Annotated in this window: 58 protein-coding genes and 1 other RNA gene (1 of these 59 cut by a window edge); 21 read left to right on the forward strand and 38 right to left on the reverse strand. The window is 62.3% G+C overall.

Annotated features, from left to right (window positions below):
• Positions 1 to 222 precede the first annotated feature (222 nt).
• The gene (locus NAO55_RS13325; protein WP_102840617.1) at positions 223 to 2,352 is read left to right on the forward strand and encodes a methyl-accepting chemotaxis protein; all 2,130 of its coding nucleotides are present in this window, start codon (positions 223 to 225) and stop codon (positions 2,350 to 2,352) included.
• A gap of 39 nt (positions 2,353 to 2,391) precedes the next feature.
• Here the strand turns inward: NAO55_RS13325 and NAO55_RS13330 are convergent, their stop codons facing one another.
• Genes NAO55_RS13330 through NAO55_RS13340 form a run of 3 tightly spaced genes read right to left on the reverse strand, consistent with a single transcriptional unit; the run spans position 2,392 to position 3,463 of the window.
• Positions 2,392 to 3,009 (reverse strand): SOS response-associated peptidase, encoded by a 618-nt coding sequence (locus NAO55_RS13330; protein WP_102840616.1) that lies wholly within the window; start codon positions 3,007 to 3,009, stop codon positions 2,392 to 2,394.
• Between the two features lie 11 nt (positions 3,010 to 3,020).
• The gene (locus tag NAO55_RS13335) at positions 3,021 to 3,281 is read right to left on the reverse strand and encodes a putative signal transducing protein (protein ID WP_063544553.1); all 261 of its coding nucleotides are present in this window, start codon (positions 3,279 to 3,281) and stop codon (positions 3,021 to 3,023) included.
• Positions 3,281 to 3,463 (reverse strand): CPXCG motif-containing cysteine-rich protein, encoded by a 183-nt coding sequence (locus NAO55_RS13340; protein WP_063544551.1) that lies wholly within the window; start codon positions 3,461 to 3,463, stop codon positions 3,281 to 3,283. Before NAO55_RS13340 ends, NAO55_RS13335 begins: the two co-directional genes overlap by 1 nt.
• Positions 3,464 to 3,702: 239 nt before the next feature.
• Between NAO55_RS13340 and NAO55_RS13345 the strand changes: the two genes are divergently transcribed.
• On the forward strand, positions 3,703 to 4,869 hold the full coding sequence (locus tag NAO55_RS13345; RefSeq protein WP_063544549.1) for a 1-acyl-sn-glycerol-3-phosphate acyltransferase: 1,167 nt from the start codon (positions 3,703 to 3,705) through the stop codon (positions 4,867 to 4,869).
• A gap of 54 nt (positions 4,870 to 4,923) precedes the next feature.
• On the opposite strand, the gene NAO55_RS13350 is transcribed toward NAO55_RS13345, so the two are convergent.
• The gene (locus NAO55_RS13350) at positions 4,924 to 5,199 is read right to left on the reverse strand and encodes a hypothetical protein (protein WP_102840615.1); all 276 of its coding nucleotides are present in this window, start codon (positions 5,197 to 5,199) and stop codon (positions 4,924 to 4,926) included.
• A gap of 355 nt (positions 5,200 to 5,554) precedes the next feature.
• On the opposite strand from NAO55_RS13350, the gene NAO55_RS13355 reads away from it, so the two are divergent.
• The gene (locus NAO55_RS13355) at positions 5,555 to 6,904 is read left to right on the forward strand and encodes a DUF1329 domain-containing protein (protein ID WP_102840614.1); all 1,350 of its coding nucleotides are present in this window, start codon (positions 5,555 to 5,557) and stop codon (positions 6,902 to 6,904) included.
• 126 nt (positions 6,905 to 7,030) lie between these two features.
• On the opposite strand, the gene NAO55_RS13360 is transcribed toward NAO55_RS13355, so the two are convergent.
• Complete coding sequence (locus tag NAO55_RS13360; RefSeq protein WP_063544543.1) at positions 7,031 to 7,615, reverse strand: YajG family lipoprotein; 585 nt, start codon at positions 7,613 to 7,615, stop codon at positions 7,031 to 7,033.
• A gap of 174 nt (positions 7,616 to 7,789) precedes the next feature.
• Between NAO55_RS13360 and NAO55_RS13365 the strand changes: the two genes are divergently transcribed.
• Complete coding sequence (locus NAO55_RS13365) at positions 7,790 to 7,981, forward strand: hypothetical protein (RefSeq protein ID WP_044316279.1); 192 nt, start codon at positions 7,790 to 7,792, stop codon at positions 7,979 to 7,981.
• Between the two features lie 75 nt (positions 7,982 to 8,056).
• Here NAO55_RS13365 and mqo read toward each other — a convergent pair whose 3' ends face one another.
• A complete protein-coding gene (mqo, locus tag NAO55_RS13370; protein WP_102840613.1) occupies positions 8,057 to 9,568 on the reverse strand; it encodes a malate dehydrogenase (quinone) in 1,512 nt (503 codons plus the stop codon).
• 326 nt (positions 9,569 to 9,894) lie between these two features.
• Positions 9,895 to 10,182: a PA4642 family protein gene (locus NAO55_RS13375; RefSeq protein ID WP_044316277.1), complete on the reverse strand. Its 288-nt coding sequence runs from the start codon at positions 10,180 to 10,182 to the stop codon at positions 9,895 to 9,897.
• A gap of 193 nt (positions 10,183 to 10,375) precedes the next feature.
• Here NAO55_RS13375 and dauA point away from each other — a divergent pair, with 193 nt between their 5' ends.
• Positions 10,376 to 12,106 carry a C4-dicarboxylic acid transporter DauA gene (dauA, locus tag NAO55_RS13380; protein WP_102840612.1) on the forward strand — a complete coding sequence of 577 codons (1,731 nt, stop codon included), beginning with the start codon at positions 10,376 to 10,378 and terminating at the stop codon, positions 12,104 to 12,106.
• A gap of 41 nt (positions 12,107 to 12,147) precedes the next feature.
• Here the strand turns inward: dauA and NAO55_RS13385 are convergent, their stop codons facing one another.
• Entirely contained in the window at positions 12,148 to 13,059 is a 912-nt protein-coding gene (locus NAO55_RS13385) for an SDR family oxidoreductase (RefSeq protein ID WP_102840611.1), read from the reverse strand.
• Between the two features lie 728 nt (positions 13,060 to 13,787).
• Between NAO55_RS13385 and NAO55_RS13390 the strand changes: the two genes are divergently transcribed.
• The 10 genes from NAO55_RS13390 (at position 13,788) to NAO55_RS13435 (ending at position 20,556) form a co-directional block, all read left to right on the forward strand.
• Positions 13,788 to 14,375 (forward strand): cytokinin riboside 5'-monophosphate phosphoribohydrolase, encoded by a 588-nt coding sequence (locus NAO55_RS13390; RefSeq protein WP_102840610.1) that lies wholly within the window; start codon positions 13,788 to 13,790, stop codon positions 14,373 to 14,375.
• Between the two features lie 381 nt (positions 14,376 to 14,756).
• The gene (locus NAO55_RS13395) at positions 14,757 to 15,227 is read left to right on the forward strand and encodes a DUF2726 domain-containing protein (protein ID WP_102840609.1); all 471 of its coding nucleotides are present in this window, start codon (positions 14,757 to 14,759) and stop codon (positions 15,225 to 15,227) included.
• Between the two features lie 121 nt (positions 15,228 to 15,348).
• A complete protein-coding gene (locus tag NAO55_RS13400) occupies positions 15,349 to 15,834 on the forward strand; it encodes an SgcJ/EcaC family oxidoreductase (RefSeq protein ID WP_102840608.1) in 486 nt (161 codons plus the stop codon).
• 142 nt (positions 15,835 to 15,976) lie between these two features.
• Positions 15,977 to 16,999: a DUF5924 family protein gene (locus NAO55_RS13405; protein WP_102840607.1), complete on the forward strand. Its 1,023-nt coding sequence runs from the start codon at positions 15,977 to 15,979 to the stop codon at positions 16,997 to 16,999.
• 58 nt (positions 17,000 to 17,057) lie between these two features.
• Positions 17,058 to 17,576 (forward strand): MgtC/SapB family protein, encoded by a 519-nt coding sequence (locus NAO55_RS13410; RefSeq protein ID WP_063544525.1) that lies wholly within the window; start codon positions 17,058 to 17,060, stop codon positions 17,574 to 17,576.
• Positions 17,577 to 17,605: 29 nt separating this feature from the next.
• On the forward strand, positions 17,606 to 18,949 hold the full coding sequence (locus tag NAO55_RS13415) for a PQQ-dependent sugar dehydrogenase (RefSeq protein WP_102840606.1): 1,344 nt from the start codon (positions 17,606 to 17,608) through the stop codon (positions 18,947 to 18,949).
• Between the two features lie 57 nt (positions 18,950 to 19,006).
• Entirely contained in the window at positions 19,007 to 19,348 is a 342-nt protein-coding gene (gene osmE / locus NAO55_RS13420) for an osmotically-inducible lipoprotein OsmE (RefSeq protein ID WP_102840605.1), read from the forward strand.
• A gap of 51 nt (positions 19,349 to 19,399) precedes the next feature.
• Positions 19,400 to 19,798, forward strand: a complete 399-nt coding sequence (locus NAO55_RS13425) for a Rho termination factor N-terminal domain-containing protein (RefSeq protein WP_102840604.1) — start codon at positions 19,400 to 19,402, stop codon at positions 19,796 to 19,798.
• The gene (locus tag NAO55_RS13430; RefSeq protein WP_013981969.1) at positions 19,798 to 19,947 is read left to right on the forward strand and encodes a hypothetical protein; all 150 of its coding nucleotides are present in this window, start codon (positions 19,798 to 19,800) and stop codon (positions 19,945 to 19,947) included. Before NAO55_RS13425 ends, NAO55_RS13430 begins: the two co-directional genes overlap by 1 nt.
• A gap of 75 nt (positions 19,948 to 20,022) precedes the next feature.
• Positions 20,023 to 20,556, forward strand: a complete 534-nt coding sequence (locus NAO55_RS13435; protein ID WP_011912275.1) for a ferritin-like domain-containing protein — start codon at positions 20,023 to 20,025, stop codon at positions 20,554 to 20,556.
• 91 nt (positions 20,557 to 20,647) lie between these two features.
• Here NAO55_RS13435 and lpxC read toward each other — a convergent pair whose 3' ends face one another.
• From lpxC to rsmI, 18 genes are all read right to left on the reverse strand, one after another.
• The gene (gene lpxC / locus NAO55_RS13440) at positions 20,648 to 21,559 is read right to left on the reverse strand and encodes a UDP-3-O-acyl-N-acetylglucosamine deacetylase (protein ID WP_013981967.1); all 912 of its coding nucleotides are present in this window, start codon (positions 21,557 to 21,559) and stop codon (positions 20,648 to 20,650) included.
• Positions 21,560 to 21,674: 115 nt separating this feature from the next.
• Positions 21,675 to 22,856 (reverse strand): cell division protein FtsZ, encoded by a 1,182-nt coding sequence (gene ftsZ / locus NAO55_RS13445; protein WP_063544521.1) that lies wholly within the window; start codon positions 22,854 to 22,856, stop codon positions 21,675 to 21,677.
• Between the two features lie 48 nt (positions 22,857 to 22,904).
• On the reverse strand, positions 22,905 to 24,152 hold the full coding sequence (ftsA, locus tag NAO55_RS13450; protein ID WP_102840603.1) for a cell division protein FtsA: 1,248 nt from the start codon (positions 24,150 to 24,152) through the stop codon (positions 22,905 to 22,907).
• A gap of 12 nt (positions 24,153 to 24,164) precedes the next feature.
• Positions 24,165 to 25,022 (reverse strand): cell division protein FtsQ/DivIB, encoded by an 858-nt coding sequence (locus NAO55_RS13455; RefSeq protein ID WP_102840602.1) that lies wholly within the window; start codon positions 25,020 to 25,022, stop codon positions 24,165 to 24,167.
• Between the two features lie 3 nt (positions 25,023 to 25,025).
• Positions 25,026 to 25,970: a D-alanine--D-alanine ligase gene (locus NAO55_RS13460; RefSeq protein WP_102840601.1), complete on the reverse strand. Its 945-nt coding sequence runs from the start codon at positions 25,968 to 25,970 to the stop codon at positions 25,026 to 25,028.
• The gene (murC, locus tag NAO55_RS13465) at positions 25,967 to 27,424 is read right to left on the reverse strand and encodes a UDP-N-acetylmuramate--L-alanine ligase (protein WP_102840600.1); all 1,458 of its coding nucleotides are present in this window, start codon (positions 27,422 to 27,424) and stop codon (positions 25,967 to 25,969) included. Before murC ends, NAO55_RS13460 begins: the two co-directional genes overlap by 4 nt.
• A complete protein-coding gene (gene murG / locus NAO55_RS13470; protein ID WP_102840599.1) occupies positions 27,417 to 28,487 on the reverse strand; it encodes an undecaprenyldiphospho-muramoylpentapeptide beta-N-acetylglucosaminyltransferase in 1,071 nt (356 codons plus the stop codon). The genes murC and murG overlap by 8 nt, the downstream gene beginning before the upstream one ends.
• A complete protein-coding gene (gene ftsW, locus NAO55_RS13475) occupies positions 28,477 to 29,700 on the reverse strand; it encodes a putative lipid II flippase FtsW (RefSeq protein WP_063544509.1) in 1,224 nt (407 codons plus the stop codon). The genes murG and ftsW overlap by 11 nt, the downstream gene beginning before the upstream one ends.
• Positions 29,700 to 31,043, reverse strand: coding sequence for a UDP-N-acetylmuramoyl-L-alanine--D-glutamate ligase (gene murD / locus NAO55_RS13480; RefSeq protein ID WP_102840598.1), 1,344 nt, complete (start codon positions 31,041 to 31,043; stop codon positions 29,700 to 29,702). The genes ftsW and murD overlap by 1 nt, the downstream gene beginning before the upstream one ends.
• Before the next feature lie 6 nt (positions 31,044 to 31,049).
• Positions 31,050 to 32,132, reverse strand: a complete 1,083-nt coding sequence (mraY, locus tag NAO55_RS13485) for a phospho-N-acetylmuramoyl-pentapeptide-transferase (RefSeq protein WP_063544505.1) — start codon at positions 32,130 to 32,132, stop codon at positions 31,050 to 31,052.
• Between the two features lies 1 nt (position 32,133).
• The gene (locus NAO55_RS13490) at positions 32,134 to 33,510 is read right to left on the reverse strand and encodes a UDP-N-acetylmuramoyl-tripeptide--D-alanyl-D-alanine ligase (protein ID WP_102840597.1); all 1,377 of its coding nucleotides are present in this window, start codon (positions 33,508 to 33,510) and stop codon (positions 32,134 to 32,136) included.
• On the reverse strand, positions 33,503 to 34,966 hold the full coding sequence (locus tag NAO55_RS13495; protein WP_102840596.1) for a UDP-N-acetylmuramoyl-L-alanyl-D-glutamate--2,6-diaminopimelate ligase: 1,464 nt from the start codon (positions 34,964 to 34,966) through the stop codon (positions 33,503 to 33,505). Before NAO55_RS13495 ends, NAO55_RS13490 begins: the two co-directional genes overlap by 8 nt.
• Positions 34,966 to 36,693 carry a peptidoglycan D,D-transpeptidase FtsI family protein gene (locus NAO55_RS13500; protein WP_063544499.1) on the reverse strand — a complete coding sequence of 576 codons (1,728 nt, stop codon included), beginning with the start codon at positions 36,691 to 36,693 and terminating at the stop codon, positions 34,966 to 34,968. The genes NAO55_RS13495 and NAO55_RS13500 overlap by 1 nt, the downstream gene beginning before the upstream one ends.
• Positions 36,693 to 36,974, reverse strand: a complete 282-nt coding sequence (gene ftsL, locus NAO55_RS13505; protein ID WP_202634168.1) for a cell division protein FtsL — start codon at positions 36,972 to 36,974, stop codon at positions 36,693 to 36,695. Before ftsL ends, NAO55_RS13500 begins: the two co-directional genes overlap by 1 nt.
• Positions 36,975 to 36,979: 5 nt before the next feature.
• A complete protein-coding gene (rsmH, locus tag NAO55_RS13510) occupies positions 36,980 to 37,927 on the reverse strand; it encodes a 16S rRNA (cytosine(1402)-N(4))-methyltransferase RsmH (RefSeq protein ID WP_102840595.1) in 948 nt (315 codons plus the stop codon).
• Positions 37,924 to 38,379: a division/cell wall cluster transcriptional repressor MraZ gene (gene mraZ / locus NAO55_RS13515; protein ID WP_063544493.1), complete on the reverse strand. Its 456-nt coding sequence runs from the start codon at positions 38,377 to 38,379 to the stop codon at positions 37,924 to 37,926. Before mraZ ends, rsmH begins: the two co-directional genes overlap by 4 nt.
• A 300-nt stretch (positions 38,380 to 38,679) precedes the next feature.
• An RNA gene (gene rnpB, locus NAO55_RS13520) (RNase P RNA component class A) lies at positions 38,680 to 39,039 on the reverse strand.
• 73 nt (positions 39,040 to 39,112) lie between these two features.
• A complete protein-coding gene (rsmI, locus tag NAO55_RS13525; protein WP_063544491.1) occupies positions 39,113 to 39,976 on the reverse strand; it encodes a 16S rRNA (cytidine(1402)-2'-O)-methyltransferase in 864 nt (287 codons plus the stop codon).
• A gap of 123 nt (positions 39,977 to 40,099) precedes the next feature.
• Between rsmI and NAO55_RS13530 the strand changes: the two genes are divergently transcribed.
• The 4 genes from NAO55_RS13530 (at position 40,100) to NAO55_RS13545 (ending at position 43,546) form a co-directional block, all read left to right on the forward strand.
• Positions 40,100 to 41,917 carry a penicillin-binding protein activator gene (locus tag NAO55_RS13530; protein ID WP_102840594.1) on the forward strand — a complete coding sequence of 606 codons (1,818 nt, stop codon included), beginning with the start codon at positions 40,100 to 40,102 and terminating at the stop codon, positions 41,915 to 41,917.
• Complete coding sequence (locus NAO55_RS13535; RefSeq protein ID WP_063544487.1) at positions 41,914 to 42,276, forward strand: YraN family protein; 363 nt, start codon at positions 41,914 to 41,916, stop codon at positions 42,274 to 42,276. Before NAO55_RS13530 ends, NAO55_RS13535 begins: the two co-directional genes overlap by 4 nt.
• 101 nt (positions 42,277 to 42,377) lie before the next feature.
• The gene (locus NAO55_RS13540) at positions 42,378 to 42,971 is read left to right on the forward strand and encodes a phosphoheptose isomerase (protein ID WP_063544485.1); all 594 of its coding nucleotides are present in this window, start codon (positions 42,378 to 42,380) and stop codon (positions 42,969 to 42,971) included.
• Complete coding sequence (locus tag NAO55_RS13545) at positions 42,968 to 43,546, forward strand: BON domain-containing protein (protein WP_063544483.1); 579 nt, start codon at positions 42,968 to 42,970, stop codon at positions 43,544 to 43,546. The genes NAO55_RS13540 and NAO55_RS13545 overlap by 4 nt, the downstream gene beginning before the upstream one ends.
• A gap of 47 nt (positions 43,547 to 43,593) precedes the next feature.
• On the opposite strand, the gene NAO55_RS13550 is transcribed toward NAO55_RS13545, so the two are convergent.
• The 7 genes from NAO55_RS13550 to rplM all read right to left on the reverse strand — a co-directional run bounded on the left by NAO55_RS13550 (position 43,594) and on the right by rplM (position 48,393).
• On the reverse strand, positions 43,594 to 43,998 hold the full coding sequence (locus NAO55_RS13550) for a ClpXP protease specificity-enhancing factor (RefSeq protein WP_102840593.1): 405 nt from the start codon (positions 43,996 to 43,998) through the stop codon (positions 43,594 to 43,596).
• Between the two features lie 14 nt (positions 43,999 to 44,012).
• On the reverse strand, positions 44,013 to 44,630 hold the full coding sequence (locus NAO55_RS13555) for a glutathione S-transferase N-terminal domain-containing protein (RefSeq protein WP_102840592.1): 618 nt from the start codon (positions 44,628 to 44,630) through the stop codon (positions 44,013 to 44,015).
• An 89-nt stretch (positions 44,631 to 44,719) separates the two neighbouring features.
• Complete coding sequence (locus NAO55_RS13560; protein WP_102840591.1) at positions 44,720 to 45,499, reverse strand: cytochrome c1; 780 nt, start codon at positions 45,497 to 45,499, stop codon at positions 44,720 to 44,722.
• Positions 45,499 to 46,710, reverse strand: coding sequence for a cytochrome b (locus NAO55_RS13565; protein ID WP_063544475.1), 1,212 nt, complete (start codon positions 46,708 to 46,710; stop codon positions 45,499 to 45,501). The genes NAO55_RS13560 and NAO55_RS13565 overlap by 1 nt, the downstream gene beginning before the upstream one ends.
• A complete protein-coding gene (gene petA / locus NAO55_RS13570; RefSeq protein WP_063544473.1) occupies positions 46,710 to 47,303 on the reverse strand; it encodes a ubiquinol-cytochrome c reductase iron-sulfur subunit in 594 nt (197 codons plus the stop codon). The genes NAO55_RS13565 and petA overlap by 1 nt, the downstream gene beginning before the upstream one ends.
• A gap of 254 nt (positions 47,304 to 47,557) precedes the next feature.
• On the reverse strand, positions 47,558 to 47,950 hold the full coding sequence (rpsI, locus tag NAO55_RS13575; protein ID WP_013981948.1) for a 30S ribosomal protein S9: 393 nt from the start codon (positions 47,948 to 47,950) through the stop codon (positions 47,558 to 47,560).
• Positions 47,951 to 47,964: 14 nt separating this feature from the next.
• Positions 47,965 to 48,393 carry a 50S ribosomal protein L13 gene (gene rplM / locus NAO55_RS13580; RefSeq protein WP_063544471.1) on the reverse strand — a complete coding sequence of 143 codons (429 nt, stop codon included), beginning with the start codon at positions 48,391 to 48,393 and terminating at the stop codon, positions 47,965 to 47,967.
• A 439-nt stretch (positions 48,394 to 48,832) separates the two neighbouring features.
• Here rplM and NAO55_RS13585 point away from each other — a divergent pair, with 439 nt between their 5' ends.
• Together NAO55_RS13585 and NAO55_RS13590 are read left to right on the forward strand one after the other, a co-directional pair.
• Entirely contained in the window at positions 48,833 to 49,870 is a 1,038-nt protein-coding gene (locus NAO55_RS13585; RefSeq protein WP_102840590.1) for an NADP(H)-dependent aldo-keto reductase, read from the forward strand.
• Between the two features lie 38 nt (positions 49,871 to 49,908).
• On the forward strand, positions 49,909 to 50,589 hold the full coding sequence (locus NAO55_RS13590) for an energy-coupling factor ABC transporter permease (protein WP_102840589.1): 681 nt from the start codon (positions 49,909 to 49,911) through the stop codon (positions 50,587 to 50,589).
• A 24-nt stretch (positions 50,590 to 50,613) separates the two neighbouring features.
• Here NAO55_RS13590 and yacG read toward each other — a convergent pair whose 3' ends face one another.
• The 5 genes from yacG to pilB all read right to left on the reverse strand — a co-directional run.
• Complete coding sequence (yacG, locus tag NAO55_RS13595; protein WP_102840588.1) at positions 50,614 to 50,811, reverse strand: DNA gyrase inhibitor YacG; 198 nt, start codon at positions 50,809 to 50,811, stop codon at positions 50,614 to 50,616.
• On the reverse strand, positions 50,808 to 51,416 hold the full coding sequence (coaE, locus tag NAO55_RS13600; protein ID WP_102840587.1) for a dephospho-CoA kinase: 609 nt from the start codon (positions 51,414 to 51,416) through the stop codon (positions 50,808 to 50,810). Before coaE ends, yacG begins: the two co-directional genes overlap by 4 nt.
• A gap of 132 nt (positions 51,417 to 51,548) precedes the next feature.
• Positions 51,549 to 52,415: a prepilin peptidase gene (locus NAO55_RS13605; protein WP_102840586.1), complete on the reverse strand. Its 867-nt coding sequence runs from the start codon at positions 52,413 to 52,415 to the stop codon at positions 51,549 to 51,551.
• 3 nt (positions 52,416 to 52,418) lie between these two features.
• Complete coding sequence (locus NAO55_RS13610; RefSeq protein ID WP_063544459.1) at positions 52,419 to 53,639, reverse strand: type II secretion system F family protein; 1,221 nt, start codon at positions 53,637 to 53,639, stop codon at positions 52,419 to 52,421.
• Between the two features lie 2 nt (positions 53,640 to 53,641).
• Positions 53,642 to 55,300, reverse strand: the 3' portion of a protein-coding gene (gene pilB, locus NAO55_RS13615) for a type IV-A pilus assembly ATPase PilB (protein WP_102840585.1). The gene runs 45 nt beyond the window's last position; only the last 1,659 of its 1,704 coding nucleotides appear in the window; its start codon lies off the right edge, out of view; its stop codon occupies positions 53,642 to 53,644.

The following is a 55,300-nucleotide window of genomic DNA, read 5'->3' on the forward strand; positions in this document are numbered from 1 at the left end:
CCGTTTTTTGCGCGATGCGGCGTTACTTGTCGCTTATTTGGAATGACCAAACTTCGCTCCTCGTGCCTTGCCTCGCGCAAAAAACGGCTCCGGCGCGGCCGCGTACGAAACGGGAACAGACCCTATCGCGGGCCCACCTGTCAGGCAACCGAACGTGCCGCTGCAGTTGTCGCAAATCCGGCCGATAGCCTGCCTATCCGCTGCGCAATTGGAGTTCCGCACATGTTCCGATCCATCCAGACCGCCTTTGCCGCGCTGGCCGGCACCTGCACCCTGGCCGTGATCGCCGCACTTCTGCTATATGCCATGGTTTCCGGCATGCGCAGCCAGGCGCTGGTCGAGGAGCGGACCCGCTCGCTGATCGACGGCATGGTCGAGCAGCGCGTCACCGCCCTCGCCCAGACCCAGGTCAGCCGGATCCAGGCGCAACTGCAGGCGCCTCTGCAGATCGCCACGAGCCTCGCGCGGGTGCACACGCTTACCGCGCTGACCGGCGACGACGGTATGCCGATGGCCAACCTCCGGCGCGAGGAACTGATCAACCTCGCCCGCCAGACGCTGATCGAGAATCCCGAGCTGACCAGCACCTATATCGCCTGGGAGCCCAACGGCGTGGATGCCAACGACCTGATGTATCGCGGCGACGAGCCGGGCATGGTCGACGGTCGCTTCGCCAGCTGGGTATACCGCGACGGCAGCGGCAAGCTGTTGGTCGACCGCCTCACCGATATCGAAGACACCCGACTGCTGGATACAGGCGTACGTGCCGGCGAGTACTACCTGTGCCCGCGCGAGCAACTCAAACCGTGCGTCGGCGATCCCGCCCCCTATGAGATGAATGGCAAAACGTCGCTACTGTCTTCGTTCAACGCGCCGATCATCGTCGACGGCAAATTCCATGGCATCGTCGGCGCGGACATCAGTGTCGACTTCATCCAGCAACTGCTGAGCAATGCCAATGCGCAGCTCTATGGCGGTGTCGGGCAGATCGCGCTGATCTCGAACAACGGCCGCCTGGCCGCCTACAGCAGCGACAAGAACCTGATCGGCAAGCCGGCAGCACAGATCCTCGACGCCGAGGAGCAGGCGCTCGTCCAGCGCCTGCCGGCCGGCCAAACCCATTATCAGATCGACCAGGCGAATGGCCACGTCGCATTGTTCCTGCCTTTCTCCTTTGACGGCACCGACGCCCGCTGGGTACTGATGCTGCAGCTACCGATTGCCGAAGTCATGAAGGACCTGGAACAGCTCATGGCGGCGCTCGGCGAGGAAAGCCGCAGCAGCCTGGCCACCATGCTGATCATCGGCATGCTGATCGGCCTTGCCGGCCTGCTGGCAATCTGGCTGGTCAGCCGGCGCATCACCCGTCCGCTGCGCGAGATGGTGGTGATGCTGGACAACATCGGCCAGGGCGAAGGCGACCTGACCCAGCGCCTGAACATCAACAGTCGCAACGAGCTAGGCCAGATTGCCGCCGGCTTCAACGCCTTCCTGGCACGCCTGCAGGGCATGATCGGCGAGGTGGTCGGCTCGGTGCAGAAGGTCAGCGACGCTTCCGAGCACACCGCCGACATCGCTATCCGTACCGACAAGGGGGTGCAGACGCAACTGGCGGAAATCGAGCTGGTGGCCACCGCTGTGCACGAAATGACCGCAACGGCTCAGGACGTGGCGCGCAACGCGACCCAGGCGGCCGAAGCGGCGGGCAATGCTGACCGCGCCGCGAATCAGGGCCGGCATATCGTCCAGGACACCGGCTCGACCATCGCCGAACTGGCCGACGAGATCGGCCGTGCAGTGGAGGTGGTGCAGACGCTGGCTCGCGACAGCGAAAATATCGACGCCATTCTGGTCACCATTCGCAGCATCGCCGAGCAGACCAATCTGCTGGCCTTGAACGCCGCGATCGAGGCGGCGCGTGCTGGCGAGCAGGGCCGCGGCTTCGCCGTCGTGGCCGACGAAGTCCGCAACCTCGCGCAGAAGACGCAGCAGGCGACCGGCGAGATTCAGCAGATGATCCAGCAGCTGCAGAACGGCACCCGGGACGTGGTGCAGGTGATGGAGCAGAGTCAGAACCGCACCCAGCGCAGCGTCGAGCAGGCCGATGCGGCTGCCGAAGCGCTGCAGGCAATCACCCAGGCGGTCTCGCTGATCAACGACATGAACAACCAGATCGCCAGCGCCGCCGAGGAACAGAGCGCCGTGGCCGAGGACATCAACCGCAACGTCACCAACATCGGTCAGGTCGCACAGGAGGTCGCCGGTGGCGCCGAGGAAGCCAGCCAGGCCAGCGCCGGCCTGACGCGTCTGGCCGAGCAGCAGCGCCGCCTGATCAATCAGTTCAGGGTCTGACCGGAGCTGTCGGCAGGACCGGGCAGCCAGGCGGATGTCTCAAGCGGGGGTGAGGCATTCCGGAGAATCGAGGCGCGGGTCGTTGACCAGCGTCGCCAGCGGCCGCTCGCGCAGCGTCGGGGCTGGTTGCAGCAACAATTGCTGAAGCGTTTCGGGAGGGGTGGCGGGATCGAGCCACGCCGCCTGCCCCGCCTCGTCGAGGATCAGCGGCCGGCGCAGCGTGGCTGCCGGCTGGGTCACGACAGCAGCACTGAGATAGGTGTGCCCCTGCACCGGATAGGCTTCCCAGAGCGCGGCGAAATAGGCGAGCGAGCCTTCGCAGGTCATCCAGTAGGGGCGCTTGCGCGCCGAGCCGCGCCATTCGTAGAAGCCGTTGGCTGGCAGCAACCCGCGGCGCAGGCGAAACGCCTCGCGGAACATCGGCTGCTCGCTGATGGTTTCCGCCCGCGCCTGGGCCGGCGTGCGCGTCAGATCGGTAAGCCAGGCCGGCGTCAGCCCCCAGCGCACGCGGCTGAGCTGCAACTGCGTATCGACCTGGCGCAACAGCAGCACCGAAGCGCCAGGCGCGAGGCTCCAGTGCGGTTGCTGATCGGAGGGGAAGCCAGGCAAGGCAGCGAAGTCCTGGCTCCAGCGGAAAAGGGCATAGCGACCGCACATAAAAAGACTCGTCAGCAGATCAGTTCGCCGGGGTAACTCTCCGGTTCATCGCCCGGCAACGGCTCGGCGCCATTGTACGCAGCGATCAGCTGACGTGCCCGCTCGGCATCCTCATCCGCAACCATGAGCCCGAGCAGCCCGGCCGCCGGCAGTTCGCCCATGGCGCCGATCAGATGACTGCCCGCCAGGAATGCCTCGATGCCCTCGGCAACCAACATGCCGCTGAGCATTTCCGCCTCCAGCAGATCGCGCGGCTCGTAGATACGCCGCATCATTCATCCTCCCCACGGGTTTCCAGCTGCCACTGTTCGCCGTCCGTATGCAGATCGAAGACGATCGGCCGGCAGCACACGGCGCAGTCCTCGATGTACTGCTGATCGCCCGCGCTGAGATCGAGAACGGCCTCGACCGGCTCGCCGCAATAGGGGCAATGAAAGAGCTGTGTTTCCAGCATCGGTCCTCCGCGTGACTTGTCGCTATAATCGCCGTCTTTAAAGGTCGCTGATTCGAACCTTTAAGAAGACCGACTCGGGGTGTCCCGCAATTGGGCACCCTGGGCCGCAAGCAGGGTTTCACAGGCATGCGGCGAAACGGCCGTTTACTCGATGAGTATGAGCCAGCCGGCTCCGGTCCGTTCCGCGAATTGCCTGCGCACCCGTTGCAGGCCCGTTCCTCGTTTCCTTTACAGAGAGCATGATGGACGAATTCGAAGCCATCCGACCCTACGCCGACGCCGAAGTACCGCTGGTCATGGCGCGCCTGTTCGCCGATCGCGAGTTTCTCGACATTCTGGCGCACTTCCGTTTCCCGCGGCTGGCCGACAGCCTGGGCTGGCTGATCAAGCCGGTCATCTCGCAGCGGTTACGCAAACAGTTCGCCAGCATCCATACGGTGGATGCCCTGCAGCACAAGATCGAGGCCTATATCGACCGCACCATCGAGCGTGCCACGGACGGCGTCACCTTCTCCGGGCTCGAGCAGCTGCAGAAAGGCCGAGCCTATCTGTTCCTGGCCAATCACCGCGACATCGTCATGGACCCGGCCTTCGTCAACTATGCGGTCTACCAGGCCGGCATCCGCACTCCGCGTATCGCCATCGGCGACAACCTGCTGCAGCGCCCCTTCGTCAGCGACCTGATGCGCCTGAACAAGAGCTTCATCGTGCGCCGCTCGATCACCGGCCGCCGCGAGAAGCTGGCCGCCTACCAGGTGCTTTCGGCATACATCAACCACTCGATCCGCAACGACGGCGAGTCGGTCTGGATCGCTCAGGCCGAAGGCCGCGCCAAGGACGGTGACGACCGCACCGACTCGGCCATTCTCAAGATGCTGCACATGAGTCGCAAGGACGAAGCCTTCGCCGAAGCACTGGCGGCGCTGCGCCCGGTGCCGGTGTCGATCAGCTACGAATACGACCCCTGCGACCAGGCCAAGGCCCGCGAGCTGTACATCCGCGCCACCACCGGGACCTACAGCAAGGCGCCAGGCGAGGATGACGCGAGCATCGCCCTGGGTATTACCGGCTATAAAGGCCGGGTGCACATCGCCTTCGGCACGCCGATGGAAAGCGTGCCCGAGGACGCCAAGCAGATGGCCCTGGTGGTGGATCGGCAGATTCTCGGCAGCTACCGGCTATTCCCGGTGCACTACCTGGCCTACCGCCTGTGGGACGAGCAGGACCCGGAAATCCAGGTGCCCAGCGCCGCCGAGCTATTCAGCCCCGAGGAAGTCGAGCGCGCCGAGGCCGAATGGAGCAAACGCCTGGCCGCCTGCCCGAGCGTGCAGCAGCCGTACCTGATCCAGCAGTACGCGACACCGGTGCGCAACCAGTATCGCCTGCTGGCGGGCATGGAACCCTGAGCGGTTGACGCGGCCCGCCGTGCATCGCCAGCAGGCCCGCTCTGAGCGCGACGCTCAGAGCATCCGCGAGGCCATGGAGAGGCCGAGGGCGAGCGCCAGAGCGCCCGCACCGAAGCGGTAGAAGGCCTGATTGATCCGAGCGGTCGAAGCCGCGCGGGCCGGCAGCGTAGAGGAGCCGACCGCGGCCTGAGTCGCCCGAGAACTGGCCCGCGCGATCCGCCACTGGGTCGCGACCAGCAGCCAACCGCCACAAAGGGCGCACACCAGAGCTAGCGCATTGAGAAGCAACGCCGGAGCCAGGATCAGCTCGGACTGCGCGTAAAACATCATTGGAATTCCTCGGGTTGCACTTCTTCTGGCCGATGCCAGGCAGCCGCCCAGTGTACTTGTGCCGAGCCGCTTCGCCACATAAGTCCGACGGGATGGCTAATCTTCGAAGCATTATCACTCCAGATTATGGCGTCATGTTCACCGGTCGGCCTTGACTTATGACCGGCCCCACCTTCACCCTCGGCATACCTCGAAACGGCGAAATAGAGCGTGTGCGGGGGTGGACGGCGACAGCCATTGGCATCACCCGGAGTAGCTGCCGGCACACATCGCTACGCCGATCACTTGGTGCCGGCTTTGGCTGCGCCACGGGGAATCAGTATTCAGAAAACAGGACGAAATAATGAAAACAACAATGTTCACAACCGGAGCGTTAACCCTTTCGCTGCTGGCCAGTAGCGCCATGGCTGCGGTATCCGAGTCCGAGGCGGCGCGCCTGGGCAACGAGCTGACCCCGGTCGGCGCAGAGAAGGCCGGCAATGCGGCAGGCACTATTCCGGCCTGGACCGGTGGTCTGGCACAGGACGCCGCGCCGGTCACGCCCGATGGCTTCGTCGGCGATCCCTACGCCAGCGACAAGCCGAAGTTCACCATCACCGCGCAGAACTACGAGCAGTACAAGGACAACCTGACGCCCGGGCAGATCGCGATGCTCAAGCGCTACCCGAACAGCTACCGTCTGCCGGTCTATGAGACCCGCCGCAGCGCCGCGATGCCGCAGCACGTCTATGACGCCGCCGCTCGCAACGCCACGCAGACCAAACTGGTCAGCGGCGGCAACGGCCTGGAGAACTTCGACAAGGCGATTGCCTTCCCGATTCCCCAGGACGGCCTGGAAGTGGCCTGGAACCACATCACCCGCTATCGCGGCGGCTCCGCGCGCCGGGTCGTGGCACAAGCCACGCCGCAGGTCAACGGCAGCTTCAGCCTGGTCAAGTTCGTCGATGAGGTGGTCTACACCGACACCCTCACCGACTACAACCCAGAGAAGCATGGCAACGTGCTGTTCTACTTCAAGCAGCAGGTCACCGAGCCCTCCCGCCTCGCCGGCAACGTGCTGTTGGTGCACGAAACCCTGGACCAGGTGAAGGAGCCGCGCATGGCCTGGATCTACAATGCCGGCCAGCGCCGTGTGCGCCGCGCCCCGCAGGTCGCCTATGACGGCCCGGGCACTGCTGCGGACGGCCTGCGCACTTCCGACAACCTGGACATGTTCAACGGCGCGCCGGACCGCTACGACTGGAAACTGATCGGCAAGAAGGAGCTGTACATCCCCTACAACTCCTATCGCCTGGACTCGCCCGAGCTGAAGTACGAAGACATCGTCAAGGCCGGCCATATCAACCAGGATCTGACCCGCTACGAGCTGCACCGCGTATGGGAAGTGGAAGCGACCCTCAAGGCGGGCGAGCGCCATATCTATGCCAAGCGCCACTTCTTCATCGACGAGGACACCTGGCAGGCCGCGGTCGTCGATCACTACGATGGTCGCAACCAGCTCTGGCGCGTCGCCGAGGCGCACAGCCTGCATTTCTACAACGTACAGGTCCCGCTGTACTCCATGGAGACCCTCTACGATCTCATCTCGGGCCGCTATCTGGTCATGGGCATGAAGAACGAAGAGAAGAACCCCTACACCTATAACTACAAGGCCAACTCCAACCAGTACACTCCGGCCGCTCTGCGCAACTCCGGCGTACGCTGATACAGCCTGGTCGCCACTGACGCCCCGCCTCGTGCGGGGCGTCGTCGTTATTACCCATGCAAAAGAAAACCCCGCCGCGGACAGCCGCGGCGGGGTTCGGAGAGGCTTGCGGTATTGCGCGCAGGCTTACTCAGCCAGCAGACGACCGATGTTGTCGTCGCGGAACACCCGGGTCAGCGCGTCGCTCAAGACGTCACTGACCAGCTTGGTGTTGGTCTGCTCGTTGGGCGCCATGCCGAAGCGCTGATTCAACGAGGCCCCATAACGGCCGTTGTAGCGCTTGCCGGCATTCTGCACCTCGACCTTCAGCGTCGCGCCGATGTTGGCCTCGGTGACGTACAGCCCCTCCTTCGGCGACTGATACTTAAGCTCGGCCAAGGTCAGCGTCAGCTGCGGCGCGTTATAGGCGTTCGGCGATGGCGTGAAACCGAGCAGTCGCACAGCGGCTTCGGTCTGGGCCTGCAGCTTGGGGATGACCTTGGCACTCGGCACGATCACCGCGCTGGTTTCCGGATACAGGCCGCCACGAGTGCCGAGGGTCGGCGATGGGCGCGCATCGACCACCCGTACGACCACGGGCTGCCCCTGGCCAACGGGATTGATGGTGCCGTTGAGTTTGGGGTTCGGGTCGAGCTGCTGCGGGCTGTGGGCACAACCGACCAGACTCATTCCAAGAACGGTGACAAGACCGAACAACAGGCGTTGCAGCATGCTGTTTTCTCCAGGGTTAGGGGCGATGAATGCGGCGCAGTATACCCACCGGCACGACGCGCCGACAGTGATGCGATTCAGACCGGCGGCGCCACTGCCGCGTTCCTTTTCACGCTGTTGTCACACGGCTTTGCGATAACGGCGACATGCCAATCATCATGAGTGCAGACCATCATGCGCCAGCTCATTTCCCTGTTGCGCCGCCGCCCGCCTCGCCATTTCGCCCTGCTGGATGAACATGGCCGCTGCCGCATGCTGCTCAGCAGCGTCTGCAAGCCTGAGGGCGTCGCCTGGGTCGAGGTCGAGGAAGCTCGCCTGAGCTGGATTGGCCAGCCGCTTCCCGCCGAGAGCCTGCGCGCGGCGTGATGCGCAGGTAAACCCGGAGGCACAAAAAAGCCCCGTACGTTCGGTACGGGGCTTTTTTCGCTTCAGCGCAGCTGGTCAGTAGGTCAGGCCGAGGCGCTTGTCCGCCATCTGGCTGATCTCGCGATAGGCCGCGGCGTCGTTCTGCAACACGCTTTCACGCGCCGGGAACATTTCCTGCAGCTTGCTCGACCAGGCCTGCGAGCGGTACTGCTCGGGGAAGCAGCGCTCGAGCAGATCGAGCATGATGGACACAGTCACCGAAGCACCCGGCGATGCGCCGAGCAGCGCGGCGATGGTGCCGTCCTTCGCTGCGACCAGTTCGGTGCCGAACTGCAGAATGCCGCCCTTCTTCGGGTCCTTCTTGATGATCTGCACGCGCTGGCCGGCGATCTCCAGGCGCCAGTCTTCGGCCTTGGCCTCGGGATAGAAGCCGCGCAGCGTTTCCAGGCGATCCTCCATGGACTGCATCACTTCCTTGATCAGGTAGCGGGTCAGGTCCATGTTGTCGCGCGCCACGGCCATCATCGGGCCAATGTTGCTCGGACGAATCGACAGCGGCAGGTCCATGAACGAACCGCGCTTGAGGAACTTGGTGGTAAAGCCGGCATAGGGTCCGAACAGCAGGGACTTCTTGCCGTCGACGACGCGGGTATCGAGGTGCGGCACCGACATCGGCGGCGCGCCGACCGCGGCCAGGCTGTAGACCTTGGCCTGGTGCTGCTTGACGATTTCCTGGTTGTCGCAGCGCAGCCACTGGCCGCTGACCGGGAAGCCGCCGAAGCCCTTGCCTTCCTCGATACCGGACATCTGCAGCAGCGGCAGCGCAGCGCCGCCAGCACCCAGGAAAACGAAGCCGGCCTGCACCTGGCGCGAGTCGCCGGTGCGGGTGTTCTTGATGTCGACCTTCCAGCCGCTGGCCGTGCGATCGAGGCCAGTGACCTTCTGGTTGTAGGACACCTTGACGCCACCGCTGCGCGACAGATAGCCAAGCAGTTGGCTGGTCACCGCACCGAAGTTGACGTCGGTGCCGTTCATGGCGCGCGTCGCGGCGATCGGCTCGCTCGGATCGCGGCCCGGCATCATCAGCGGCATCCACTCGGCCAGAGTCGCGCGATCCTCGCTGTATTCCATGTCCGCGAAGGCGTGATGGGTCTTCAGCGCATCGAAGCGACGCTTGAGATAGTCGATGTTCTTGCTGCCGCGCACAAAGCTCAGGTGCGGCACGGCATTGATGAAATCACGCGGGGAGCCGAAGCCTTCACGGTCGGCGAGGTAGGCCCAGAACTGCTTGGAGACCTCGAACTGCGTGTTGATCAGCACGGCCTTCTTGATGTCGATCGCGCCGTCTTTGCTGTCGGGGGTGTAGTTCAGCTCGCAAAGTCCGGCGTGACCGGTACCCGCGTTGTTCCACGGGTTGGAGCTTTCGATGGCTCCGGACTCCTGCAGCTCGACGATTTCCAGCTTGATATTGGGATCGAGTTCCTTGAGCAGTACCGCCAGGGTCGCGCTCATGATGCCGGCTCCCACCAGCACCATATCCACTGCTTCGCTATCGTGTTGCGTCATCAACGCGTTCTCCAGAATCACAGCATTAAACTGTCGAGACCGCAGTACGCGGCCCCGTAAAACCCACCAGCCAGACGGTCAGGAACGGAGCATGTGCCTGGACCGCTGCTCGGGAACATGTGCCCGAGAACAGGCAGCCACAGGCTGCCTGCCAGCTGTCGGAAGGGCGGCTTTTGGCCTCCTTCCTCTCGCTGCCGTCCCTCCGGAGCGGGCCTTACCCAATGCTCAACGGCGGACGCGGCGAGAAAAAACGATTGCGAATCTGTTGCCGAGCCTGATCGTCGTCGCGCTTCGTATGGCGCGCACAGGCGATCCGATGCGTTCGATACGAAACAGCGACCGGCGGTTCAGTCGCGCATGGCTTCGATCAGCTCGATATAGGGCCTGGCCTGACGCTGGTCGGCAACCAGGTCGATAAAGCTCTGCCCTTTGGCATCCCGGGCGTCCAGGTCATAGCCGGCAGCCACGAAGAAGCCGAGGAAGCGTTCGAAGTCATCGATGCGCAGGCCACGATAGGCCTTGATCAGCTTGTGCAGCGAAGGGGGCGTATCGTCAGCCGGCTCAGGCTGAAGAAACAGCTTGATCGAATCGTCCGCGATCTCGTCGCCAATCACCTGTTTCTTGTCTTTACGCATGCCGCCTCCGGTCCACGGGGTCTCACGGGGGCGGCAGTTTACTCCTCGCAGCCGGCTCACTCAACGCGCCAGACCTGCTTGCGACCAAGGTCGTACATCGCCTGGCCACCATCGCGAGCGATTGTTCGTCACAAATAACAAGTGGTATCTGGCGCCTATAATGGCGCCCTCGCCTACAAGGAGCGTTCCGCACATGAAGTTCCCCCCTCTGTTTGCGGCATGGCGGCAGGCCCTGAGCCTGGGATACGGAGCCCGCGCGTTGCGCGGAGACATCAGTGCCGGCTTGACCGTCGGCATCATCGCCATCCCGCTGGCCATGGCGCTGGCGATCGCAGTCGGCGTGGCACCCCAGCACGGCCTGTACACGGTGCTGGTGGCTGCTCCGCTGATCGCACTGACCGGGGGCTCGCGCTTCAACGTTTCAGGGCCGACGGCGGCGTTCGTGGTGATCCTGTTGCCGATCACCCAGCAGTTCGGCCTTGGCGGGCTGCTGCTGTGCACCATGCTTGCCGGCCTGATCCTGATCACCCTCGGCCTGCTGCGCGCCGGCCGCCTGATCGCCTTCATCCCCTACCCCGTTACCCTCGGCTTTACCGCGGGCATCGGTATCGTCATCGCTACCTTGCAGATCAAAGACCTGTTCGGCCTGATCCTCACCGAGCAGCCGCAGCATTACGTCGAGCAGGTCGGCCTGGTGCTGCGCTCACTGCCCGACGCACATATGGGCGATGCGCTGGTGGCGGCGATCTGTCTGGCGCTGTTGATCATCTGGCCGCGCTGGGTGCCGAAGGTGCCCGGTCATCTGGTGGCGCTGACCGTCGGCGCGCTGGCAGGTTTGCTGCTAGAATCGTCCGGATTGTCAGTGGCGACCCTTGGCGAACGGTTCAGCTATACCCTGGACGGCGTCACCCACCCCGGCATTCCGCCATTCCTGCCTGATTTCGCCTGGCCCTGGCTGCTGCCCGGAGCGGACGGCCAGCCCCTGGAACTGAGCTACGAACTGTTCCGTGAACTGCTGGCGCCAGCCTTCGCCATCGCCATGCTCGGCGCCATCGAATCGCTGCTCTGCGCCGTAGTGGCCGACGGCATGACCGGCAGCAACCACGAGCCCAACGGCGAGCTGATCGGTCAAGGCCTCGGCAATCTGGTTGCGCCACTGTTCGGCGGCATCACCGCGACCGCAGCCATCGCTCGCAGCGCGACCAATGTCAGAGCCGGCGCGTTTTCGCCGCTGGCCTCGATTATCCACGCCGGCGTGGTACTGGTGGCGATCCTCTGGCTGGCGCCGCTGTTCAGCTACCTGCCGATGGCAGCGCTGGCAGCGCTGCTGGTGATGGTGGCCTGGAACATGAGCGAGGCGCCGCACGTGATGCATGTACTGCGCATCGCGCCGCGCAGCGACGTGCTGGTGTTGCTGACCTGCCTGATTCTCACGGTACTGTTCGACATGGTGCTGGCCGTGGGTGTCGGCCTGCTGCTGGCGGCGGGGCTGTTCATCAAGCGCATGAGCGAGCTGACCGACACCACCACGCTCTCCCGCGAGCAGCGTCGCGTGCTTCAGGACATGCCCGAACATGTCGCCACCTATGCCATTCGCGGCCCGCTGTTCTTTGGCGCTGCGGAAAAGGCGCTGGGCGCGCTGCGGCGCTTCAATCCCGAGGTCAAGGTGGTGATCGTCGACATCAGCGCCGTGCCGATGCTGGACATGACCGCGTTGGCCGCATTGGAAAACGTGCTGGTGGATTACCGCAGGCTGGGCGTCACCCTCATCCTCAGCGGCAGCAGTGCGCAGGTCCGGCTGAAGCTGCGCCGTGCCGGCATCCATCGCCTGCAGGGGCATCTGCTGTACGTGCGCAATCTCAGTCAGGCGCGGGAAAAAGCGCTGCGCCTGTTGCGACCGGAGCCAGACGCGGCCCCGGCCTGACGATCCGCCGGCAGCCCGGCGGACGCTCATACGGAGGACGGTCAGCCGGCATACTTCTGCAGGTTGGCCATCATCTCCTTCAGCGCTTCGATGTTGTCGGCCGGATGCGCCGCGTTCTCGAAATTGCAGATCTGCTGCCATTGCGCCGCGACGTCCTCGGCATCGAACCCGGCCTTCGGATCGAAGCCCACACCAAGGCTGCGCTCCCAACGTACCTTGCCCATCCAGCCGCCGCCCACTTCGAACAGGCCGCCGGTGTCCTGACACTGTTCGCTGCCCAGGTAGACGACCAGCGGGCTGACCAGCTCCGGCTTCAGCTGCTCGAACACCTGGGGCGGGATCAGCCCCTCGGTCATCCGGGTACCACCGGTAGGCGCAATGGCATTGACCAGCACGTTGTTCTTGCGTCCTTCCAGCGCCAGGGTACGGGTCAGGCCGTACAGACCGAGTTTGGCCATGCCGTAGTTGGACTGACCGAAGTTACCGTAGATGCCGGAGGTCGAGGCGGTGAAGATCACCCGGCCATAACCCTGCTCACGCATGTGCGACCAGGCGGCACGGGTCACCTTGTAGGAGCCCTCGACGTGCACGCGATAGACCAGATCCCAGTCGGCGTCATCCATCTTGTGGAAGGTCTTGTCACGCAGGATGCCCGCATTGTTGACCACCACGTCGATACGACCGTAGGTGTCCAGAGCCTGCTGAACGATGCGATCGCCGTCGGTGACCGAGTCATGATTGGCGACAGCCTGGCCACCGGCCTGGCGAATCTCCTCGACCACCCGATCGGCCGCGGAACTGTTCGCGCCCTCGCCCTGGGTACTGCCGCCCAGGTCGTTGACCACCACCCTGGCGCCATGGCGGGCGAACAGCAGCGCATGGGCACGCCCCAGCCCACCGCCGGCCCCGGTCACGATCACGACCTTGTCTTCGAAGCGGATGGCATCAGTCATATGCGAACTCCCTCAGCGGTTTCTTGTTGGATGAGATGCGAGGACCGGAGTGTTCAACAGGCCTTGGCGCCGTAACAAGCAATCCGCCAGAAATGAATGCCGCGGCATAAGGGCTGGGGATGACCCGTGTTGATCAGTCATGGACCTGAGCGGATTTCACTCAGCATTGTCTTGGCCACGCCGTTAGCCGCTTGCGGGCTTGTTTGCCCAAACAACTCACAGAGTTTTCCACAGCTTTCGTGGATAACCGGGGGACGATCCAACCGCCGAATATTATGGCCTGCGACCTTGACAAAACTCCCGTCAAGCCTTCTGCAATGCGGCCTGCAGTCGCACAGCACATGGTTGGGCAAAAAACGTACTAGCCGCCCCATGCCTTACTGCGCTTCGCTTGCAGCCGGCCTTCCCAAGGTTATCCACAGAGTCACGCACATAATTCGGGGACAACCGCAGCATAGACATGGCGCTATCGCCGTAATGGTCAAAAACTAAGAGCAACGCCGGCGCATGGGTCATAGCATGAGTCCATCAACGAAGCGAGGAGTCCCACCATGTTCAGCCACAGCCTGTTCGAGCGTCTGTTCGCCAATTACGCTTCGGCTGCCGCAGGGTGCTGAGCGACCGCTAAGTGTCATTTCCTGGCGCTCGATCCAGGACGTCGGTCTCCCTTGGCCCGCGGGGCATGGCGGCGTAACCTTCGCTGCCAGCCCCAACCAGCGGAGTAGCCGATGTCCCTGCGTTCCATCTGTGTTTTCTGCGGCGCCAGCCGCGGTACCAATCCCGTCTATGAACAAGCCGCCCAGGAGCTCGGCCGCACCCTGGCCGCCAACGGTATCCGCCTCGTCTACGGCGGCGGTGCCGTCGGCCTGATGGGGGTGGTCGCGGATGCCACCATGGCGGCCGGTGGCGAGGTCATCGGCATCATTCCGCAGAGCCTGAAGGATGCCGAAGTCGGCCACACTGGCCTAACCCGATTGGAGGTCGTCGACGGCATGCATGCGCGCAAGGCACGCATGGCCGAACTGGCGGACGCCTTTATCGCCCTGCCCGGCGGGCTGGGAACACTGGAAGAACTGTTCGAGGTCTGGACCTGGGGCCAGCTTGGCTACCATCCCAAGCCGCTTGGCCTGCTGGATGTACATCACTTCTACAGCAAGCTCAGCCACTTCCTCGATCACTTGGTGGAAGAGGGCTTCGTCCGCAGTCCACACCGCGAGATGCTGCAGCGCAGCGACGATCCACAGGCTCTCATCCAGCTGCTCGAGGCGTGGCAGCCTCCAGCGCACAGTCGCTGGGCAAAGGCTGCTCCCCGCTGAGCGGGTACGGCTGATCAAAATCCAACCAGCGCGCTGCAGGCCAGGGCACCACTGGCCTGCAGGGCAGCGCCCCCATGTTATCCACATGAGCATCCACAATTGCCGTGGATAAATCCTTGGTGGAGTCTATCTTCCTAGCTCGCGGCAGCCTCAAAGCCTTCGTGCAAGCGTCTGAGCCAATACTGCTCAAATCCTGAACAGTTCGCCGAAACGCTTGTCCGGCAGGCATTACAGAAGACAACTCAGCGGTTATCCACAGCATCGCGCACAGCTATCGTGGATAAGCCAGACGAACCAATTCCATACTCAGCACTCAACTGGACGACATGCGCCGTGGCTTGCCGGCGCCGATCAGAAATCCAACCTTCGCTGGAGGCACCTATGAGCTGGCTCGCCCTGACGCTGGTGGCGTTCCTCTGTTTCGTGCTGGTGTTCTTCGTCAAGAATCGCCAGCTCAACCATCCGGCACTGCAGTATCCCTATCGTCTGAAGGACCCGGTGTTCTCACCAGCAGAACGTGAACTACTCGAGATGCTGCAACGCACCGTTGGCCAGACGTACCTGATTCTGCCCAAGGTCGGCGTCGCCGAGGTCGTCGAGGTGACCGCCATAGCCCGGCGAGCTTACTGGTATCGGGCCACCAACCGTATCGCAGCGGCACGTTTCAACTTCCTGCTGTGCGACAGCCAGACACTGCAGCCCGTCTGCGCGGTCGATCTGGACGATACCGACGATGAATTCAGGGAGCGGTTATGCAGTACCGTCGGCCTGCCGCGAGTTCGTTTGCCAGCGGACAAGACCAGCTCCTACACCGCGGTGCACGAGGCGATCATGGCCGCCATCGAAGCCTGAGCGACCACTGGCGGGAATGACTCGGGAACCGGACGGTCACAACCGTGCGCGGCGTCGCTCACGCCGCGCCGTATCACAGCGGATTCATTCCGCGTTTCGACCACCGTCCATGAGTCACGCCATGAAATACGCATTCCCCCTACTCCTCTCGCTTGCCGCATTCCCGGCGCTGGCGAATGACCAGGCTTGCCAGGCCACCGACGAAAAGCAGGTTGCCGCGCTGTTCGACCGCTGGAATGCAGATGTGCAATCCGGCGATCCGCAGCGGGTAGTCGAAAACTACGCTCAGAACTCGATGCTGCTGCCGACGGTATCCAACACGCCGCGGGAAACGCCGGAAGCCAAACGGGATTACTTCAAGCACTTCCTGGCATTGAAGCCCAAGGGCGAGATCGTCTCGCGGATGATCATGATCGATTGCAACACTGCGCTGGACACAGGGTTGTACAGCTTCAGGCTAGGCGACGGCAACACGGTCCCGGCGCGCTATACCTTTACCTACAAATGGGTCGATGAGGCTGGCGAGTGGTTGATTACCAGCCACCATTCCTCAGCCATGCCACAAAAGACTGAGGCCGCGCAGCAGGCACCCAACAGCGCCCACTGAGTGCGCACCCTGGTCGGCCGGCGCTGTCCGGCCGAACCACTTGACGGAGGCCAGGGGTATCGAGTCAGTAGCGCGTATGCAGCACTCCCGACATGCCTGATACTTCAGGCAGGCACCCCGCTTTCAACACCCCGAGTCACTCATGCGCCTCAGAGCCTTGCTGTCAAACCTGTTCGAACTGGCAAACCGGCTGATCCGGCGCTACCCAGGCACCGTCGCGCTGTTCGGGTTCATTTCCGGAGTCGCCAGTTTCGTGCTGGTCGAACGGCATGCCGGGCTGGCCAAGGTCATCGCGTTCATCATGCTGATCAGCTGGCTCTGGCTGGTGCTGGAGTCCAGTCTGCGACGCAGCCTGCAACGCTGGTTCGGCTGGCAGGTGCCGCCCCCTCTGTTGCGCTATGCGACGCAGATGGTGCACCAGGAAAGCCTGTTCTTCATCATTCCGTTCTTCGCCATCACCACCACCTGGAACAGCGGCCAGGCGCTGTTCACCGGCTTGCTCGGGGCGGCGGCACTGGTCTCGCTGATCGATCCGCTTTATTACCGATGGCTCGCCCCAAGGCGCTGGGTGTATCTCGGCTTCCATGCGCTGACGCTCTTCGCGGTGCTGCTCACGGCCTTGCCGATCATCTTCCACCTGTCGACGCCGCAGAGCTACCAACTGGCGCTCGCGGTGGCGGTGCTCCTGGCGCTACCCAGCCTCGGCGGGCTTTTTCCTCGTTGGCGCTGGCGCAACGTGCCGGGCGTCCTGCTGCTGGCGGTAGCGGTCGGCGCAGCCGGATGGCTGGGGCGCACCTGGGTCCCGCCGGCAACGCTGTGGCTGACCGATGTCGCCGTGACCATGAGCCTCGATGATCGCCAGCGCAAGCCCGGCAAAGGCCTGCGAGAGGTCAGTACCGCCGAGCTGAGCATCAACGGTCTGTACGCCTACACCGCGATCAACGCGCCACGGGGTCTGAAGGAGCGCATCTATCACGAATGGACGCACAACGGCCGTCGCGTTGACCGGATCGCTCTGGACATCAGCGGCGGCCGCGAGGCCGGCTATCGGGCATGGACACACAAGCGCAACTTTCCCGCGCAGCCCGCGGGCCGCTGGCGCGTTCGCGTCGTCACCGAAGCCGGCCAGATGATCGGCATGCTGCGCTTCCGTGTCACCGAGTAGCGAACCCCCGGCCACTGCCGCGACTCCATATCAGGACCAGCGTGGCATGGAGAAGGAAATGGAATGGTGGGCGATCGTCTCCAGTACCGTAACCGCGGAGTTTTCCGATATCACCGACCTGGGGGATGCGACACGGGTCAGCAGCCGCCTGCTGATCGCGTCCTTGCTGGGGGGCCTGCTCGGCTATGAAAGGGAACTCAAGCGCAAGGCTGCCGGCTTGCGTACGCACATGCTGGTCGCCCTGGGTGCCGCGCTGTTCGTGCTAGTGCCAGTCCAGGTCGGCATGTCGCCGGAAGACATCTCCCGCGTCATTCAGGGGCTTGTCACCGGCATTGGTTTTCTCGGCGCAGGCACCATCCTCAAGGGCAATTCGGTCGAGGATGTGAAGGGGCTGACTACCGCTGCCGGTATCTGGCTGACTGCAGCGATCGGCGTCGCCGTCGGCCTCGGGCATGAGGCCACGGCAGTGCTGAGCACCCTGCTGGCACTCGCGATTTTCGTGCTGATGCCACGCCTGGAACGGCACTCCGCCCGACGCGCAGCACGCAAGCGGCGCGAGGCCAATCGCGCGCCCTGACCGGCCATCGTTCAACCGAGGATCACTCAATGCTGTTTCATACACGGATCGTCACGCTGCTTCTCGGCGCGCTGCTTGCCCTCGGCGGCTGCAGCGAAACCGCCAAGCTGCCGGTGGAAAGCGGCTATGGCCCGACACCGGCTCTGCCCGAGCCGAACAAGACGCTGCTGCCCACGGTTCATATCGCCCCGGCCAAGGGCTGGCCATCCGGCGCCAAGCCGCAGGCCGCGCCCGGTCTGCGCGTCGACGCATTCGCAACGGACCTGGACCATCCACGCTGGCTGTACGTGCTTCCCAATGGGGATGTGCTGGTGGCCGAAAGCGACGCCCCACCGAAGCAGGAGAGCCAGGGCCTGCGCGGCTGGATCGCCAAGAAGATCATGGCGCGCGCCGGCTCGGGTGGACCAAGCGCCAATCGCATCACCCTGCTGCGAGACGGCGACGGTGACGGCGTGCCGGAAGTGCGCAGCACCTTCCTCGACAACCTCAATTCGCCCTTCGGCATGGCGCTGATCGGCGACAGCTTCTATGTGGCCAATACCGACGCCCTGCTGCGCTACCCCTACGAACAGGGTGCTCGCCGCATCACAGCGCCCGCGCACAAGGTAGTGGACCTGCCCGCGGGCCCGATCAACCATCACTGGACCAAGAACGTCATCGCCAGCCGGGACGGCTCGCGGCTGTACGTCACCAGCGGCTCCAACAGCAATGTGGCGGAGAACGGCATGGCCGCCGAGGTCAACCGCGCCGCGATACTGGAAGTCGACCCACAGGCTGGCACGCTGCGGATGTTCGCCTCCGGCCTGCGCAACCCCAACGGCCTGGCCTGGCACCCTGAAACCGGCGCTCTCTGGACCACCGTCAACGAGCGTGACGAGATCGGCAGTGATCTGGTTCCGGACTACATGACCTCGGTCCAGGACGGCGGCTTCTATGGCTGGCCCTACAGCTACTTCGGCCAGCATGTCGATGTTCGGGTCAAACCGCAGCGACCGGATCTGGTCGAACGCGCCATCGTCCCGGACTACGCGCTCGGCGCGCATACCGCCTCCCTCGGGCTCGCCTTCTACGAGGGCAGGCTGCTGCCATCACGCTACCTGCACGGCGCATTCGTTGGACAGCACGGCTCATGGAACCGCAGGCCCCGTAGCGGCTACAAGGTGGTGTTCATTCCCTTTCGCGATGGTAAGCCGGCCGGGCAGGCAGAAGACGTGCTGAGCGGCTTCGTCAACGCCGCGGGCGAAGCCATGGGCCGGCCCGTCGGCGTCGCGGTGGACCGGCACGGCGCGCTGCTGGTTGCCGATGACGTGGGTGACGTCATCTGGCGCGTCACTCCAGACGACCGCCGAGCCGCCGATGCGCCGCCACGTTGAACCTTGCGAGGCGCCCGATGGCCATAAAAGCATGACCGTCCGGCCTGAGGCTCTCACATGTTCAAGCGCACCCTTTTCTTCATCGCTCCGCTGGCTCTGTTGATCGGCTGCTCCGGCAACGTGCAGAACCCCGTCGACCGAATCACCTATCGCGACGAGCCGCTGGTACGGGACGTGGAAACCGGCATGACGCAGGCGCGCGTACTCGGCATCGGCGGTGAGCCGTCCCGGGCTACGGCACGCACCGTGGTACCGGGCCTGTGTCACGACTACATCCTCAACCGGGACGGCAAGCAGCAGCCCTATTACGTCAGTTTCGACAGTGCCGGCCGGGTGGATGGCCAGGGTTTCCTGACCTGCAAGCAGCTCGAGGAAAACCAGCGCAACCTGCGTCGCTGAGGCTCGCATTCACGTCCAAGCACAGTGGTAGATGCCAGAGGAGGTTTCACCATGCCCCGTGGAGACAAATCCAAGTACACCGACAAGCAGCAGCGCAAGGCTGAGCACATCGAGGAAAGCTACGAGGAGCGTGGCGTCTCGGAGAAAGAGGCCGAAGCACGTGCCTGGGCCATGGTCAACAAGCAGTCCGGTGGCGGTGAACGCAAGGGCGGTTCCGGCAAGGGCAAGAGCGAAACGGCCAAGCGCGCCGACCGCAAGGATTCGGCCCATCGCGCCGCAGATGCGCGCAAGGGCAAATCGCCCAACAAGGGCTCGGCACGCGGCTCAGGTTCGTCCAGCACCAGCCTTGCCGACATGACCCGCGACCAGCTGATGGAAAAGGCTCGCGAGCGCGACATTCGTGGCCGCTCGAAGATGCGCAAGGACGAGTTGCTGAAGGCGCTAAGCTGATGATCTCAATCGAGACCAGCCAACAGCCTCCAGTGCCGGCACCGGGCAATCCCAAGCGCGAGGACCCAGACGAGCCGGTGCCCATCGACGAGCCCGGCCCTGGCCAGTCCGAACCGGAGCGTCCGCCACCGGAACAGGTGGCGGGCTAAACTTTTCGCCAGCATCCCGATCTCAATTGGCGAACCGTGAAGCACTGCACAGGGTGCATAGACCAGGAGATGGCGATGAGTTACGTACAACTGAGCGACAAACAGAGCCTGCGCGAACGGGCCCGTCAACACGTCGAGAATGGCGCGGTCACCGAGAGCTACTCGGCCGACCGCGAGGTGGTGATCAACCTGCTGAACGAGGCGCTGGCCACCGAGCTGGTCTGTTACCTGCGCTACAAGCGTCACTACTACATGGCGACCGGACTGAAATCCAGCGTCGCCGCCGCCGAGTTCCTCGAGCACGCCAATGAGGAGCAGGAGCACGCCGATCGCCTGGCCGAGCGGATCGTTCAGCTGGGTGGCGAGCCCGACTTCAATCCTGACAGCCTCACCGAACGCGCCCATGCGCAGTACGCCGAGGGCAATGGCCTGCGCGACATGGTCTTCGAGAACCTGGTGGCCGAACGCATTGCCATCGACAGCTATCGCGAGATCGTCCAGTACATCGGCGACAAGGACCCTACCACTCGGCGCATCTTCGAAGACATCCTGGCGCAGGAAGAGGAGCATGCCGACGACTTGGCCGGCCTGCTGGACGGCATGAACTGAACCGCGATCCGCCGGCTCGCATGCCAGCTGCGTTACAGAATAAAAAAAGGCCACCCGAGGGTGGCCTTGAATTTAGGAAGAGAGGTACAGCTTAGCCGGCTGCCACCGGACGCATGTAGGAGATCGGTGCGGTCTGCGGGTCATCGAAGGTCACCAGTTCCCACGCATCCTTCTGTGCCATCAGGGTGCGCAGCAAACGGTTATTCAACGCGTGACCGGATTTATAGCCGCGGAATTCGCCGATCAGGCTGGTGCCCAGCAAGTACAGATCACCGATGGCATCGAGAATCTTGTGCTTCACGAACTCGTCCTCGTAGCGCAGGCCGTCTTCGTTGAGCACACTGGTTTCGTCCACCACGATGGCGTTCTCGACGCTGCCGCCCAGAGCCAGGTTGTGCGAGCGGAGGAACTCGATGTCACGCATGAACCCGAAGGTACGTGCACGGCTGACTTCCTTGACGAAGGAAGTGCTCGAGAAGTCCACACTGGCGGTCTGGGTGCGACCCTTGAAAACCGGGTGATCGAAATCGATCTCGAAGCTCACCTTGAAGCCGTCGAAAGGTAGGAAGGTCGCGCGCTTGTCGCCCTCCTCGACCGTCACTTCACGCTTGATGCGGATGAACTTCTTGTGGGCGTCCTGCTCCTGCAGGCCGGCGGATTGAATCAGGAATACGAAAGGCCCAGCGCTGCCGTCCATGATCGGCACTTCCGACGCGGAGAGTTCGACGTAGGCGTTGTCGATCCCCAGGCCAGCCATTGCCGAAAGCAGATGCTCCACTGTGTCGACCTTGACGTCACCGTTGACCAGCGTTGTGGACATGGTAGTTTCGCCAACATTCTCGGCCCGCGCGGGAATCTCCACAGGCGGGTTGAGGTCGGTGCGACAGAACACGATCCCGGTGTCCACCGGTGCCGGTTTCAGGGTGAGATAAACCTTCTCTCCCGAATGCAAGCCGACGCCGGTGGCGCGAATGATGTTCTTCAGGGTGCGTTGTCTGATCATGGCCTTTTGCTTCGCTGTAGCACTAGTTGCGAATAGTTTTCAACAATTGGCGGCGATAATAGCAGATGCCAACTTTGCTGAACACCAATCACAACAATACTCCTGATAACTTCAATCAATCGGCCTGACGACGCAGGAACGCCGGAATATCCAGATAATCCAGATCCTCCTGTGGGTTCAGCTTTGCCGCGGTGGCCGCTGCATGAGCCTGGTTGCGCATGACCGTCGGGCGCTCCAGATCGCGGTAGTTCACGGCAGCCTGCTCCTGCTGGCGCGGGGCCGGCGCCGAGGCGGCAACGGTTTGCACGGTGTTGTCGATGACTTTCACCGGCTTTTCGTTGCGCGGACCCAGGCCGGTGGCGACCACGGTGACATGCAGCTCGTCGGCCATGTCCGGATCGATCACGGCACCAACCTTGACGGTGGCTTCATCGGAAGCAAAGGCCTCGATGATCTCGCCCACTGCGGCGTATTCGCCGAGCGACAGGTCCAGACCAGCGGTGATATTGACCAGAATGCCACGTGCGCCCTGCAGGTTGACGTCTTCCAGCAGCGGGTTGCGAATGGCCGCCTCGGTCGCTTCGCGGGCGCGGTTCGGGCCGGTGGAGCAACCGGTGCCCATCATGGCCATGCCCATCTCGCCCATGACGGTCTTGACGTCGGCGAAGTCGACGTTCATCAGGCCCGGACGCTGCATGATGTCGGAAATGCCACGTACCGCGCCGGTCAGCACGTCGTCAGCCTTGGCGAAAGCAGCCAGCAGGCTCGCGTCCTTGCCGAGGATGGTCAGCAGCTTCTCGTTGGGGATGGTGATCAGCGAGTCGACGCACTCGGACAGCGCACGGATGCCCTCGTCGGCAACCTGCATGCGACGGCGGCCTTCGAACGGGAACGGACGGGTGACCACGGCGACGGTCAGGATGCCCATTTCCTTGGCGACCGAGGCGATGATCGGCGCAGCACCGGTACCGGTACCGCCACCCATGCCGGTGGTGATGAACACCATGTCCGCACCTTCCAGTACTTCGGCGATGCGCTCACGATCTTCCATCGCGGCCTGGCGGCCGATGTCTGGGTTGGTGCCGGCGCCCAGGCCCTTGGTGATGGCCGAGCCGAGCTGCAGCACGGTACGCGCTTCGATTTTCTTCAGCGCCTGCGCATCGGTGTTGGCACAGATGAATTCGACGCCTTCGACGTTGTTGCGAACCATGTGGTTCACGGCATTGCCGCCACCACCACCAACGCCGATAACCTTGATGACTGCACTTTGCGGGGTATGATCTACGAGTTCGAACATTTCCCTCTCTCCTTCCAGCTTTCTAGTTTTGGTTTTACAGCGCACTGCTTAAAAATTGCCCTGGATCCAGCCCTTGAGCCGGTCCAGAACAGACGCCTTTGATTCGTCGGCGAAATTGCCGAGCCCAGGCACGGGAACGCCGTCGGCCTGCTTTTGCAGTCCGTACAGCAGCAGGCCCACGCCCGTCGAATAAATTGGATTGCGTACTACGTCGGTCAGTCCCTTGACGCTGTGCGGCACGCCCAGGCGCACCGGCATGTGAAAGATCTCCTCGGCCAGGTCGACGGCTCCTTCCATCTTCGCTGTACCGCCAGTGAGAACGATCCCGGCCGGGACCAGATCCTCGTATCCGCTACGCCGCAGCTCGGCCTGGATCAGGGTGAAGAGCTCGTCGTAACGCGGCTCGACCACCTCTGCCAGAGCCTGCCGCGAAAGTTCGCGCGGAGGGCGATCGCCGACGCTGGGAACCTTGATGGTCTCACCTGCACCGGCCAGCTTGGCCAACGCGCAAGCATAACGAATCTTGATCTCCTCGGCATACTGGGTCGGCGTACGCAACGCCATGGCGATGTCGTTGGTGACCTGGTCGCCAGCGATCGGGATGACGGCCGTATGGCGAATCGCACCCTCAGTGAAGATGCAGATGTCGGTGGTGCCCCCACCGATATCCACCAGGCAGACGCCCAGTTCCTTCTCGTCATCGGTCAGCACGGCATGGGCCGAGGCCAGCTGCTCAAGGATGATGTCGTCCACTTCTAGGCCACAGCGGCGCACGCACTTCTCGACATTCTGCGCAGCGTTCACCGCGCAGGTGACCACATGGACCTTGGCCTCCAGGCGCACACCGGACATGCCCAGCGGCTCGCGCACGCCCTCCTGGTTGTCGATCACGTAGTCCTGCGGCAGCGTGTGCAGCACGCGCTGGTCGGCGGGGATCGCCACCGCTTGCGCCGCATCGAGCACGCGCTCCAGATCGGCGCTGCTGACTTCGCGGTCGCGAATTGCCACGATCCCGTGGGAATTCAGGCTGCGGATGTGGTTGCCGGCCAGACCGACGAAGGCAGAATGGATGCGGCAGCCGGCCATCAGCTGAGCTTCTTCGATGGCGCGCTGGATCGACTGCACGGTGGATTCGATGTTGACCACCACGCCCTTCTTCAAACCGCGCGAAGGATGGGTACCGATCCCCACGATTTCCAGTTCGCCATCGGCGGTCACCTCACCCACCAGCGCCACCACCTTGGAGGTGCCGATGTCCAGGCCGACGATCATCTTGCCGCTTTGCACGCTCGACATGTGTTTCATTCCTCAATTCTTCGCAGCGACGGTCGCATCCGTCGCGGTCGGGATCGGCTCATGCCAGGCAACGGCCAGGCCGTTCGCATAGCGCAGATCGATCCGTGCGATCTTCTCGCTTTCCTGCTCCAGCGCCTTTTGATAGATGGCAGTGAAGCGACGCATTTTTTCTACAACCTGGTCCCGCCCCAGCAACAACTCGATGCCCTGGTTGGTGGTCAGAAACCAGCTTCCACGTTCACGCAGCTCGAGGCGGGAAATGGAGAATCCCAGCGGGCGCAGCATTTGGCTGAGCATCTGGTATTGCTGCATGACCCGCTGCTGGGCCCGCTTCGGACCATACAAATGTGGCAAGTGTTCATATCGGCTCAGGTCATCCGGCGAGAAAGCCTGTCCTTTATTGTTAAGCAATGCTTCGCCCCCCCAACGGGCAATCGGCAATTGCTCATCCAGACGCACCATCACCTGATCCGGCCATACACGGCGAACCTCGACATGGGCGATCCAGGGCATCTGTTCGAGTTGGTGACGCATGCCGTTCAGATCAACCTTGAAGAAGCTCTGCTCGACGAAAGGCGCGATCCGCTGCTGGACCGCCTCACGGCTGACATAACCCAACTCGCCCTGCACGCTGACCTTGGCGATTGGCCGATCGGCATAGGGCAGCAGGCGCTCGCCCAGCTCGTACAAGCCGACCGCCAGACCGACCAGCAGCACGGGCCAGGCGAAGCGCTTCAGCCCGGCAAGGCTGGGCCTGGGCAGGCGCTGCGACAGCGGCTGTGGTGTCACCAGGCGACTCGCACCCCGTTGCACGGGCTTGCGCGAGGCACGTCCGTTGGCGGGTTGCGAATGGCGCAGCGTGGTGATCATGGCTTAGTTCCCCGCCTCAAGGCTGTCATCGAGAATGCTCAGCACCAGTTGCTGGAAATCCAGACCGGCGGCACGCGCCGCCATTGGCACCAGGCTGTGGTCGGTCATGCCCGGAACGGTATTCACTTCCAGCAGCCAAAAATTGCCCTCGGCATCTTGCATCACGTCCACCCGCGCCCAACCACGAATGCCCACCGCCTCGCAGGCACGCGCCGATAGAACCTTGAGCTCCTCTTCGCGGGCCGCGTCCAGCCCGCAAGGGATCCGGTACTGGGTATCGGAGGCCAGGTACTTGGCGTCGTAGTCGTAGAAGGTATGCGGGGTGCCCAGGCCAATCGGTGGCAGCACCTGACCGTGCAGCACGGCCACGGTGAATTCGGGCCCCTGGATCCACTGCTCGACCAGCACCTGCGCGTCATAGGTGCTCGCGGCGCGCCAGGCGGCGATCAGCTCGGCGACATCGCCAACCTTGGCCATGCCGATGCTCGACCCCTCATGGGCCGGCTTGACGATCAGCGGAAAGCCCAGGGTCTCGGCCGCAGTCCGGCAATCGGCTTCGCTGGCCAGCACCGCATGCTGCGGCGTCGGCAGGCCGAGGCTTTGCCAGACCTGCTTGGTACGCAATTTGTCCATGGCCAGCGCCGAGGCGAGGATGCCGCTGCCGGTGTACGGAATCCCGGTACACTCCAGCAGGCCCTGCATGCTGCCATCTTCACCGCCACGGCCGTGCAGGACGATGAACGCGCGGTCGATCCGCTCACTGCTCAGCCGCTGCAGCAGGTCATCGCCGGCATCGATGCCGAAGGCATCCACGCCCGCCGCTTGCAGGGCCTCGAGCACAGCAGCACCGGACTTGAGGGAAACCTCGCGCTCGGCGCTCTTGCCGCCGAAGAGCACGGCGACGCGGCCGAATGCCTTGGGGTCGCGCGTCGATTGCAAAGCCATCATTTGCTTTTCCTTGCGGCGTCATCGCCACCGAACAGGGGACTCTTGAGAAGTTGCGGCGCCAGCCCGCCGATATCACCGGCGCCCTGGCAGAGCAGGATGTCGCCGGCACGCAGCAGCGGCTTGACCAGCGGCGCCAGATCGACGCCGCGCTCGACGTAGATCGGATCGAGCTGACCGCGCTGGCGGATGCTGTGGCACAGCTGGCGGCTGTCGGCGCCCGGGATGGGCTCTTCACCGGCCGGGTAGACTTCCATCAGCAGCAGCACGTTGGATTCGCCGAGCACCTGTACGAAGTCATCGTAGAGGTCGCGGGTGCGGCTGTAGCGATGCGGCTGATACACCATCACCAGGCGCCGCTCCGGCCAGCCGCCACGCACCGCCTTGATCACCGCGGCGACCTCACGCGGGTGGTGACCATAGTCGTCCACCAGCATCACGCTGCCATCCTCGACCGGCAGCTCGCCATAAACCTGGAAGCGACGGCCGACACCAGCGAACTCAGCCAGGCCCTGGACGATGGCCTCATCGTCGATGCCCTCGTCTGTGGCAATGGCAATGGTGGCCAGGGCGTTGAGCACGTTGTGGTTGCCTGGCATGTGCACCGACACGTCGAGCGGCTCGCAACCGTCGCGCAGCACGGTGAAATAGGTGCGCATGCCTTCCTGGCGAACGTTGATGGCGCGCACGTCGGCGTCATCGCCGAAGCCGTAGGTGGTGATCGGGCGACCGATCTGCGGGATGATCTCGCGCACCACCGGATCGTCGACGCAGAGCACCGCCAAGCCGTAGAACGGCAGGTTGTGCAGGAACTCCACAAAGGTCTTCTTCAGCTTGCCGAAGTCGCCGCCATAGGTGCTCATGTGGTCGGCGTCGATGTTGGTTACCACCGCCACCATCGGCTGCAGGTGCAGGAAGCTGGCGTCGCTTTCGTCCGCCTCGGCGATCAGGTAGCGGCTGCTGCCCAGCTGGGCGTTGGTGCCGGCCGCGGTCAGGCGGCCGCCAATGACGAAGGTCGGATCGAGCCCACCTGCTGCGAACACCGAAGCCAGCAAGCTGGTGGTGGTGGTCTTGCCATGGGTTCCGGCGACGGCGATGCCATGCCGATAGCGCATCAGCTCGGCAAGCATCTCGGCCCGCGGCACCACCGGGATGCGCTGTTCCAGGGCCAGAGCCACTTCCGGATTGGCCGAATTGATCGCACTGGACACCACCAGCACGTCGGCACCGGCGACATTGCCGGCCTGGTGGCCGATGAAGATCTGTGCGCCGAAGCTCTGCAGGCGCTCGGTACTGGCCGACTCCTTGAGGTCCGAGCCGGACACCTCGTAGCCGAGGTTGAGCAGTACTTCGGCGATGCCGCACATGCCGACCCCGCCGATGCCGACGAAGTGGATGCGGCGGATACGGCGCATACGGCGAACTTCGGCTTTCACCGCGGCGGGAGACTTAGCCATGGGCCACCTCCAGACAGATATCGACCACGCGGCGGGTGGCATCGGGCCGGGCCAGACGGCGCGCGGTGGCCCCCATGGCCTTGAGTTTTTCCGGCTGCATCATTACCTCGGTCAGCTGAGCGGCGAGCGCGACCGCGTCAGTCTTGGCTTGTGGCAGCAGGACGGCAGCGCCCTCCTTCGCCAGATATTCGGCATTGCGCGTCTGGTGGTCGTCGATCGCATGCGGCAGCGGCACCAGGAAGGACGGCAGCCCGGCGGCGGCCAGCTCGCACACGGTGAGCGCACCGGCGCGGCAGATCACCAGATCGGCCCAGGCGTACGCCCGCGCCATGTCCTTGATGAAGGGCGCAACCTCGGCCTCGACACCCGCCTCGGAGTAGCGCTGCTTGGTGATTTCGGCGTGCTGCTTGCCGGCCTGATGGAACACCTCCGGCCGCAGTTCCACGGAGACCTGCGCCAGCGCGGCGGGCAACAGTTTGTTCAGCGGTTCGGCACCCAGGCTGCCGCCCAGCACCAGCAGGCGCGGCCGGCGCTGAGCCAGGCTGTCGCGCGGGGTTTCCAGGAACAGCTCCTCGCGCACCGGATTGCCGGTGGTGCGGCGCTTGGCGCTGGCCTTGAAGGTGTCCGGGAAGGCCTCGCAGACACGGCTGGAAAGCGGTACGAGGCTACGATTGGCCGTACCGGCGACGGCGTTCTGCTCGTGGATCACCAGCGGCACGCCAGCCAGCTTGGCGGCCAGCCCACCGGGACCGGTGACGTAGCCACCCAGGCCCAACACACACACCGGGCGCAGCTCGCGGATGATGCGGCGCGCCTGGAACAGCGAACGGACCAGCTGCAGTGGCGCCTTGATCAGCGACGCAAGGCTCTTGCCGCGCAATCCGCTGACCTGAATCAGATGCAGCGGCAACCCAGCGGCGGGTACCAGTTCATTCTCGATGCCACGCGGCGTGCCGAGCCAATGCACCGCATAGCCACGCGCCTGGAACTCGCGCGCGCAGGCCAGCGCCGGGAACACGTGCCCACCGGTACCGCCGGCCATGATCAACACGTTAGCGGCCATGGGCGACCTCCTTGGCCGGCGGCTCGGCGAAGTCGGACTCGTCGAACTCGGTATCCTCGCTGCCCAGCACGGTGCGGCTTTCCCACTCGATGCGCAGCAGCAGCGCCATGCTCGCGCAAGTCACCACCAACGAGCTGCCGCCATAGCTGAGGAACGGTAGCGTCAGGCCCTTGGTCGGCAACAGGCCGACATTCACCCCGACGTTGATCAGGAACTGGCCCAGCCAGAGGAACGCCAGGCCCCAAGCCACATAGGCGGCGAAGAACTGCCGGGCCTTCTCTGCCCAGAGGCCGATGTAGAGGGCACGCACGCCGACGAAGGCAAACAGGGCGATGGTCGCCAGCGCACCGATCATGCCCAGCTCTTCGGCCAGTACCGAGAATACGAAGTCGGTGTGCGCTTCGGGCAGGTAGAACTGCTTCTGCACGCTGTTGCCCAGACCGACGCCGAACCATTCGCCACGTCCGAAGGCGATCAACGCCTGGGTCAGCTGATAGCCGGCGCCATACTGATCCGCCCAAGGGTCGGTGAAGGTGATCAGACGCTGCAGGCGGTACTCCTGAGTCTGCACCAGCACCACCACCGCACCGACCGCAGCGATCACCAGCAGGCTGAAGCGGATCATGCCGACCCCGCCGAGGAACAGCATGGCCACCGCAGCGCCCATCATCACCACTGTCGCGCCGAAGTCGGGCTCCAGCAGCAACAGGAACGCCATTGGCAGCAGCACCAGGAACGGCTTGGCGAAGCCCCAGAGGCTTTCGCGGACTTCCTCCTGGCGGCGCACCAGATAACCGGCCAGATAGATAACCACGAACACCTTGGCCAGTTCGGAAGGCTGTACGTTGAACGCGCCGAAACCAATCCAGCGCATCGAGCCATTCACCTCGCGGCCGATGCCTGGCAGCAGCACCAGAATCAGCAGCCCGAACGCTGCCAGCAACAGCATCCAGTCAAGGCGCTGCCAGGCGGACAATGGCACCAGCAGAACGGCAACCGCTGCGCCAAGGCCCAGCAGCACATAGATCAGGTGACGGATCATGTGGTACAGCGGGTTGCCGGAGTTGACCGCAGCCACCTCCGATGACGCCGAGGTGATCATCACCAGGCCAAGCCCCAGCAGCGCCAGGCAGCCGGCCAGCATCGGGAAATCCAGATCCACGCCGCGGCGGCCGAACAAGGGCGAAGGTGCATGACGCAGGAAGGCGAGCATCAGTCGAGCGCCTCCACCGCAGCGGCGAACAGGCGACCGCGCTCTTCGAAGTTCTTGAACATGTCCAGGCTGGCGCAGGCAGGCGAAAGCAGTACAGCATCCCCCGCCTGTGCATGTTCGGCAGCGCGCTGCACCGCCTCCTCCAGGCTGGCTACATGCACCAGAGGTGCTGCATCGCCCAGTGCGTCGGCCAGACGCGATGCGTCGCGACCGAGCAGAACCACGGCGCGGCAATAACGCGAGACAGGGGTACGCAGCCCGGAGAAATCGGCGCCCTTGCCGTCACCGCCGGCGATCAGCACCAGCTTGCCGTCAATATCCGCGCCCAGTCCTTCGATGGCTGCCAGTGCCGCCCCCACGTTAGTGGCTTTGGAATCATCGTAATAACTGACGGCCTGATGCTCGCCGACCCATTGACAACGGTGCGGCAAACCGGCGAAACGCCGCAGCGTCTCGAGCATCGGCTCGAATGGCAGACCTACGGCATGCCCGAGAGCGAGAGCCGCCAGCGCATTCGACTGGTTGTGTGCGCCACGGATCTTCAGCTCGCGAACCGGCATCAGCGCTTCGAACTGGAACGCCAGGTACTTCTCGCCGCGCTCCTCGAACAGCCCGAAGCCCTTGAAGTCAGGCTTGCCGAGACCGAAGGTCCAGGTCGGAACATCCTCGCCCACCAGCGGCCGGCTGAGCCGGTCGTCGCGATTGACCACCACCTGGCGTGCACCGCGGAAGATGCGGTGCTTGGCCTGGTGATAAGCCGGCAGCCCGCTGTAACGGTCCATGTGGTCTTCGCTGATATTCAGACAAGTGGCCACTTCGGCATTGAGCTGCTCGGTGGTCTCCAGCTGGAAGCTGGACAACTCCAGTACGTACAGCTCGACATCGTCGGCCAGCAGATCTAGCGCTGGCGTGCCGAGGTTGCCGCCAACCGCCACCTTGCGCCCGGCCGCAGCGGCCATCTCGCCGACCAGCGTGGTCACAGTGCTCTTGGCATTGGAGCCGGTGATCGCGACGATCGGCGCCTTGGCTTCACGGGCGAACAGCTCGATATCTCCAGACAGCTTGACCCCGCGGGCCGCCGCCGCCTGCAGCGCGGGAGTGCTGACCGGCAGGCCGGGGCTCACCAGCAGCTCGCTGGCGGTACAGAGGAAGTCCACATCCAGCTCGCCGCAGCGCACCTGCACGTCCGGGTACTCCGCATGCAACGAGGCCAGCTCCGGCGGATTCGCACGGGTATCGACGACGGCAAACGGCAGCCCGCGGCGCGCCAGATGGCGAACCAGGGACATGCCGCTTTTGCCGAGGCCGACAACGATGCGGAACTGGTCGGAAGCGATGAGCACGTTCGGTTACCTCAGCTTCAGGGTGGCGAGGCCAACCAGCACCAGGATCACGGTGATGATCCAGAAGCGCACGATTACCCGGGGCTCAGGCCAGCCCTTGAGTTCGAAATGGTGGTGGATCGGCGCCATGCGGAACACACGCTTGCCGGTGAGTTTGAAGCTGGCGACCTGGATCATCACCGAGAGGGTCTCCATGACGAACACGCCGCCCATAATGAAGAGCACCACTTCCTGGCGCACGATCACGGCGATGGTGCCCAGCGCCGCGCCCAGGGCCAGCGCGCCGACGTCGCCCATGAAGACCTGCGCCGGATAGGTGTTGAACCAGAGAAAGCCGAGGCCGGCTCCGATCAGCGCACCGCAGAACACGATCAGCTCGCCTGCGCCAGGAATGTAGGGAATGAGCAGGTATTCGGCGAAATTCACGTTACCGGAGAGGTAGCAGAAGATGCCCAGACCGCCGCCGACCATAACGGTGGGCATGATCGCCAGACCGTCCAGGCCGTCGGTGAGGTTGACCGCATTGCTCGAACCGACGATGACGAAATAGGTGAGCACCACGAAACCGATCCCGAGCGGGATCTCGATATTCTTCAGCAGCGGCAGGATCAGCGTGGTTTCGATCGGCGTTTGCGCCGTCATATATAGGAAGATCGCGGCACCGAGGCCGAAGACCGATTGCCAGAAGTATTTCCAGCGGCTGGGCAGGCCGCGGGAGTTCTTCTCGATCACCTTGCGATAGTCATCGACCCACCCGATCGCGCCGAAGAGCAGGGTCACCGCCAGCACCACCCAGACATAGCGGTTGGCCAGATCCGCCCAGAGCAGCGTGGAGATGCCGATGGCGCTGAGAATCAGCGCGCCGCCCATGGTAGGCGTGCCGGATTTCGACAGGTGCGACTGCGGTCCGTCGGTGCGCACCGCCTGGCCGATCTGGCGCAGCTGCAGGGTGCGGATCAGCCAGGGGCCCATCCACAGCGAAAGTACCAGCGCGGTGAGGACGCCGAGGATTCCACGCAGCGACAGGTACTGGAAGACCGCGAAGCCCTTGTGGAACTGTTGCAAATACTCGGCGAGCAGCAGCAGCATTTCAGTGTTTCTCCATGGATGGCCCGGCGAGCGCATCGACGACTTTGTCCATCGCCGCGCTACGTGAACCCTTGATCAGAATGGTGGTACCGCTGCCCTGTTCGGCACGCAGGCTCTCGATGAGGCTGGTCTGGTCGGCGAAATGGCGGGCGCCCGGGCCGAAGGCGGTAACCGCATGCGCCATCAGTGGCCCGACGGCGAAAAGCGTGTCGACCTTGCCCGACGCATAGGCGCCCACGTCACGATGGCTCTGCTCGGCCCACTCGCCCAGCTCACCCATATCGCCCAACACCAGAACGGTGCGTCCGGCGAAACTGGCGAGCACGTCGATGGCGGCGCAGATCGATGCGGGGTTGGCGTTGTAGCTGTCGTCGATCAGGCGCACGCCGTTGTCCAGCATCTGCGCCACGGCGCGCCCCTTGACCGGCTGCAGGCTCTGCAGGCCGGCGACGATGGACTCGGCGGTGATGCCCATGGCAAAGGCGGCAGCGGACGCAGCCAGGGCATTCGCCACGTTATGGCGACCCAGCAGGTTGAGCTGCAAGCGCAGATTACCCAGCGGGCCGGTCAGTACGAAGCTCGGGCAACCGCGCTGGTCGTAGGCGATCGAACCGGCAGAGAAGTCCGCGAGCGGGTTGTCCAGACCGAACGACACGATGCGCTTGCCGGCCACGCGCTCGGCCCAGATCGGGTAGGCCTTGTCGTCACGGTTCAGCACGGCGCAGCCTGTTGCGCTCAACCCATCGAGGATTTCGCCCTTGGCCTCGACGATCTTCTCCGGCCCGCCGAACTCGCCGACATGGGCGCTGCCGGCGTTGGTGATCAGGCTGACATCCGGACGCACCAGCTTGACGGTGTAGGCGATGTCGCCCACGCGCGAGGCACCAAGTTCGATGACCGCGCTGCGGTGTACGGCGTCCAGCTCCAGCAGTGTCAGCGGCGCGCCGAGGTCGTTGTTCAGATTGCCGCGAGTGGCGAGCACAGCATCCTGGCCATGAGCGCTGCGCAGGATGCTGGCGAGCATTTCCTTGACGCTGGTCTTGCCACTGGAACCGGTGATAGCGGCGACCGCCCCCTTGAAGGCGTCGCGGTTGAGCGCGCCCAGGCGGCCCAACGCCAAACGGGTGTCGGCGACCACCAGCTGTGGCAACGGCGCGTCTTCCACTTCGCGTGCGACCAGTGCAGCCACCGCGCCCTTGGCTGCCACTTCAGCCAGGTAGGCATGTCCATCGAAGCGCGGACCGGTCAGCGCGATGAACAACTGCCCCGGCTGGATCGCCCGGCTGTCGGTGCTGACAGCCGAGAAGCTTGCATCGCCGCCCACCAGACGGCCCGACAAGGGGCCCTGCAGCTCGCTCAGGCGCATGGCTTCAAGCATGGGGCTTCTCCCAGGTGGCCAGTGCCGCAACGGCTTCCTCGATATCGGAGAACGGCAGTCGTTCGCCGCGAATTTCCTGGTAGTCCTCGTGCCCCTTGCCCGCGAGCACTACCACGTCGTCGGCATTCGCGGCCGCGATAAGGCTGGCAATCGCCTGGGCGCGACCGTGCACGAAGGTCACCGTGTCAGGATTGACGAAGCCACTGCGGATATCGTCGAGAATTCGCTCCGGCGCCTCGTTGCGCGGGTTGTCATCGGTAACCACGATGCCATCGGCCAGTCGCTCGGCGACCTCGGCCATCAGCGGGCGCTTGCCGCTGTCACGGTCACCACCGCAGCCGAACAAGCAGAGCAACCGGCCACGCGCATGCGGGCGCAACGCAGTGAGCACCTTTTCCAGCGCATCCGGAGTATGCGCATAGTCGACCACGACGAGCGGATGATCACCGCCACCCAGACGTTGCATGCGTCCGGTCGGCCCTTCCAGTTCGGGCAGCACGTTCAGGATTTCGTCCAGCGGGTAATCCATGCCCAACAAGGCGCCAACGGCGGCCAGCACGTTACTGACGTTGAAGCGCCCCAGCAGCGGGCTGCGCAGCGAGCGCTCGCCCTGCGGCGTGATCAGGCGCGCGTGGATACCGCTGTCGTCAAGCCGGGCCTCGGCGCAGAACAGATACGCCGACGGGTCTTCCAGGCTATAGGTGATCAGCCGAGACTCATGCTCCCGACCCGCCAGCTCACGACCGAAACCGTCATCAATATTGACCACCCGGCAGCGCAGGCAGGGGAAGTCGAACAGACGTGCCTTGGCGGCACCATAGGCGTCCATGGTGACGTGATAGTCCAGGTGATCGCGGGACAGATTGGTGAACACCGCGACGTCGAAGTCCAGCGCGGCAACCCGCCCCTGATCCAGGCCATGCGAAGACACCTCCATCGCCACCGCCTTGGCACCTTCCTGCTTCAGGCTGGCCAGCGTCGCCTGCACGCCGATCGCATCTGGCGTCGTATGCCGTCCCTGCTCAAGCTGGCCATGAAAACCGTTGCCCAGCGTACCGATGATGCCGCACGGCTCGCCGAGCCGGTCCAATGCCTGCGCGATCAGCTGACTGACGCTGGTCTTGCCGTTGGTTCCAGTGACACCGACCAGGCGCAGATTGCGACTCGGCTCGCCATAGAACCGCCCGGCAATTGCCGAGAGCTGGTTGCTCAGGTGCAGAACCGGAACCATGACGGCAGCACCGGCCAATGGTTCGGCGAGCCCCTCGCTTTCATAGGCAACCGCGGCTGCACCTCGGGCTATCGCATCCGCGACGTGGTCGCGTCCGTCTTGCTGCAAGCCCGGAACCGCCAGGAACAGATCGCCGCCGCGCACCTTGCGGCTGTCGAGCGTGAGCTCGCGGATCAATACATCGCTGCCGGCCTGCGGCAGAAAATGACTCAACGGCATTGGCATCAGCTGCGCCCTCCCTTGCCTTCAGAGGTCTCTGCGGTCTGCAACTCGGCTGGCGGCGGCAGATTGTCCGGCGCTACGTTCATCAGCCGCAGCGCACGGGCCATGACCTTGCCGAAAACCGGCGCTGCGACCAGACCGCCGTAGTACTGCCCCTTGCTCGGCTCGTCCACGACCACTACCGCGGCGATACGCGGATTGGAAAGCGGCGCGACGCCAGCGAAGAACGAGCGATAGGCGTCCTTGGTGTAGCCACCTGTGCCGGAAATCTTCTTCGCGGTACCGCTCTTGCCACCCACGTGATAGCCCGGCACCTTGGCGCGCGCGCCGCCACCGCCCTCTTCTTCGACGACTGCGCGCAGCATCTGCAGTACCGTGGCGGAAATCTGCTTGTCGATCACCTGCACGCCATCCTGCGTCTGATCCAGCCGCAGCAGGGAGAGCGGGACATTGACGCCCTGATTGCCGAGTACGGCATAGGCATGCGCCAACTGAACCGCGGTAACAGACAGGCCATAGCCATATGCGAGCGAAGCGGTCTCGGCATCCCGCCACTTGCGATGATTGGGCAGATTGCCGACGCGCTCGCCCGGAAAGCCGAGCCCGGTATCCTGGCCGAAGCCAGCCTGCTGCATCACGGCATAGACCGGTTCAGCGCCAATATCCAAGGCGATCTTGCTGATCCCGACGTTGCTCGACTTCATCAGGATGCCGGTCAACGAGAGCATGCCGCCGCGCGAAACGTCGCGGATCGTGTAGCGACCAATGCGCATCCAGCCCGGCAAGGTGTTGACCACCGAATCCGGCTGGTACTTGCCGGTACCCAAGGCGGCAGCAATGCTGAACGGCTTGACGGTCGAGCCAGGCTCGAACACGTCGATCATGGCGCGGTTGCGCATGGCCGCCGGCTGCAGATTGCGACGGTTGTTCGGGTTGTAGGTGGGCTGATTGGCCATGGCGAGGATCTCGCCGGTCTTGACGTCGACCATGACCAGACTGGCGGCCTTGGCGCCATACTCGTGCACCACATTGCGCAGCTCGCTGTGAGCCAGATACTGCAGACGCAGATCGATCGAAAGCGCCATGGCTTTGCCGGCCTTGGCGTTCTTCACCACTTGCACGTCCTTGATAAGACGCCCACGACGGTCCTTCAACACCTGGCGCTTGCCCGGTACGCCAGCGAGCCACTCGTCATAAGCGAGCTCCATGCCCTCGCGGCCACGATCATCGATATCGGTGAAGCCCACCACATGGGCGGCCACTTCACCGGCTGGATAGAACCGACGAAACTCCTCTTGCGAGTAAACGCCTGGAATCTTCAGATCCAACACGTCCTGCCCCTGCTCAGGAGTGAGCCCGCGCACCAGATAGATGAACTCGCGCGAGGCCTGCGACTGAAGTCGCTCGCTGAGAGATGCTGCGTCCTGCCCCAGTGCCTTGGCCAGTTCCGGCCAACGCGCGCGAGCAGCCTGCAACTCCTTTGGATTACCCCAAAGCGTGGTAACCGGCGTGCTCACTGCAAGCGGCTCGCCGTTGCGGTCAGTGATCAGCCCGCGGTGGGCGGGAATCGGGATGTGTCGAACACTGCGAGCATCGCCTTGCCCCTGCAGGAAAGCCTGGTCCGTGACCTGCAGATCGACGATGCGCCAGGCGATCACACCGACCAGCAGGGCCAGCAGCGCCAATACGATGCGAAAGCGCCAGGGATAAAGTGCGCCCTTGATGGTCATCATGGCTTCACTAGCCTGACGTCGGCCGCCGCGGGAATATGCATGCGCAGCTGCTCGGTCGCCAGCGTCTCGATGCGGCTGTGAGCAGTCCAAGTGCTCTGCTCGAGAATCAGGCGCCCCCACTCTGCCTGCGCCTTGTCACGCACGCTGAGCTCGCCGTAGAGCTCGTTGAGCAGCTGACGATTCCAGTGCGCACAGTAAGCCACCGCAATTGCCGACAGCAGGACACTGACGAACAGCACCAGCATCAGCAGACTGCCGTTGGGCATGGATCGCAGCATGCGACTCACCGCAGCTTCTCCGCGACACGCATTACCGCGCTGCGCGAGCGCGGATTGGCCCGAACCTCCGGCTCGGAGGCGTACTGCGGCTTGCCTATCAATTTCAGCCGGGGCTCGAAGGCCTCGGGAATGATCGGCAGATCGCGCGGGAGCTTGTCCGCTTCGCCCTTGGCGTGGCGCCGCATGAACTGCTTGACGATGCGGTCTTCCAGCGAGTGGAAACTGATGACAACCAGACGGCCGCCCACAGCCAATGCATCCAGCGCAGCATCAAGGCCGCGCTCCAGATCGCCCAGCTCGTTGTTGATATGAATGCGCAACCCCTGGAAGGCACGGGTTGCGGGGTTCTTGCCTTTCTCCCAGGCGGGATTGGCGTCGGTCAGCACCTTGGCGAGATCAGCAGTACGCTCGAAGGGCGCCATCGCACGGCGCTGCACCACGGCTCGCGCCATGCGCTTGGCGAAGCGTTCCTCGCCATAATCCTTGAACACGCGAGCAATCTCGTCCTCATCAGCCCGGGCAATCCACTCGGCCGCACTGACACCGCGCGCCGGGTCCATCCGCATGTCCAGCGGGCCATCATTGAGAAAGCTGAAGCCTCGCTCAGGGTCATCCAGCTGCGGCGAGGAAACCCCGAGATCCAGCAGAACACCGCTGACAGTCCCGTTCCAGCCGCGTTGCGCGACCTCCTCTCCTAGCTCGGCAAAACTCCTCTGCACAACGACAAAGCGGCCGTCCTCGGCCGCCAGCTCTTGCCCCGTAGCAATGGCTAATGGGTCCTTGTCGAACCCTAGCAAGAGGCCATCAGGCCCAAGCTGCTGAAGCAGTAACCGGCTGTGCCCGCCGCGACCGAAGGTTCCGTCGACATAGCGGCCATCCGGACGCACGTTCAGCGCCGCGACGGCTTCGTCGAGCAACACGGTGATATGTCGCAGGCTGCTGATCTGGCTCACAGGATAAGGTCACGTAGTTCTTCCGGCAGACCGCCGGGTTGTTTGATGGCCGCCAGGTCCGCGTCGGATATCGCGTTCCAGTCGTCCTCGTTCCACAGTTGAAACTTGTTGAGCTGCCCTACGAGCATTGCTCGCTTGTCCAGCCTGGCGTATTCGCGCAGACGCGGCGGTACCAGCACACGACCGCTGCCATCCATTTCCAGATCGACAGCATTACCGATCAGCAAACGCTGCAGTCGCCGTGCCTCCTCACGTAACGAGGGCAGCTCTCGCAGCTTCGCCTCGATCAACTCCCACTCAGGCAACGGGTAGATACAAAGGCAGCGGTCCACGGCATCGATCGTGATGATCAGCTGGCCATCGCCACGGGAATTCAGCTCGTCACGATACCGGCTGGGCATGGCTAGCCGGCCTTTGGCATCGAGACTGATGGCGTTAGCTCCGCGAAACACGCTTGCGCTTCCCCTGAATTAGCTATCCATGCCCATATCTACCCACTTTCTGCCACTTCCTACCACTTGTGCGCACTATAGAAACGCCGTAGCCCCACCGTCAAGGCGAGCCAGACGGGAAAAACCCTTACGGAGCGGCAATTTAGCGATGCTTAGGGAAGACGCGACTGAAATCGGAGGCGAGAGTGGAAATCTAGTTCCAGCACGACGGGGAGTTACTCAACAAAGTTAAAGTGCTTTGTTAAGAGAAAGAATCTTTCGGAATTAAAAACGTGCGTCACGAAAGTGAGATAGCGAAAGGAGGAGAGTCGATCTGTAAGCCGGGTTCTGTCGAGGACAGCCATTCCTCTACGACAGCCATCACTGACTGCCTCTAGCAACCTACCCAGATCCAGCGCGGGCCACGCCAATGGATCCCTATTTGGTCTTGCTCCAAGTGGGGTTTACCTAGCCACGGACTGTTACCAGCCGTGCGGTGCGCTCTTACCGCACCTTTTCACCCTTACCGGCGCCGAGGCGCTTAGGCGGTTATTTTCTGTGGCACTTTCCGTAGGCTCACGCCTCCCAGGCGTTACCTGGCACTTTGCCCTATGGAGCCCGGACTTTCCTCCCTCCCTTCTTGCCGGAACAAAAAGAGACAGCGACTGTCCGATCGACTCTCCGGGCGTCAGGGTATCGTCGCAGCCCCCGCGCTGCAAGCGCAGCGGCGACAGCTATCTGCCCGAAGCGTCGATTACTTGCGCTCCAATGCCGCCTGATAGAGGAGGTTCTTGCGCACCCCAGTGATTTCCGCAGCGATCGCCGCGGCCCGCTTCAACGGCATTTCGGCGAGAAGAAGATCCAGAATACGCAACGCATCGGCGCTGACAGCTTCCTCGCCCTGCGGCGCCTGCCAGCCCTCGACCAACAGTACGCATTCACCACGCTGCTGATTGCTGTCGGCCTCGACCCAGCTACGCAGCTGCCCCAGCGGCAACCCCTTCAGCGTCTCGAATGTCTTCGTCAACTCCCGCCCGAGCACAGCAGGGCGGGCCTCGCCGAACACGGCCTCGAAATCGCAGAGCGACTCGAGAATACGATGCGGAGCCTCGTAGAAGATCAAGGTCCGAGGTTCCTCTTTAAGCGCCTCCAGCCGCGCACGACGCGCGACAGCCTTGGCCGGCAGGAACCCCTCGAAAACGAAGCGATCCGAAGGCAACCCCGCAGCCGAAAGAGCCGCAATCAGTGCGCACGCCCCGGGAACCGGAACCACAGCAACGCCGGCCGCACGAGCCTGACGCACCAGGTGATAACCCGGGTCAGAAATCAGCGGCGTACCCGCATCCGATATCAACGCTACGTCTTCCCCCGCCCGCAGCCGCCCGATGAAGCGCCCCCCTTCATCGCGCTCGTTATGCTCGTGGCAGGCAGCCAGCGGCGTCTGGATCCCGAAGTGCGCCAGCAAACGCGACGAATGCCGAGTATCTTCCGCAGCAATCAACGCCACTTCACGCAACACTCGCAACGCACGAGCACCGATGTCCTCCAGATTGCCGATCGGTGTGGCTACGACATAAAGCGTACCCATGCCGGAATTCATACCATCGCTGGCAGTCACAGGGCTTACCTCTGTCACGGAAATGCGCATTGTAGCCCGATTCGCCGCCGCAACATCGCGACCGCTTCGGTGCTTGGGTACAATCCGCCAACACCCGCCAGCGCACCCAGGAACGACATACCAATGGCCTGCTTACGCCCCTTTTTCTTCCTCTGTCTCGCCGCCGTCCTTGCGGCATGTTCGAGCACTCCCTCCTCCACGCTAGGCGAACTACCGCGCACTCCGCAGGCGACCACTCAGCAACTGCTGAGCAAAGCAGACCAGAGCGATCCCGAACTGGCTGCCCAACTGCGCCTGGCGGCGGCAGATCAGAGCCTGCGGCAGGGTAATGCCGCCCAGGCTCGCAGCATTCTTGAGCAGGTTCAGCTGGAAACCCTCAAGCCCGCGCTACAGATATTCGCCCTCACGCTTCAGGCAGAGCTTGCCTTGGCCGCCAGCGAGCCACAGAAGGCCGAGCAGGCTTTCCAACACCCCGCCTTCGAGCGCCTTGCCGAGCTTCCCGTCGAGCAGCAGGTGCGCAGCCAACTGGCACGCGCCCAGGCTCTGGAGGCTAACGGCAAGCCAATAGCAGCTGCTCGCGAGCGAGTCTTCACCGCACCACTGCTGAGCGGCAAGCAGGCCCAGGCGAACCATGAAACCATCTGGGAGCTGGTTTCCGCCCTGCCCGAGACTCAGCTACAGAGCGCTGCGAGCACCGACACCGACACCGACCTAGCAGGCTGGCAGACTCTCGCGTTATCGCTGAAGCGTGCCGGCACGGTCGCTCAACAACAGCGAGCAATCGACGACTGGGTTGCACAGAATCCGCAGCATCCGGCTGCACGACAGCTACCAGAGCCCTTGCAGAAACTGCGCGAACTGGCAGACCAGCCACTGACCCACGTGGCGCTACTGCTACCAATGGACGGCCAGCTGGCTAGCGTCGCCCGCGCGCTGCGCGATGGCTTCCTCGCGGCACACCTGCACGCCCAGCAGGCCGGCCAGGAACTGCGCATCGAGCTGTACGACAGCACCCGCATCAGCTCCGTCGACGACTTTTACCGTCAGGCTCAGGCAGCCGGGGTGCAACTTGTGGTCGGGCCCCTTGAGAAGGATCTGGTACGCCAACTCGCCGAACGAGACCAGCTACCGATCACCACGCTGGCACTCAACTACAGCGATGCCGGACAACAAACGCCGCCCCAGCTGTTCCAGTTCGGCCTCGCTGCGGAAGACGAAGCCCGCGAGGTGGCCCGACGCGCCTGGGCTGACGGACATCGCCGGGCTATCGCACTGGCACCGCGCGGCGAGTGGGGCAATCGCATCCTAGAGGCATTCCGCCACAGCTGGCAGGAGGCTGGAGGGACTCTGGTCGCGGCCGAACCACTGGCCGAGCCGGTCCAACTGGCCAATCAGATCGCCGACCTGCTGCAGCTGCGCAATAGCGAAGAGCGCGCACGCCGCGTAGAGGGCACACTGGATGCGTCGGCCGACAGCCGCCCCACCCGTCGCCAGGACGTAGACTTCATTTTCCTCGCGGCCACCCCGCAACAGGCGCAGCAGGTAAGGCCCACGCTGATCTTCCAGTACGCCGGCGACCTGCCGATCTATGCGACATCCCACCTGCATTCGGCCAGCCAGAACCGCACCCAGTATCTTGACCTCGAGGGCATTCGTTTTGCCGAAACACCCTGGCTGCTGGACGAGCAGCTGCCGTTACGCCAGGAGGTCGAGCAAAAGTGGCCGCAGGCAGGCGGTAGCCTGGGCAGGCTGTACGCCATGGGAGCCGATGCATATCTGCTTGCACCTCGGCTGAACCAACTATTGGCTCTACCCGATACGCAGCTCGACGGACTTTCCGGCGTGCTGCAACTGAATGGCGATCAACGCATAGAGCGGCAGTTACCGTGGGCCCAGTTTCGCGACGGCAAGGTCGAGCGCCTGGATAGCCAGCCACTATGAGCGACGCCCAGAGCAGCGGACGCTCTGCCGAAACACTCGCATTGCGGCACCTCTGCAACAGTGGGCTTCGCCTGCTCGCGCGCAATTGGTCCTGCCGCAGCGGCGAGCTTGATCTGGTCATGCTCGACGGCGATACAGTAGTATTTGTCGAGGTCCGCTACAGGCGGCATGCCGCCTGGGGTGGCGCCCTGGAAAGCGTCGACGCGCGCAAACAGCAGAAGTTGATCAAGACCGCCCAGCTGTTTCTGCAAAACGAAAGCCGCTGGGCCCGCAATCCCTGCCGTTTTGACGTGATCGCCATCGCACCAGCAGGCCAGACACAGGACCTGAACTGGATCCGTAACGCGTTTGATAGCTGAGCGGCAATAACGCAATTTCGCCACACCTAGCCGATCAGCTCCGAGAACCGCAAGCGCGTCGCCCGCAATCGCCGGGCACGCACACTGAAGGTCAACCACCGATGGACATGCAAACCCGAATCCGCCAGCTCTTCCAGGCCAGCATCGATACCAAGAAGCAGGCAATGGATGTGCTCGCACCCAGCATCGAGCAAGCCGGCCAAGTCATGGTCAACGCCCTGCTGAGCGAAGGCAAGATACTCACCTGCGGCAACGGCGGCTCGGCCGGCGATGCGCAACATTTTTCGTCCGAGCTACTGAACCGCTTCGAGCGTGAGCGCCCAAGCCTGCCGGCAATCGCACTCACGACCGACAGCTCGACGATTACCTCGATCGCCAACGATTACAGCTATAACGAAGTCTTTTCCAAGCAAATCCGCGCACTGGGGCAACCAGGCGACGTACTGCTCGCCATCTCCACCAGCGGCAATTCCGCCAACGTCATCCAGGCCATCCAGGCCGCCCATGACCGGGAGATGACCGTCGTTGCGCTAACCGGCCGAGACGGGGGCGGCATGGCCTCGCTGCTGTTGCCAGAGGACGTCGAAATTCGCGTGCCAGCCAAAGTCACGGCGCGCATCCAGGAAGTCCATCTGCTAGCTATCCATTGCCTCTGCGATCTGATCGACAATCAACTGTTCGGGAGTGAGGAATGAACCTGTTTCGCCTGTGCGCCATCACGCTAGGGCTGTGCCTGACCATCAGCGGTTGCAGCTCGGTGTTGACCGCCACCCGTGACGAGCCGATAGCCGACGACCGTGGCACCCGTACAATCGGCAGCAAGATCGACGACTCACTGATCGAAACCAAGGCCTCGGTAAACATCGCCAAGGCGCACCCGGATCTGGACCAGGCGTCCCACATCGTCGTCGCCAGCTACAATGGCGTGGTCTTGCTGGCAGGGCAAACCCCACGAGCAGAACTGAAGCAAATGGCCGAGCAGGCTGCCAGCCAGGTACAGCGGGTCAAGCGCGTTCACAACGAACTGCAGGTCCTGCAGCCCTCATCCGCACTGGCCCGCAGCAACGACTCATGGCTCACGACCAAGATCAAGGCGCAGATGCTTGCCGACAATAGCGTGCCCGGTTCCCGGATCAAGGTCATCACCGAGAACGGCATCGTTTACCTGCTTGGCCTGGTGACCCGCCAGGAAGGCAATCGCGCCACCAATCTTGTGCAAGGCGTCTCGGGCGTTCAGCGGATCGTCAAGCTGTTCGAATACATCGATTGATCAGCCTTACGCCCGGACGGCAAATGCCGACCGGGCTTCCCCATCGCTTATTTGACGACCTTCAAGCTAGGTCGCGGGCCAGGGCGAGGAGCGCCACCTTCGCCAGCAGCACCCTCCCCAGCGCCGCCACCATCAGGCGGGGTTGGCTCGATCTCGAAGACCATTCCCTGCCCGTTCTCCCTGGCGTAGATAGCCATCACCGCGGCAGACGGCACATTGAGCGAATGGGCCACGCCACCGAAGCGCCCTTCGAAGGTGATCACCTCGTTATCCATGTGCAGATGCCGCACGGCACTTGGCGCAACGTTCAGGACAATCTGTCCGTCGCTGGCGAATCCGGGGGGCACCCGAACCCCTGGATAATCGACGTTGACCAGAAGGTGGGGCGTACAGTCGTTGTCGACGATCCACTCATAGAGCGCTCTTACCAGATAGGGTCGGCTCGAATTCATGACGGCATCCTCTCTCAGCGCATGTTGCGCTCGGCGGCGGAAAGACTGGCCTGAAAGGCCTCGCGAGCAAAATTGCGCTCCATGTAATCGAGCAGCGGCTTGGCCGCTCGCGGCAAATCAACCCCGAGTCTGGGCAAACGCCAGAGGATAGGCAACAGGCAGCAGTCGACTAGGCTGAGCTCGTCGCTCATGAAGTAAGGCATTTCGGCAAAGACCGGAGAGACCCCCGTCAGGCTTTCACGCAGCTCCTTGCGAGCCTGCGCACGCTGCGACTCGGGTACACGGGCATCGAGAATGCGGTCGACCAGACTGCACCAGTCTCGCTGGATGCGATGCACCAGCAATCGGGTATTGGCTCTGGCGACGGGATAAACCGGCAGCAGCGGCGGATGCGGATAACGCTCCTCCAGATACTCCAGGATGACCCCCGGCTCATACAGAGCGAGATCCCGGTCGACGAGGGTCGGGACACTGGCGTAGGGATTCACCTCAACCAGCTTTTCAGGACACTGACCGGGCTTGACGTCAAGAATCTCAACGCCGACACCCTTTTCGGCAAGTACGAGACGAACTCGGTGGCAGTAATGGTCGGCGGGATCGGAGTAGCAGCTCAACCGGTTGGTTGCAGCCATAGGTCCTTCCTCACTCAATTATCTGGAGGCAGAAAAAACACGCGCGCCCATAGGGCGCGCGCAGGATACAGCGATGGCAGCAAAGCTGCTTAGTGAATGTCTTTCCAGTACTCGCGCTTGAGCAGGTAGGCAAACACGAAGAACACCGCCAGGAACAACAGTACGTAGGTACCGATGCGCTGGCTCTCCAGCTTGACCGGATTGGCCGAATAGGCCAGGAAGGTCACCAGGTTCTTGATCTTCTCGTCGTACTCAGCCTCGGTAAGCGAACCGGTACCAGGCTCTACAACCATCTGATCACAAGCTTCTTCGGTAATCGGCGTACCAGTCAGGGGGTCGAACTGCTTGCGACCATCCTCGACAACCTGCACCTGCTTGCAGCCCACTACACGACGCCCTTGTAGCGGAGCCAGCACGTGCGGCATACCCACGTTGGGGAACACCGTGTTGTTGACGCCATAAGGCCGCGCCGGATCTTCATAGAAGCTGCGCATGTAGGAGTACAGCCAGTCGTTGCCACGCACACGAGCCACCAGGGTCAGGTCCGGCGGAGCAGCACCAAACCAGACCTTGGCATCTTCAGGCTTCATGCCGATCTTCATGTGATCGCCAAACTTGGCATCGGTGAAGACGATGTTCTCCATCATCACTTCTTCTGGGATGCCAAGATCGGTGGCCACACGCTCATAGCGTTGATACTGGGCGCTGTGACAGCCCATGCAGTAGTTTGCGAATGTCTTCAAACCATCTTGCATGGCAGCCTTGTCGGTCAGGTCTATTTCGACCTTGTCCAGATGAACCGACGGGCCCGCCGCGAAGGTGAAGGCCGGCAGAATTGCAAGAATCAATGCAGCAAATTGCTTTTTCATCAGCCATCCACCCTTTGCGGAACCACTTTGGTCTTCTCGAGCTTGGTGTAGAACGGCATCAGGATGAAGTATCCAAAGTAGATAGCAGTACAGATCCGCGACACCAGAGTACGCTCAGGCGTCGGAGCGAGAACGCCCAGCACACCGAGAATGATGAAGGAGATGCAGAACGCCAGCAGCGCGATCTTGCTCATCCAGCCCTTGTACTTCATGGACTTGACCGGACTACGGTCGAGCCAAGGCAGAACGAACAGAACAGCGATGGCCGCGCCCATGGCGATGACACCGAGCAGCTTGTCCGGTACCGCGCGCAGAATCGCGTAGAAGGGCGTGAAATACCAAACTGGCGCGATGTGTTCCGGAGTCTTGAACGCATTGGCCACTTCGAAGTTCGGCTTCTCCAGGAAGTAACCGCCCATCTCCGGGAAGAAGAACACGACAGCGCAGAAGACGAACAGGAACACCACCACACCAACGATGTCTTTCACGGTGTAGTACGGGTGGAACGGAATACCGTCCAGCGGCACTCCAGCCTCGTCCTTGGTCTTCTTGATGTCCACGCCCATCGGGTTGTTCGAACCGACTTCGTGCAACGCCAGAATGTGCAACACCACCAGGCCCAGAATCACGATTGGCAGGGCGATCACATGCAAGGCGAAGAAGCGGTTCAGCGTGATACCGGAGATCAGGTAATCACCGCGGATCCACTGAGTCAGATCGTCGCCGATGACCGGAATGGCACCGAACAGCGAAATGATCACCTGGGCGCCCCAGTAGGACATCTGACCCCACGGCAGCAGATAGCCCATGAAGGCCTCAGCCATCAGCGCCAGGTAGATCATCATGCCGAAGATCCATACCAGCTCGCGCGGCTTCTGGTAGGAACCATAGAGCAGACCACGGAACATGTGCAGATAGACCACGACGAAGAACGCCGAAGCACCGGTCGAATGCAGGTAGCGGATGATCCAGCCGTACTCGACATCACGCATGATGTATTCGACGGAGGCAAAGGCGCCCTCGGCCGACGGCTCGAAGCTCATGGTCAGCCAGATACCAGTCAGGATCTGATTGACCAGCACCAGCAGCGCCAGCGAACCGAAGAAGTACAAGACGTTGAAGTTCTTGGGGGCGTAGTACTTAGAAAGATGGTCTTCCCACATCTTGGTGGCGGGGAAGCGGGCGTCAACCCATTCCATGAACTTGCTCATCAGGCGTTCTCCTGGTCCACACCGATGATGATCACATTATCGGTCTCGTACGAGTGCGGGGGCACCGGCAGGTTCAAGGGAGCTGGCTGCGCCTTATAGACGCGCCCGGCCATATCGTACTTCGAGCCGTGACAAGGGCAGAAATAACCGCCCAACCAATCAGCACCGAGATCGGCTGCAGCCACCTCGGGGCGGAAAGACGGTGCACAACCCAGGTGGGTACAAAGCCCCACAACAACCAGAAGCTCCGGCTTGATGGCGCGGTTCTTCGGATCAACGTATGCGGGCTGATCAGAAGCCTTGGACTCGGGATCGGCCACCTGTGGGGCAACCTTTTCCAGATTCGCAAGAATCTCCTCGGTTCGACGCACGATAAATACCGGCTGACCGCGCCACTCGGCGACCATCTGCTGCCCCGGCTCGATCTTGCTGATATTTACCCTTACCGGCGCACCGGCAGCCTTGGCCTTGGCACTAGGGAACCACGATCCCACGAACGGGACCGCAGCACCTACCGCTCCTGCAGCACCCACCACCGAAGTGGCGGCCACAAGGAAGCGACGCCGGCCTGCATTCACGCCGTCATTGCTCATTCAGTCGTCTCCCATCAGCTTCTTATGGCCTGCTCAGGAGCAGGCATGTACCACGTAAAATTGGGCCGCGAAAAATTCGCCAAATGGTAAAGAAAAGGCCTCCTTATGACAAGGTAATAGCCTGTCACAATGCCTCTGCAACGCAGCCAAATCAGGGCTTTCGGCGCGCGACACGCTGTCGCACCAGTAGTAGGAAGGCAAAAAAAACGCCCAGCTCCTGAAGGAGACTGGGCGCTTCTTTTGAACAGCGCGAATTAGCGCTTGGAGTACTGCGGACGCTTGCGCGCTTTGCGCAGACCGACCTTCTTACGCTCCACCTCACGGGCATCGCGAGTAACGAAGCCAGCCTTGCGCAGCGGGCTGCGGAGACTTTCGTCGTAAGAGATCAGAGCACGGGTGATACCGTGACGGATGGCGCCAGCCTGACCACTTACACCACCGCCAAGCACGGTGACATAGATATCGAACTTCTCGACAGTCTCGGTCAGCTCCAGCGGCTGACGAACAACCATGCGCGCAGTTTCGCGACCAAAGAAGTTGTCCAGCTCACGGTTGTTGATGGAGATCTTGCCAGTACCCGGGCGCAGGAAAACGCGCGCGGTTGCAGTCTTGCGACGGCCAGTGCCGTAATTTTGAGTCGCCGACATAATGAACTATTCCGTTAAATCTTCAGTTCTTGGGGCTGCTGAGCGGTATGCGGGTGGTTAGCACCCTTGTAAACCTTCAGCTTACGATACATGTCGCGACCCAGCGGATTCTTCGGCAGCATGCCTTTTACCGCAGTCTCGATCACACGCTCAGGCGCCCTAGCGATCAGCTTCTCGAAGTTGATCGACTTGATGCCACCCGGGAAACCGGAGTGAGAGTAGTACATCTTGTCGGTGGTCTTGGCACCAGTGACACGCACTTGCTCAGCATTGATAACGACGATGTAATCGCCAGTATCGACGTGAGGGGTGTATTCCGCCTTGTGCTTGCCGCGCAGACGGCTAGCGATTTCGGTTGCCAGACGACCCAGGGTCTGGCCGGCAGCGTCGACGACGAACCAGTCGCGCTTGACGGTTTCCGGTTTAGCAGTAAATGTCTTCATTCGTTATAGCCTCAGGGGCCGCCCTGAAAATAAGACGGCGAATCTTACTGAATGGTGCTCGCCCTGGCAAGGCCAAGGCAGCCGGAAACAGACGCTGTCGGGGGCTCGGGTCAGCGCGTCCGCCACGGCAATGGTTCGGTGGGCTAGGCATCCCCCACCTCGGTGTTGCGTCGACAGGCTAGGCATCCCCGGCGACAGGCTGCGGAATTATCCTGATAACCGGAAAAATAGCAACCGACTTTTACCTTGAGCACCGCCGCCTGCTCGCAGGGGTCCACTTTTCTAGGGCCAAGGCCAGGCGCTACGCCGAGGGACCTGCCAAGCTCGCCTGGAGCAGCTCAGCCCTTGATATGACGTCACTGTCGCTGGCACAACTTACGCAACACCGCGCGATCTCCGATAAGCTTCCGAAACGAGCACGATCCTCACGAGGCAACCCATGCAGCGACGCCCACTTGGCCGCACTGACTTGAAGGTGAGCTCGCTCTGCCTAGGCACCATGACCTGGGGAGAGCAGAATACCGAGGCCGATGCCCATGCACAGCTCGACCGGGCACAGGCGGCCGGAATCAACTTTCTGGACACCGCCGAAATGTATCCGGTGCCGCCACGACCCGATACCAGTGGACGCACCGAGTGCTATATCGGCAACTACTTCAGGAATCGGGGAAACCGGGCCGACTGGATCATCGCCAGCAAGATCGCCGGCCCGGGAAACGGCATCAGCCACATCCGTGACGGCCACCTGAAATTCAATCGCGATCATATCCGCACCGCGCTGGACAACAGCTTACGCCGGCTTCGGACAGACTGGATCGACCTGTACCAACTGCATTGGCCGGAGCGCAACACCAACTTTTTCGGCCAGCTGGGTTACCAGCATCAAGAGTCAGACTTCACACCGCTCGAAGAAGTACTGGACGCGCTTGACCAGGAAGTGAAAGCAGGCAGGATTCGCCACGTAGGGCTGTCCAACGAAACCCCGTGGGGAGCGATGAAATACTTGCAAGTGGCCGAGGCGCGCGGCTTGCCTCGCGCAGTTTCGATTCAAAACCCTTACAACCTGCTGAACCGCAGCTATGAGATAGGGCTGGCAGAGATCAGCATTCGCGAGCACTGTGGCCTGCTTGCCTACTCCCCCCTCGCTTTCGGCATGCTGAGCGGCAAGTACGAACATGGTGCTCAACCAGCAGATGCACGCATCACCCGCTTTCAGCGCTTTGCCCGCTACAGCAATCCTCAAGCCCGAACCGCCTGCTCGAAATATGTCGCATTGGCGCGCGAGTATGGACTGGATCCAGCCCAGATGGCGCTCGCCTTCGTTACGGCGCAACCTTTCGTAACCAGCAACATCATCGGCGCGACTTCGCTCGAGCAGCTCGACTCAAACCTTCGCAGCTCGACGATCCGGCTACCGGACGAAGTGATAGAGCACATCGAAGCCATCCATGTCGAACAACCCAATCCAGCCCCCTGAACCGCAGCGGACTCGATACGAAGCAAAGGATCACCTGGATGATTGCCGCCCACCTGCTCGCCCCATCAAGCCTGCTCACCGGCTGGCTGATCTATGCATGCGCCCTCCTCTGGGCTGCATGGCGCGCACCTTGGGTCGAATTGTTTAGCGACACACGCCGGCAGCACCTGCTGTTCGGCGCAATGCTCGCCATATTTCTACTCTGGTTGGTTCGGCGCGATTTCGATTCCGGGCTTTCATTTCATTTCATAGGCCTGACCGCCGTAACCCTGCTGCTGGATTGGCCACTGGCAATCATCGCCGCCTTGGCCGCACAGCTTGGCCTTGCGCTTACCGGACACCAACACCTTGCCGCGCTAGGAATCAACGGCGTGCTGCTGGTGCTGATCCCGGTAGCGGTAACCGTGATATGCGCACGGCTGGTCGAGCGGGCGCAGCCGCGCAATCTTTTCGTTTACATCTTCTTCGCAGGGTTCTTCCCGGCCGCGCTAGCAGCGCTGGCATGCATCCTGGCCTCGCTAGGCATACTTCTGCTCGACGGTCGCTTCCCGATGCCGCCCTGGCTGGAAGACTTTGCCGGCTACATCTGGCTGGTGATGTTCCCCGAGGCCTTTATCAATGGCACGGCCGTGACTGCACTTGTCGTCTTCTATCCCGACTGGCTGGAAAGCTTCAACCAGAGCCGCTACCTGCAGGCGCCCTGGAAGGATGAGAAGTAACGAGGAGTACGCCCTGCAGCAAGGTCAATGCTGGCGCCCGGGCAGATCGCCCGAGAACAGCTCATCTTCCAGTTCATTACCCGCAATGGCATGCTCCTCCGAAGCCCAAGCCCCCAGATCGATTAGCTTGCAACGCTCGGAGCAGAAGGGCCTATAGGGACTCTGCTCACCCCACTCCACCGGCGCCTTGCAGGTAGGACACTCAACCACGGTCGCAGTCATTCCCGACCTCCTCTCAACTGCAGATAAAAATGATGCAGGCGCTCAACCTCGGAGCGGAGCCAGCTAAGATCACGATCATTCACCAGCACGTCATCAGCGTGCCGCAAACGCTCTTCACGCGCAGCCTGCACTTTCAGGATGGCACGCACCTGCTCTTCGCTTGCCTGATCACGTGCGACGGTACGCGCGATCTGCAGCACTTCCGGCACATCCACGACCAATACGCGATCAACGGTGCGGTACTGCCCTGACTCAATCAGCAGAGGCGAAACCATGATGGCATAGGGTGAATCTGCCCGAGCGAGGTGGTCGGCTATCTCGCTGCGTATCAACGGGTGCAGAAGCCGCTCAAGCCACTGCCGCTCTGCCGGATCGGCAAATATCCGCTCACGCAACGCGGCGCGATTCAACTCACCGGTGGGTAACAGAACGACGTCGCCGAAGTGCTGGGCGATTTGCAGCAAAGCCGGCCGCCCAGGCTCAACGACCCAGCGCGCGGCCTGATCGGCATCGACCATATGCACACCGAGACTGGCAAACTGCTCGGCCACCGCGCTCTTGCCGCTGCCGATACCACCAGTCAATCCGAGAATCCAAGGCTTCATCGTCAGTTATACCCGAGCGAGAACAGGACGCGCAGTAGTAACCACTCGATGGCTGAAGTGCAAGCCTTGAACAGATGCGCATGCTGCGGCAAGCGGCGGGCGATCCCGCCACCCACAAACCGCGGCGTCAAATCAGAAGCGGGCGAATTGCAGATAGCTCTCGGTGATCCTTTCACCCCAGAGAAGCGCGATCCACCCAGCGATCGCCAGATAAGGGCCAAAGGGAATGGGCGTGCCGCTTTCTGCACGCTGAACCTTCAAAAGAATGGAACCTAGCACCGCTCCGACCACTGACGACAACAGGATGGTAAGCGGCAACACCTGCCAGCCACCCCAGGCCCCAAGCATCGCCAACAGCTTGAAGTCGCCGTAGCCCATGCCCTCTTTGCCGGTGGCGAGCTTGAAAAGCCAGTACACCGACCAAAGACTCAGATAGCCCGCCACCGCCCCCCACACAGCGCTTTCCAGGGAGGTGAACAAGCCGAAGTGGTTAACGATCAACCCCAGCCACAACAAGGGTAGTACGAGCGAGTCAGGCAACAACTGATGATCGACATCAATCATGCTCATCGCCAGCAGGCCCCAGGTCAGCAGCAGCATCATGGCGGCCTGCCAGGAAAAGCCGAAATGCCACGCCACATACCCGGAGAGCACACCGCATGCCAGCTCCACCAACGGGTAACGACAACTGATCGGCGCCTGGCAGGAGGAACACTTGCCACGCAACAACAGCCAACTGATCAGCGGAACGTTTTCCCATGCGCGGATTCGATGAGCGCAATGCGGACAGCGCGAATTCGGTAGCAACAGGTTGAATCGTTCGCCGACCGGTTCGCATGGCAGCTCAAGAAATTCTCTCGCCTGCACCCGCCATTCGCGCTGCATCATCACCGGCAACCGGTAGATGAGGACGTTAAGGAAACTGCCAACCAGCAGGCCGAGCACAGCTGCAGACAAAACAAAGGCCAGCACATGGCTGGCCATCAGTTCGTAGATCATTACTTATCCGACCACACTACCCAACTGGAAGATCGGCAGATACATCGCGATGATCAAGCCACCGACCAGAACCCCGAGCACGGCCATGATCAGCGGTTCCATCAGGGTCGTCAGGTTATCCACCATGTTATCGACCTCCGCCTCATAGAAACTGGCCAGTTTGTCGAGCATCTCGTCCAACGCACCGGACTCCTCGCCGATAGCGGTCATTTGAATAGCCATGGTGGGAAAAATGCCGGTCGTGCGCATGGAGAAATTGAGCTGCACACCAGACGATACGTCCGTACGGATCTTCGCTACTGCATTGCGGAACACGACGTTGCCCGTGGCACCTGCCACTGAGTCCAACGCATCAACCAAGGGCACACCAGCCGCGAATGTCGTGGACAATGTGCGAGCATATCGCGCAACTACGGACTTGTAGAGAATGTCACCAACGATCGGCAGCTTGAGCAAAAGGCGATCAAGAGAGTCACGAAACTTTTCCGACCGTTTATATGCATGCTTGAACAAAAAGGCGGCAATGAACAACGCAAAGAATACGATGTACCACCACTCCTGCAGCCAACGTGACAACTGCACCACCATCATGGTAAACGCTGGAAGTTCCGCGCCGAAGCCTTGGAATACGCTCTCGAACTGCGGAACTACCTTAATCAAGAGAATCGCCGATACGATGATTGCCACCACGATAACCGCAATCGGATAGGTCATCGCCTTCTTGATCTTGGCCTTCAGCGCCTCGGTTTTTTCCTTGTAGGTTGCAACACGGTCCAGCAGCGTTTCGAGCGCACCGGACTGCTCTCCAGACTCGACCAAATTGCAATACAGGTCATCGAAATATTGCGGCTTCTTACGCAGCGAGCCAGCAAAGCTGTTGCCTGCCGCCACTTCTTGCTTGATCTCATCGACCAGCTTGCGCATGTTTGGGTTATCGAAGCCCTCGCCAATGATGTCGAACGATTGCAGCAGCGGCACGCCCGCCTTCATCATGGTGGCCATCTGCCGAGTGAACAGTGCGATGTCCATCGGCTTGATTTTCTTGCCCGCCCCGAACAAGGAAACGGCCTTCTTGCGAACCTTCAGCGGATTGATACCCTGCTTGCGGAGCTGCGCCTTGATCAGTGCCGGGCTCTGGCCTGCCAGCTCCCCCTTGACCTTGCCACCTTTTCTGTCGGTGCCTTCCCAGGTGAACACACTGGTTTTCAACGCTTTTTCCGCCATGGTTAATCCTTGGTCACGCGGTTGACTTCTTCCAGGCTGGTGACGCCGTTCATGGCCTTGACCAGACCCGAAGTGCGCAGGTCATTGAACCCATCTTTACGCGCCTGCAAGGCGATATCGATGGAATTGCCTTCTTCCATGATAAGCCGCTGCAGGGCCGGCGTGATTTTAACCACTTCATAAATACCGACACGCCCCTTGTAGCCTCCCTTGCAGCTATCGCACCCCACCGGCCCGTAAAGCTTGAAGGAACCGATTCGCGCTTCAGGAAATCCTTCGCTGAGCAGAACATCTCGCGGCACATCGACCTCTTGTTTGCAGCTGGGGCACAGCTTACGAGCCAGCCGCTGAGCAATGATCAGGTTGACTGATGTGGCAATGTTGAATGCCGGCACCCCCATGTTGCGCAAGCGCGTAAGCGTTTCCGCAGCACTATTGGTATGCAGAGTCGACATCACCATGTGCCCGGTCTGCGCTGCCTTGATGGCAATCTCGGCGGTTTCGAGATCTCGAATCTCACCCACCATGATGATGTCCGGATCCTGGCGCAGGAACGCTCGAAGCGCCTGCGCAAAGTCCATGCCCTGCTTCGGATTTACGTTGACCTGATTGATACCTTCCAAATTGATCTCTACCGGATCCTCCGCAGTGGAGATATTCACATCGACCGTATTGAGAATATTCAGGCCGGTATAAAGCGAGACAGTCTTGCCCGAGCCTGTCGGGCCGGTAACCAGAATCATCCCTTGCGGCTGCTTCAGCGCGCTTAGATAGAGCTCCTTCTGGTCATCCTCATACCCCAGCGCATCAATACCCATCTTGGCACTGGAAGAATCCAAGATTCGCATAACAATCTTCTCGCCCCACAGGGTGGGTAGCGTATTCACGCGAAAATCGATCGACTTGGTGCTCGAGACCTTCATCTTGATCCGCCCGTCCTGCGGCTTGCGCCGCTCGGCGATATCCAGACTGGCCATTACTTTCAGACGCGCTGAGATACGGCTGACCAACTGGACCGGCGGGCGGGCAACCTCGTGCAACATGCCGTCCGTACGAAAGCGCACCCGATAGCTCTTTTCATATGGCTCGAAGTGCAAATCGGACGAACCACCCTTGATCGCATCGAGCAGCATCTTGTTAACAAACCGCACCACTGGCGCATCATCGGCTTCGTTATGCGCCGCATCGTCCTCCTTGGCGTCACCGGCCACTTCGATATCCAAGCCATCCAACTCGGAATCGTTCAATCCTTCGAGGGACGAGGTCGCCGACTCGAAGAACTTTTCGATGGCCTCACCGAGCTTGTCGTCCTCAACCAGCACAGCCTCAACGGAAAGCCCCGTATTGAACTGAATATCACTGATCGCCTGATGATTGGTTGGATCGGACACCGCCACATAAAGCTTGTTGCCTCGTCGCTGCAACGGCAGAGCTCGGTGCTGGCGCACCAGCTTCTCGCTGACCAGTTCCTTCGGCTGGGTTTCTTTGTCCAGCGCCCCCAGATCAAAGAACGGAACACCAAACTGCTCACCGGCGATATCGACAAGCACCCGACTTTTGACCAGCTTGTTCTGCACCAACCAAGTCACCAAAGGCACTTGGTTACGCAAGGCTTGCTGCTGGGCCTGCTGTGCGATTTTTTCGTCGAGCTGGCCGGTAAG

Origin of the sequence: Stutzerimonas frequens, from assembly GCF_024448335.1 — a bacterium.
Classification (GTDB): Bacteria; Pseudomonadota; Gammaproteobacteria; order Pseudomonadales; family Pseudomonadaceae; genus Stutzerimonas; species Stutzerimonas frequens.

Bases quoted from the DNA above. Each gene is read 5' to 3' on its own strand.
- NAO55_RS13325 (WP_102840617.1), top strand. From the start codon at position 223: ATGTTCCGATCCATCCAGACCGCCTTTGCCGCGCTGGCCGGCACCTGC.
- NAO55_RS13330 (WP_102840616.1), bottom strand. From the start codon at position 3,009: ATGTGCGGTCGCTATGCCCTTTTCCGCTGGAGCCAGGACTTCGCTGCC.
- NAO55_RS13335 (WP_063544553.1), bottom strand. From the start codon at position 3,281: ATGCGGCGTATCTACGAGCCGCGCGATCTGCTGGAGGCGGAAATGCTC.
- NAO55_RS13340 (WP_063544551.1), bottom strand. From the start codon at position 3,463: ATGCTGGAAACACAGCTCTTTCATTGCCCCTATTGCGGCGAGCCGGTC.
- NAO55_RS13345 (WP_063544549.1), top strand. From the start codon at position 3,703: ATGATGGACGAATTCGAAGCCATCCGACCCTACGCCGACGCCGAAGTA.
- NAO55_RS13350 (WP_102840615.1), bottom strand. From the start codon at position 5,199: ATGATGTTTTACGCGCAGTCCGAGCTGATCCTGGCTCCGGCGTTGCTT.
- NAO55_RS13355 (WP_102840614.1), top strand. From the start codon at position 5,555: ATGTTCACAACCGGAGCGTTAACCCTTTCGCTGCTGGCCAGTAGCGCC.
- NAO55_RS13360 (WP_063544543.1), bottom strand. From the start codon at position 7,615: ATGCTGCAACGCCTGTTGTTCGGTCTTGTCACCGTTCTTGGAATGAGT.
- NAO55_RS13365 (WP_044316279.1), top strand. From the start codon at position 7,790: ATGCGCCAGCTCATTTCCCTGTTGCGCCGCCGCCCGCCTCGCCATTTC.
- NAO55_RS13375 (WP_044316277.1), bottom strand. From the start codon at position 10,182: ATGCGTAAAGACAAGAAACAGGTGATTGGCGACGAGATCGCGGACGAT.
- dauA (WP_102840612.1), top strand. From the start codon at position 10,376: ATGAAGTTCCCCCCTCTGTTTGCGGCATGGCGGCAGGCCCTGAGCCTG.
- NAO55_RS13385 (WP_102840611.1), bottom strand. From the start codon at position 13,059: ATGACTGATGCCATCCGCTTCGAAGACAAGGTCGTGATCGTGACCGGG.
- NAO55_RS13390 (WP_102840610.1), top strand. From the start codon at position 13,788: ATGTCCCTGCGTTCCATCTGTGTTTTCTGCGGCGCCAGCCGCGGTACC.
- NAO55_RS13395 (WP_102840609.1), top strand. From the start codon at position 14,757: ATGAGCTGGCTCGCCCTGACGCTGGTGGCGTTCCTCTGTTTCGTGCTG.
- NAO55_RS13400 (WP_102840608.1), top strand. From the start codon at position 15,349: ATGAAATACGCATTCCCCCTACTCCTCTCGCTTGCCGCATTCCCGGCG.
- NAO55_RS13405 (WP_102840607.1), top strand. From the start codon at position 15,977: ATGCGCCTCAGAGCCTTGCTGTCAAACCTGTTCGAACTGGCAAACCGG.
- NAO55_RS13410 (WP_063544525.1), top strand. From the start codon at position 17,058: ATGGAATGGTGGGCGATCGTCTCCAGTACCGTAACCGCGGAGTTTTCC.
- NAO55_RS13415 (WP_102840606.1), top strand. From the start codon at position 17,606: ATGCTGTTTCATACACGGATCGTCACGCTGCTTCTCGGCGCGCTGCTT.
- osmE (WP_102840605.1), top strand. From the start codon at position 19,007: ATGTTCAAGCGCACCCTTTTCTTCATCGCTCCGCTGGCTCTGTTGATC.
- NAO55_RS13425 (WP_102840604.1), top strand. From the start codon at position 19,400: ATGCCCCGTGGAGACAAATCCAAGTACACCGACAAGCAGCAGCGCAAG.
- NAO55_RS13430 (WP_013981969.1), top strand. From the start codon at position 19,798: ATGATCTCAATCGAGACCAGCCAACAGCCTCCAGTGCCGGCACCGGGC.
- NAO55_RS13435 (WP_011912275.1), top strand. From the start codon at position 20,023: ATGAGTTACGTACAACTGAGCGACAAACAGAGCCTGCGCGAACGGGCC.
- lpxC (WP_013981967.1), bottom strand. From the start codon at position 21,559: ATGATCAGACAACGCACCCTGAAGAACATCATTCGCGCCACCGGCGTC.
- ftsZ (WP_063544521.1), bottom strand. From the start codon at position 22,856: ATGTTCGAACTCGTAGATCATACCCCGCAAAGTGCAGTCATCAAGGTT.
- ftsA (WP_102840603.1), bottom strand. From the start codon at position 24,152: ATGTCGAGCGTGCAAAGCGGCAAGATGATCGTCGGCCTGGACATCGGC.
- NAO55_RS13455 (WP_102840602.1), bottom strand. From the start codon at position 25,022: ATGATCACCACGCTGCGCCATTCGCAACCCGCCAACGGACGTGCCTCG.
- NAO55_RS13460 (WP_102840601.1), bottom strand. From the start codon at position 25,970: ATGATGGCTTTGCAATCGACGCGCGACCCCAAGGCATTCGGCCGCGTC.
- murC (WP_102840600.1), bottom strand. From the start codon at position 27,424: ATGGCTAAGTCTCCCGCCGCGGTGAAAGCCGAAGTTCGCCGTATGCGC.
- murG (WP_102840599.1), bottom strand. From the start codon at position 28,487: ATGGCCGCTAACGTGTTGATCATGGCCGGCGGTACCGGTGGGCACGTG.
- ftsW (WP_063544509.1), bottom strand. From the start codon at position 29,700: ATGCTCGCCTTCCTGCGTCATGCACCTTCGCCCTTGTTCGGCCGCCGC.
- mraY (WP_063544505.1), bottom strand. From the start codon at position 32,132: ATGCTGCTGCTGCTCGCCGAGTATTTGCAACAGTTCCACAAGGGCTTC.
- NAO55_RS13490 (WP_102840597.1), bottom strand. From the start codon at position 33,510: ATGCTTGAAGCCATGCGCCTGAGCGAGCTGCAGGGCCCCTTGTCGGGC.
- NAO55_RS13495 (WP_102840596.1), bottom strand. From the start codon at position 34,966: ATGCCAATGCCGTTGAGTCATTTTCTGCCGCAGGCCGGCAGCGATGTA.
- NAO55_RS13500 (WP_063544499.1), bottom strand. From the start codon at position 36,693: ATGACCATCAAGGGCGCACTTTATCCCTGGCGCTTTCGCATCGTATTG.
- ftsL (WP_202634168.1), bottom strand. From the start codon at position 36,974: ATGCTGCGATCCATGCCCAACGGCAGTCTGCTGATGCTGGTGCTGTTC.
- NAO55_RS13530 (WP_102840594.1), top strand. From the start codon at position 40,100: ATGGCCTGCTTACGCCCCTTTTTCTTCCTCTGTCTCGCCGCCGTCCTT.
- NAO55_RS13535 (WP_063544487.1), top strand. From the start codon at position 41,914: ATGAGCGACGCCCAGAGCAGCGGACGCTCTGCCGAAACACTCGCATTG.
- NAO55_RS13540 (WP_063544485.1), top strand. From the start codon at position 42,378: ATGGACATGCAAACCCGAATCCGCCAGCTCTTCCAGGCCAGCATCGAT.
- NAO55_RS13545 (WP_063544483.1), top strand. From the start codon at position 42,968: ATGAACCTGTTTCGCCTGTGCGCCATCACGCTAGGGCTGTGCCTGACC.
- NAO55_RS13550 (WP_102840593.1), bottom strand. From the start codon at position 43,998: ATGAATTCGAGCCGACCCTATCTGGTAAGAGCGCTCTATGAGTGGATC.
- NAO55_RS13555 (WP_102840592.1), bottom strand. From the start codon at position 44,630: ATGGCTGCAACCAACCGGTTGAGCTGCTACTCCGATCCCGCCGACCAT.
- NAO55_RS13560 (WP_102840591.1), bottom strand. From the start codon at position 45,499: ATGAAAAAGCAATTTGCTGCATTGATTCTTGCAATTCTGCCGGCCTTC.
- NAO55_RS13565 (WP_063544475.1), bottom strand. From the start codon at position 46,710: ATGAGCAAGTTCATGGAATGGGTTGACGCCCGCTTCCCCGCCACCAAG.
- petA (WP_063544473.1), bottom strand. From the start codon at position 47,303: ATGAGCAATGACGGCGTGAATGCAGGCCGGCGTCGCTTCCTTGTGGCC.
- rpsI (WP_013981948.1), bottom strand. From the start codon at position 47,950: ATGTCGGCGACTCAAAATTACGGCACTGGCCGTCGCAAGACTGCAACC.
- rplM (WP_063544471.1), bottom strand. From the start codon at position 48,393: ATGAAGACATTTACTGCTAAACCGGAAACCGTCAAGCGCGACTGGTTC.
- NAO55_RS13585 (WP_102840590.1), top strand. From the start codon at position 48,833: ATGCAGCGACGCCCACTTGGCCGCACTGACTTGAAGGTGAGCTCGCTC.
- NAO55_RS13590 (WP_102840589.1), top strand. From the start codon at position 49,909: ATGATTGCCGCCCACCTGCTCGCCCCATCAAGCCTGCTCACCGGCTGG.
- yacG (WP_102840588.1), bottom strand. From the start codon at position 50,811: ATGACTGCGACCGTGGTTGAGTGTCCTACCTGCAAGGCGCCGGTGGAG.
- coaE (WP_102840587.1), bottom strand. From the start codon at position 51,416: ATGAAGCCTTGGATTCTCGGATTGACTGGTGGTATCGGCAGCGGCAAG.
- NAO55_RS13605 (WP_102840586.1), bottom strand. From the start codon at position 52,415: ATGATCTACGAACTGATGGCCAGCCATGTGCTGGCCTTTGTTTTGTCT.
- NAO55_RS13610 (WP_063544459.1), bottom strand. From the start codon at position 53,639: ATGGCGGAAAAAGCGTTGAAAACCAGTGTGTTCACCTGGGAAGGCACC.